The organism is Plasticicumulans lactativorans (assembly GCF_004341245.1).
Taxonomy (GTDB): domain Bacteria; phylum Pseudomonadota; class Gammaproteobacteria; order Competibacterales; family Competibacteraceae; genus Plasticicumulans_A; species Plasticicumulans_A lactativorans.
The window spans coordinates 166,418-207,559 of the sequence record NZ_SLWY01000008.1; the positions used below are offsets into that span (position 1 = coordinate 166,418).

The 41,142-nt window shown below is 71.4% G+C and carries 28 protein-coding genes, 1 pseudogene and 1 riboswitch (1 of these 30 running past the window's edge); of the genes and pseudogenes, 10 read left to right on the forward strand and 19 right to left on the reverse strand.

Annotated features, from left to right (window positions below; translation table 11 throughout):
* Nucleotides 1-850, reverse strand: partial view of an HTH-type transcriptional regulator GntR gene (gene gntR / locus EV699_RS08630; RefSeq protein ID WP_132541563.1) — the 5' portion only. The gene continues 167 nt to the left of window position 1, outside the view; only the first 850 of its 1,017 coding nucleotides appear in the window; it begins with the start codon at nt 848-850; its stop codon lies off the left edge, out of view.
* 253 nt (nt 851-1,103) lie between these two features.
* Between gntR and EV699_RS08635 the strand changes: the two genes are divergently transcribed.
* Together EV699_RS08635 and EV699_RS08640 are read left to right on the forward strand one after the other, a co-directional pair.
* Entirely contained in the window at nt 1,104-1,610 is a 507-nt protein-coding gene (locus EV699_RS08635) for a gluconokinase (RefSeq protein ID WP_132541566.1), read from the forward strand.
* Between the two features lie 108 nt (nt 1,611-1,718).
* The gene (locus EV699_RS08640) at nt 1,719-3,071 is read left to right on the forward strand and encodes a GntP family permease (RefSeq protein ID WP_132541569.1); all 1,353 of its coding nucleotides are present in this window, start codon (nt 1,719-1,721) and stop codon (nt 3,069-3,071) included.
* Between the two features lie 86 nt (nt 3,072-3,157).
* On the opposite strand, the pseudogene EV699_RS08645 reads toward EV699_RS08640, so the two are convergent.
* From EV699_RS08645 to metE, 5 genes and pseudogenes are all read right to left on the reverse strand, one after another.
* Nucleotides 3,158-3,748: pseudogene (locus tag EV699_RS08645) on the reverse strand (LysR substrate-binding domain-containing protein); the annotation flags it as partial.
* Nucleotides 3,749-3,978: 230 nt separating this feature from the next.
* Nucleotides 3,979-5,436 carry an ATP-binding protein gene (locus EV699_RS08650; RefSeq protein ID WP_132541575.1) on the reverse strand — a complete coding sequence of 486 codons (1,458 nt, stop codon included), beginning with the start codon at nt 5,434-5,436 and terminating at the stop codon, nt 3,979-3,981.
* Nucleotides 5,437-5,710: 274 nt separating this feature from the next.
* A complete protein-coding gene (locus EV699_RS08655; RefSeq protein WP_132541578.1) occupies nt 5,711-6,850 on the reverse strand; it encodes a ribonucleotide-diphosphate reductase subunit beta in 1,140 nt (379 codons plus the stop codon).
* Nucleotides 6,847-9,600 (reverse strand): ribonucleoside-diphosphate reductase subunit alpha, encoded by a 2,754-nt coding sequence (locus EV699_RS08660; RefSeq protein ID WP_132541581.1) that lies wholly within the window; start codon nt 9,598-9,600, stop codon nt 6,847-6,849. The genes EV699_RS08655 and EV699_RS08660 overlap by 4 nt, the downstream gene beginning before the upstream one ends.
* Before the next feature lie 127 nt (nt 9,601-9,727).
* Nucleotides 9,728-9,935: riboswitch (cobalamin riboswitch) on the reverse strand.
* A gap of 21 nt (nt 9,936-9,956) precedes the next feature.
* Nucleotides 9,957-12,284 carry a 5-methyltetrahydropteroyltriglutamate--homocysteine S-methyltransferase gene (gene metE, locus EV699_RS08665; protein ID WP_132541584.1) on the reverse strand — a complete coding sequence of 776 codons (2,328 nt, stop codon included), beginning with the start codon at nt 12,282-12,284 and terminating at the stop codon, nt 9,957-9,959.
* 99 nt (nt 12,285-12,383) lie between these two features.
* Between metE and EV699_RS08670 the strand changes: the two genes are divergently transcribed.
* Nucleotides 12,384-13,322, forward strand: coding sequence for a LysR family transcriptional regulator (locus EV699_RS08670; protein ID WP_132541587.1), 939 nt, complete (start codon nt 12,384-12,386; stop codon nt 13,320-13,322).
* A 70-nt stretch (nt 13,323-13,392) separates the two neighbouring features.
* Here EV699_RS08670 and EV699_RS08675 read toward each other — a convergent pair whose 3' ends face one another.
* The 9 genes from EV699_RS08675 to EV699_RS08715 form a co-directional block, all read right to left on the reverse strand.
* A complete protein-coding gene (locus EV699_RS08675) occupies nt 13,393-19,206 on the reverse strand; it encodes a beta strand repeat-containing protein (RefSeq protein WP_165904082.1) in 5,814 nt (1,937 codons plus the stop codon).
* Nucleotides 19,207-19,540: 334 nt separating this feature from the next.
* A complete protein-coding gene (locus EV699_RS08680; RefSeq protein ID WP_132541593.1) occupies nt 19,541-19,774 on the reverse strand; it encodes a thioredoxin family protein in 234 nt (77 codons plus the stop codon).
* Between the two features lie 17 nt (nt 19,775-19,791).
* Complete coding sequence (locus EV699_RS08685) at nt 19,792-21,222, reverse strand: permease (RefSeq protein ID WP_132541596.1); 1,431 nt, start codon at nt 21,220-21,222, stop codon at nt 19,792-19,794.
* A gap of 30 nt (nt 21,223-21,252) precedes the next feature.
* Nucleotides 21,253-22,317 carry an ACR3 family arsenite efflux transporter gene (gene arsB / locus EV699_RS08690; RefSeq protein ID WP_132541599.1) on the reverse strand — a complete coding sequence of 355 codons (1,065 nt, stop codon included), beginning with the start codon at nt 22,315-22,317 and terminating at the stop codon, nt 21,253-21,255.
* A gap of 15 nt (nt 22,318-22,332) precedes the next feature.
* Nucleotides 22,333-22,836: an arsenate reductase ArsC gene (locus EV699_RS08695; RefSeq protein WP_132541602.1), complete on the reverse strand. Its 504-nt coding sequence runs from the start codon at nt 22,834-22,836 to the stop codon at nt 22,333-22,335.
* 10 nt (nt 22,837-22,846) lie between these two features.
* Complete coding sequence (locus tag EV699_RS08700; protein ID WP_132541605.1) at nt 22,847-23,362, reverse strand: ArsI/CadI family heavy metal resistance metalloenzyme; 516 nt, start codon at nt 23,360-23,362, stop codon at nt 22,847-22,849.
* Between the two features lie 22 nt (nt 23,363-23,384).
* Nucleotides 23,385-23,708, reverse strand: a complete 324-nt coding sequence (locus EV699_RS08705) for an ArsR/SmtB family transcription factor (RefSeq protein WP_132541608.1) — start codon at nt 23,706-23,708, stop codon at nt 23,385-23,387.
* 136 nt (nt 23,709-23,844) lie between these two features.
* A complete protein-coding gene (locus tag EV699_RS08710; protein WP_132541611.1) occupies nt 23,845-24,654 on the reverse strand; it encodes a thymidylate synthase in 810 nt (269 codons plus the stop codon).
* A gap of 4 nt (nt 24,655-24,658) precedes the next feature.
* Nucleotides 24,659-25,867, reverse strand: a complete 1,209-nt coding sequence (locus EV699_RS08715) for a class I SAM-dependent rRNA methyltransferase (RefSeq protein ID WP_132541614.1) — start codon at nt 25,865-25,867, stop codon at nt 24,659-24,661.
* A 117-nt stretch (nt 25,868-25,984) separates the two neighbouring features.
* Here EV699_RS08715 and EV699_RS08720 point away from each other — a divergent pair, with 117 nt between their 5' ends.
* Nucleotides 25,985-26,554 carry an FHA domain-containing protein gene (locus EV699_RS08720; protein ID WP_165904083.1) on the forward strand — a complete coding sequence of 190 codons (570 nt, stop codon included), beginning with the start codon at nt 25,985-25,987 and terminating at the stop codon, nt 26,552-26,554.
* 86 nt (nt 26,555-26,640) lie between these two features.
* A complete protein-coding gene (locus EV699_RS08725) occupies nt 26,641-28,728 on the forward strand; it encodes a thioredoxin domain-containing protein (protein ID WP_132541620.1) in 2,088 nt (695 codons plus the stop codon).
* Nucleotides 28,729-28,738: 10 nt separating this feature from the next.
* On the opposite strand, the gene pgi is transcribed toward EV699_RS08725, so the two are convergent.
* The 4 genes from pgi to zwf are packed head-to-tail and all read right to left on the reverse strand — an operon-like array spanning nt 28,739 to nt 33,399.
* The gene (gene pgi, locus EV699_RS08730; protein WP_243662603.1) at nt 28,739-30,397 is read right to left on the reverse strand and encodes a glucose-6-phosphate isomerase; all 1,659 of its coding nucleotides are present in this window, start codon (nt 30,395-30,397) and stop codon (nt 28,739-28,741) included.
* Nucleotides 30,394-31,227 (reverse strand): transcriptional regulator HexR, encoded by an 834-nt coding sequence (gene hexR, locus EV699_RS08735; protein ID WP_132541623.1) that lies wholly within the window; start codon nt 31,225-31,227, stop codon nt 30,394-30,396. Before hexR ends, pgi begins: the two co-directional genes overlap by 4 nt.
* Before the next feature lie 26 nt (nt 31,228-31,253).
* Nucleotides 31,254-31,943 (reverse strand): 6-phosphogluconolactonase, encoded by a 690-nt coding sequence (pgl, locus tag EV699_RS08740; RefSeq protein ID WP_132541626.1) that lies wholly within the window; start codon nt 31,941-31,943, stop codon nt 31,254-31,256.
* 1 nt (nt 31,944) lies between these two features.
* Nucleotides 31,945-33,399: a glucose-6-phosphate dehydrogenase gene (gene zwf / locus EV699_RS08745; protein WP_132541629.1), complete on the reverse strand. Its 1,455-nt coding sequence runs from the start codon at nt 33,397-33,399 to the stop codon at nt 31,945-31,947.
* A gap of 228 nt (nt 33,400-33,627) precedes the next feature.
* On the opposite strand from zwf, the gene edd reads away from it, so the two are divergent.
* The 5 genes from edd (at nt 33,628) to gpmI (ending at nt 41,001) form a co-directional block, all read left to right on the forward strand.
* Nucleotides 33,628-35,454: a phosphogluconate dehydratase gene (gene edd, locus EV699_RS08750; protein ID WP_132541632.1), complete on the forward strand. Its 1,827-nt coding sequence runs from the start codon at nt 33,628-33,630 to the stop codon at nt 35,452-35,454.
* Nucleotides 35,455-35,543: 89 nt separating this feature from the next.
* The gene (locus tag EV699_RS08755) at nt 35,544-36,155 is read left to right on the forward strand and encodes a bifunctional 4-hydroxy-2-oxoglutarate aldolase/2-dehydro-3-deoxy-phosphogluconate aldolase (RefSeq protein WP_132541635.1); all 612 of its coding nucleotides are present in this window, start codon (nt 35,544-35,546) and stop codon (nt 36,153-36,155) included.
* A 39-nt stretch (nt 36,156-36,194) separates the two neighbouring features.
* Nucleotides 36,195-37,820, forward strand: a complete 1,626-nt coding sequence (locus tag EV699_RS08760; protein ID WP_132541638.1) for an NADP-dependent glyceraldehyde-3-phosphate dehydrogenase — start codon at nt 36,195-36,197, stop codon at nt 37,818-37,820.
* A 170-nt stretch (nt 37,821-37,990) separates the two neighbouring features.
* Complete coding sequence (pyk, locus tag EV699_RS08765; protein ID WP_132541641.1) at nt 37,991-39,418, forward strand: pyruvate kinase; 1,428 nt, start codon at nt 37,991-37,993, stop codon at nt 39,416-39,418.
* A 41-nt stretch (nt 39,419-39,459) separates the two neighbouring features.
* Nucleotides 39,460-41,001, forward strand: coding sequence for a 2,3-bisphosphoglycerate-independent phosphoglycerate mutase (gene gpmI, locus EV699_RS08770; protein ID WP_132541644.1), 1,542 nt, complete (start codon nt 39,460-39,462; stop codon nt 40,999-41,001).
* Nucleotides 41,002-41,142: the final 141 nt, after the last annotated feature.

Sequence of the window (41,142 nt, forward strand, 5' to 3'; positions counted from 1 at the left end):
GGTCGTTGAAGCCGGCGATCGCGAGCCGGCCGGGCACGTCGATGCCGCGGCGCTGGCATTCGAAGATCGCCCCCCAGGCGAGGTCGTCGTTGCAGCAGAACACGGCGTCGCAGTCGGGTGCCTGCTGCAGCAGCCGGCCGAGCAGCTCCCCGCCCAGGTGCACGCTCGACGGATCGGGCACTGCGACTTCGAGCCGTGGGTCGTCACCGCCCACCTCGCGCACGGCGCAGCGGTAGCCCTCGCCGCGCAGGCGCACGCGCTCGTCGAGCTGGGCGGCGACGTAGGCGATGCGCCGGTGGCCGCGCTCCAGCAGGTGGCGCGTCAGCGCGTAGCCGGCCTTGATCTGCGAGAAGCCGACGCAGAGGCCGTCGGCGGACAGGTCCATCATCCGCACCACCGGCACCCCCGCGTGCGCGAGCAGCGCCCGCGCGCCCTCGGTCTGCGCCTGGCCGGTCAGCAGCACGCCGTCGGGGCGGTGTTCGAGGTAGGCGCGCAGCCGCCGCTCCTCGACCTCCGCCGAGTAGCCGGTGTCGCCGATCAGCAACTGGTAGCCGAACGGGTCCAGGCGTTCGCTGATGCCGCGCAGGGTGTCGACGAACACCGCGTTCGACAGCGACGGCACCAGCACCGCCACCGTGAACGACTGCCGCGAGGCCAGCGCGCGCGCCGAGCGGTCGGGGACGTAGCCGAGTTCGCGCACGGCGATCTCGATGCGTTCGCGCAGTTCGCTGGACACCTTGTCGGGCGTGTTCAGCGCGCGCGACACGGTGATGGCACTGACCCGCGCGTGGCGCGCGACGTCGCTGAGCGTGGCGCGGCCCGAGGCGCGGGGGTGGCGGGGATCGGACATGGGACGTAGGGACGATCGCGGGGCCGGGAGCAGGCGACGGATTCTGGCACACATCGGACACCGCCGTGCCGACCCGGCCGACGCTGGAGTCACACTAAAAATTTCTCACACCCCCTTTCACTCCTGCTAATGGTTGCGCTAACATTTACCCATGGTTGCGCTAACATCGACGTTCCAGACGCACCGCAACCCGACATCGCCCGGTAATCGACCACCCGACCGGGCCTCACCAACACCAGAGCAGGAGATCACGATGGGCACCACCGGCATCTACGTCGTCATGGGCGTGAGCGGCTGCGGCAAGAGCACGGTCGGCGAAGCGCTCGCCGCGCACCTCGGCGTCGAGTTCATCGAGGGCGACCGCGTCCACCCGCCGGAGAACGTCGCGCGCATGGCCGCCGGCATCCCCCTCACCGATGCCGACCGCCAGGGCTGGCTCGAAGCGCTGGCCGGCCACATCGCCGACGCCCGCCGCGCGGAACGCGGCCTCGTGGTGTCGTGCTCGGCGCTCAAGCGCCGCTACCGCGACATCCTGCGCAGCGGTGCCAGCGACGTGCGCTTCGTGTTCCTGAAGGGTGAACGCGACCTGCTCGCCGCACGCATGACCGAGCGTCCCGGCCACTACATGCCGGTGAGCCTGCTCGACAGCCAGTTCGCCGCCCTCGAAGAGCCCGCGGCGGACGAAAACGCCTGGATCTTCGACGTCGCACAAGCCCCCGAGGCCATCGTCAGCGCGCTGATCGCGCGCATCGACGGCTGAGGGCCCGCTCCACCCCCACCCGACAAGCCCACCAGACGTGCGCGCAACGCACGCCCCGGGCGGTCACGGGCATACCGCTACCCCGCTGCAAACGCCGGAGGAGGCATCATGTTTGGCTTGAGTACCGAAACATTCCTGCTGCTGGACGCGCTGGTCTCGATCATCGGCCTGATCATCCTGATCACGCGCTTCAAGGTGCACCCGTTCATCGCGTTGACGATCGCCGCCGGCTTCCTCGGCCTGACCTCGGGCATGCCGGTCGCGCAGGTGATGAAGAGCTTCCAGGACGGCTTCGGCGGCGTGCTGGGCTTCGTCGGCATCGTCCTCGGCCTGGGCACCATGCTCGGCAAGATGATGGCCGAGTCCGGCGGCGCCGATCAGATCGCCCGCACCCTCGTCAACGCCTTCGGCAAGGAGCGCGTGCACTGGGCGATGATGTTCGCGGCCTTCCTGGTCGGCATCCCGCTGTTCTTCGAAATCGGCTTCGTGCTGCTGATCCCGCTCGTGTTCATCGTCGCCAAGCGCACCGGCGTGTCGCTGATCAAGATCGGCATCCCGCTGCTGGCCGGCCTGTCGGTGGTGCACGGCCTGGTGCCGCCGCACCCGGGCCCGCTGCTCGCGATCGGCATCTTCGGCGCCGACATCGGCAAGACCATCTTCTACGGCCTGATCGTCGGCCTGCCCACCGCCATCATCGCCGGCCCGATCTTCGGCATGCTGATCAGCAAGTACGTGCCCGGCACCCCGTCGCAGGAACTGATGGACCAGCTCGCCCACGATCCCGAGGCCCGCGAGCTCCCCGGCTTCGGCGTCACGCTGGTGACCGTGCTGCTGCCGGTGTTCCTGATGCTGCTGAAGACCTTCGCCGACGTCGCCCTGCCCGAGACCAGCGCCTTCCGCTCCTGGATGGACATGATCGGTCACCCGATCACCGCGCTGCTCGCCGCCCTGCTGCTCGCGCTGTACACCTTCGGCACCGCCCGCGGCTTCGGTACCAAGCAGATCCTGAAGTTCCTCGACGACAGCCTCGCGCCGACCGCGGCGATCATCCTGATCATCGGTGCCGGCGGCGGCTTCAAGCAGATGCTCGTCGCCAGCGGCGTCGGCAAGGCGATCGGTGAAATGGCCGTGCACGCCCAGCTCTCGCCGATCCTGCTCGCCTGGCTGGTCGCCGGCCTGATCCGCATCGCCACCGGCTCCGCCACCGTGGCCACGATCACCGGCGCCGGCATCGTCGCCCCGGTGGTCTCCATGGTCCCGGGCGTCAACCGCGAACTGCTGGTGCTCGCCACCGGTGCCGGCTCGCTGATCCTCTCCCACGTCAACGACGCCGGGTTCTGGCTGGTCAAGCAGTACTTCAACATGTCGGTCACGGAGACCTTCAAGACCTGGACGGTGATGGAAACGCTGATCTCGGTGGTCGGCATCGTCCTGATCATGCTGCTCTCCGCCTTCGTCTGACGCGCCCGGCGGCACCCGCCGCCGGCACCGCCCCGCCTCCCAGGCCCGCGCGAGCGGGCCTGTTCCTTTGTGCCCGCCGCGAAACGTCAGCGCGAATGACCGGTGAAGCGCTCGCGGCGGAAGTGCCCGCTGACGAAGTCGACGAAGGCACGGGGCTTGGCCGGCAGCAGCGTGCGGCTCGCGTAGTAGAGCGAGATCGCGCCAGCGTCGGCGTACCAGCCCGGCAGCCGCCGCACCAGTTCCCCGCGCTCCAGCCACGGCAGCACGTCCGCCACCGCGAGCAGCGCGACGCCGAGGCCGAGCAGCGCCGCCTCGCGCATCGCGGCGGGTTCGTCGAGCACGAGGATTTCGGCGAGGGTGGCCACGTGCTCGTGGCCCGCGGCGTCGCGCAGGGTCCAGGGGTGCACGCGGCCGCTGCCGCGCACGCGCATGACGATGCCGGCGAACGCGGCGAGGTCGGCGGGCCCGGCCGGCGGCGTGCGCCCGGCAAGCCACCGCGGGGCGGCGACGATGTGGGCGGGGGCGAGCGGGCGCGACACCACCCCCGGCGCCAGCGCGAAGCCGCCGCCGATGGCGGCGTCGTAGCCCTCGCCGATCAGGTCGACGCTGCGGTTCTCGAAGTGCCACTCCGGGCGGGTGCCCGGGTAGCGCGCGAGGAAGGCCGGCAACAGACGCAGTTCCCCGACGGCCCGCTGCCGGCGCTGAACCTCGTCAAGTTCGGCTGACGACGCACCGCCGCCTCCCCGCACTCACCCCCTCGCCCGCTGTTACTCCCCTCTCCCCCGGGGAGAGGGGCCGGGGGTGAGGGTTCTTTCCGCCCCTACCCCTACCCCTGCCGTTGGCCCGTGCCGCCCGGCCGTTCGACCACCACGACGTAGTCATCGACCCGCACGCTCAATGGCGGCGTTCATGCGTCCTCGGCGTCGGGCTGGCGCAGTTCCGACGCCCCCATCCAGTAGCACAGCAGCGGTGCGGGGATGCGCATGATTCGGGTCACCGCCGCGCTGGCCGGGGGCAGTTCCGTCATCGGTCCGAAGTCATCGAGTGATTTGGTGACGACGTAGCCACGGGCGATGTCCTTCTGCGCACATAGCTCGATCAGCCCTTTCAACTCGCGCGCACCGGTGTGCTGGGCACGGTACTTGACCTCGAAGGGGATCAGCTGCTGACCGATCTCGGCCACCAGATCGACTTCGTGGCCCCGTTTGCCGTGCCAGTAGGTGAAGCGCACGTTACGGGCGTAGTAGCGGGCGAACAGGTGCTTGAAGACGGCGGTTTCGGTGGCCACACCCAGCAGGGCCGGGTCGTCGATCACGCCCTTGCCCTTGAGCAGTACCGCTGGCGCGATGGCGGCGTCGGCCAGGTAGATCTTGAAACGGCCCTTCAGTACGTCCTTGCCATAGCCGAAGGGTGGCAGGCGGTAGATCAGATGGCAGGCCTCCAGCAACTCGATGAAGTGCTGGGCGGTGGGGCGTTTGACTTCGAGGTTGCCGGACAGGTCGCTGATGTTGAGCAACCCGCCGTCGTGCATGCACAGGTAGAGGAAGGTGTGCTCCAGGTCCAGCACGCGGCGCACGCCGAACAGCGCCGTCATGTCGCGCTTGAGCACCTTGTCGATGATGTCCTCGCGCAGCAGGCGCTGCGCCTGGGTGATGCTCTCGACCTGCGCAGTCTGCGGGAAGCCGCCCCGGATCAGATACTCGTGAAAATGCCCGACATAGGGGGCGGCCAGTTCCCGTGCCCGGTAGAACCGCGGCTGCGGCCACTCGAACAGCTCGACGAGGCTCGCGAGCGGCGGCAGAAGCGGCAGTTGCAGTTGCTTGATCTGCAGGTATTCGTAGAACGACAGCGTGGTCAGCCGGATGGTGTGCCAGCGCCCCACGCCCGATTCCGGCTCGGTCTGCACCAGCGGCATGGCCGAGCCGGTGAAGACGATGCGGCGCTGCTTGTTGAAGTCGATCTGGTGTTTGACCCAGGTGCCCCAGTCGCGGATGAACTGCGCTTCGTCGAGAAACAGGTATTCCGGACCGTCAGCACGCGGTTCGCGCTCGCGCCAGGCCTCCAGCACGGCCTCGATGCCGGCCAGCTTGAGCAACGGATGGTCGAAGGTGGCGTAGAGGATGTTGGCCGAGGGCACACCCTGTTTGAGCAGGGCGTCGACCTGCTGCAGCAGCAGGGTCGTCTTGCCCACCTGCCGTGCCCCTGACACCAGAATCGCCCGATGGACGGGCGGGCTTGCGACCCAGCGGTCGAGTTCGCTCCAGGCGGCGCGCTTCCACGCCGGCAGGTCGGCAATCGGCTCACCCCGCCACCATGGATTGAAGGGGGACAGGACGGCGACGAGTTCTTTCCTTGAAACTTGCATGCGGTCGCTCCGGCATTTTCATGACTTTATTGTCATGTACACATGACAATAATCCATTCCTTTTGCAGAAAAACTCCGCTAACGGTGCAAGGTGCGCCGCGCTTCCCGTCCGGCCGGCGCTGCGTGGGCAGGCGCGCCGTCGACGCTCCTGCCCGCTATGCCGCGTGCTCCGCACGGCCGGCATCCCGGCCGGCCCGTTCGCAGTCAGTACTGCGCCCCCGCGGGGCGCAGCCTGGTCTCGACCGGGCCATTCGCCGCACGGCGGCCCGCCGGCTCAATCCCAGGCCAGTGCGCCGCCGGTCTGGTACTCGGTGACGCGGGTTTCGAAGAAGTTCTTCTCCTTGCGCAGGTTCACCTGCTCGTCGAGCCAGGGCAGCACGTTGGCCGCGCCGGGGAAGGGTTCGGCGAGGCCGAGCTGGCGGGCGCGGCGGTTGGCGACGAAGCGGAACTGGCCGAGGTGCAGCTCGGCGCTGTAGCCGAGGATGGGCTCGCGCAGCAGGTGGCGGGCGTAGGCGGCTTCGGTGGCGTCGGCTTCCTGCCACATCGCGGTGAGCGCGGCGGGGTCGAGCGTCAGCTGCTCCTCGCGCAGCAGTTGCCTGACCACGCGGATGCCGAAGGCGCAGTGCATGACCTCGTCGCGCATGATGTATTGCAGCTGCTCGGCGGTGCCCTTCATCAGCCCGCGCCGCTGCAGCGCGAAGATCGGCGAGAAACCGTTGTAGAACCAGCAGCCCTCGAACACCGCGGCGAAGAACAGGTAGGACAGCGCGAAGTCGTGCAGGTGTTCGCGCTCGGCGAGGTCGAAGCCCGGGCGCAGCACGGCGTCGAGGCGCCGGCTGGCGAGGGCGATCTTGGCGTGCAGCTCGGGCACCACGCGGTAGCGGTTGTAGATCTCGGCCTGGTCGAGCCCGAGCGTCTCGATGCAGTGCTGGTAGGTCCAGGTGTGCAGCGCCTCCTCGTAGACCTGCCGGGCCTGGTAGAGCTGCAGCTCGGGGGCGCTCATCTTCTCCATCACCGCGAGGCCGATGTTGCGCATCGCCAGCACGTCGGAGGTGGTCAGGTAGGCGAGCACGGTCTCGAACACGTGGCGCTCGGCCGGCGTCAGCCGGTGGTGGTAGTCGGTGACGTCCTGCGCCATGCCGATCTCGAGCGGCGTCCAGTGGTTCCTGTTGGCATTGAGGAAGAACTGCCAGGCCCAGGGGTAGCGGAACGGGGCGAGCTGGTTGATGTCGGCGCGGCCGTTGACGACGCGCTTGTCGGCCGCGGCCACCGGTGCCAGCGTCGCCGGCGCGGGCGGCACGGCGACGGCGGGTACCACCTGCGCCGCCACCGCTGCGGGCGGCATCGCGGGCACCGCCGCCGTCGCGGGTGCGGGCCGCTCGTCCCAGTCGGCGAACAGCTCCACGGCGCTCATTGGCAGGCCTCGCAGTCGGCGCCGTCGAGGCCGCAGGCGCGCGGCGCGGCCTCGGTCTCGGCCTGAACCGGCCCGGTGCGGGTGGCGGCGAGGGTGCGCAGGTAGTAGGTGGTCTTGAGGCCGCGACGCCAGGCGAGGCGGTAGAGCGCGTCGAGCTGGCGGCCGGAGGTGCCGGCGACGTAGAGGTTCAGCGACTGCGCCTGGTCGATCCACTTCTGGCGCCGCGCCGCGGCCTCGATCAGCCAGCTCGGGTCGATCTCGAAGGCGGTGGCGTAGAGCGCCTTGAGCTCGGCCGGCACGCGGTCGATGCGCCCGAGCGCGCCGTCGAAGTACTTGAGGTCGGCGATCATCACCTCGTCCCACAGCCCGCGGCGCTGCAGCTCGCGCACCAGGTCGGCGTTGACCACGGTGAACTCGCCCGACAGGTTCGATTTGACGTAGAGGTTCTGGTAGTCGGGCTCGATCGAGGCGCTGACGCCGACGATGTTGGAGATGGTCGCGGTGGGCGCGATCGCCACGCAGTTGGAGTTGCGCATGCCGACGGCGCGGATGCGCGCGCGCAGCGCCTCCCAGTCGAGGCTGCTGCCGGTGTCGACCTCGAGCTCGCCGGGCTCGCGCGCCGCGGCGAGGCGGGCGAGGCTGTCGGGCGGCAGCACGCCCTGCTCCCACAGGCTGCCGGCGAAGCTCGAATAGCGCCCGCGCTCCGCGGCGAGCTCGGTCGAGGCGCGGTAGGCGTGGTAGCAGAGGAGCTCCATCGAGCGGTCGGCGAACGCCACCGCGGCCTCGCTCGCGTAGGGGATGCCGAGCGCGTGCAGGCAGTCGGCGAAGCCCATGAGGCCGAGCCCGACCGGGCGGTGCCGCAGGTTGGCGCGGCGCGCCTTGGGGGTGGCGTAGAGGTTGGCGTCGATGACGTTGTCGAGCATGCGCATCGCGGTGGTGACGGTGCGCGCGAGCTTGTCGGCGTCGAGCTCACCGTCGCGCAGGTGGGCGCGCAGGTTCACCGAGCCGAGGTTGCACACCGCGGTCTCGGTGTCGGAGGTGTTCAGCGTGATCTCGGTGCAGAGGTTGGAGCTGTGCACCACGCCGGCGTGCTGCTGCGGCGAGCGCAGGTTGCAGGCGTCCTTGAAGGTGATCCACGGATGCCCGGTCTCGAACAGCATGGTCAGCATCTTGCGCCACAGCTGCTGCGCCGGCAGGCGCCGGAACAGGCGGATCTCGCCGCGGTCGGCGGCGGCCTCGCAGGCGGTGTAGGCGGCCTCGAAGTCGCGGCCGTAGCGCTCGTGCAGGTCGGGCACGTCGAGCGGCGAGAACAGCGTCCACTCGGCGTTGGCGGCGACGCGGCGCATGAACAGGTCGGGCACCCAGTTGGCGGTGTTCATGTCGTGGGTGCGGCGGCGCTCGTCGCCGGTGTTCTTGCGCAGCTCCAGGAACTCCTCGATGTCGAGGTGCCAGGTCTCGAGGTAGGCGCACACCGCGCCCTTGCGTTTTCCACCCTGGTTCACCGCCACCGCGGTGTCGTTGACCACCTTGAGGAAGGGGATCACGCCCTGGCTGAGGCCGTTGGTGCCGCGGATGCGCGAGCCCAGCGCGCGCACCGGGGTCCAGTCGTTGCCGAGGCCGCCGGCGTACTTCTGCAGCAGCGCGTTCTCCTTCACCGCCTGGTAGATGCTGTCGAGGTCGTCGGCGACGGTGCTCAGGTAGCACGACGACAGCTGCGGGTGGCGGGTGCCTGCGTTGAACAGCGTCGGCGTCGAGCACATGAAGTCGAACGCCGACAGCAGTTCGTAGAACGCGATCGCGCGCGCCTCGCGGTCGATCTCGCCGAGCGCGAGCCCCATCGCCACGCGCATGAAGAACACCTGCGGCAGCTCGATGCGGCGCTCGTCGACGTGCAGGAAGTAGCGGTCGTAGAGCGTCTGCAGGCCGAGGTAGCCGAACTGCAGGTCGCGCCCGGGGCACAGCGCCGCGGCCAGGCGCTCGAGGTCGAACTCGGCCAGGCACGGGTCGAGCCGCCCGGCGTCGATGCCGAGCTTCACGTAGCGCGGGAAGTACGCCGGGTAGTGCTCGGCCATCGCCGCCTGCGCGACCTCCTCGCCGAGCACCTCGCGGCGGATCGCGTGCAGTTGCAGGCGCGCGGCGACGCCGTCGTAGGCCGGCTCGCGCTCGATCAGCGTGCGCGCGGCGAGCACCAGCGCCTCGTGCACCGCGGCGGCGGGCACGCCGTCGTAGAGGCTGCGCAGCGCCTGCTCGACCACCGCCGCCGGCGCCACGCCCTCGCCGAGCCCGTCACAGGCCGCCGCCACGTGCGCGTGCAGCGCGACGCGGTCGAGCGGGCGGCGCTCGCCGCCGTCGAGCACGTGCAGCGGCGGCTCGGCCGCCGCCTGCTCGCGCACGGCACGCTCGGCGGCGCGCTTGTCGCGGTAGAGCACGTAGGCGCGCGCCACGTCGTGCTCGCCGGCGCGCATCAGCGCGAGTTCCACCTGGTCCTGGATGTCTTCGAGGCGCACCGCGCCGCCCGCCGGCAGGCGCCGCGCGAGCGCCGCGACCACCGCCGCGGTGAGCCGGGTGACCACCTCGCGCACGCGCGCCGAGGTGGCGCTGGGGCCGCCTTCGACGGCGACGAAGGCCTTGCTGATCGCCAGCGCGATGCGCGCGGCGTCGAACGCGACCACGCTGCCGTTGCGGCGGATCACCTCGAGCGCGGGCGCGGCGGTGGGCGGGACGGAGGGGTTGAGCGGGGTCTGGATCATCGGGGCTCCCTGGCCGTGGCGGGGCGGGGAGCCGGCGGGAAGGCGGCGCACACGGACGGCAGCGGGGCGCGAGCCCCTGGCGGCGGCGGTGGCCACGTTCCTCCGTGGGGACACCCCGCCCCAAGGAACACGCAAACGCACGCCGGCAGGTCTCCTGGCTCGCGGGTCGTCGTCGTGCGCCGGCCTTCCCGGTTGCCCAGTGGCTCGCTGGGGCGCTCGACTCGCCGCTCACAGTTGCGGGGGCAGCTCCGGCTTCGTGGCCGCCGTGGTGGCGAGCCTCACCGGATTCCCTTTTCATCCTCGCGGGGCGAGGAACCGTCGTGGCCGCGGACTATAGGGGCGGTGCGCCGCGGGCGTCAAACCTCGATCACTACATTTTGTAGTCGGCTCGCGGCCTGACCACTACCACTGGTATCCGCTTCGGCGAGCGCCTGCCGCACCGCGCGCGCCGCCGCGACCAGGTTGGCGAGCGCGGCCTCGACCTCGGGCCAGCCGCGGGTCTTCAGGCCGCAGTCGGGGTTGACCCACAGGCGCTCGGGCGGGATCGCCGCCGCGGCGCGCTCCAGCAGGCGGCGCATCGCCGCCACCGTCGGCACGCGCGGCGAGTGGATGTCGTAGACGCCGGGGCCGATCCCGTTCGGGTAGTCGAAGGCGCGGAAGGCGTCGAGCAGCTCCATGTCGGAACGCGCGGTCTCGATGGTGATGACGTCGGCGTCGAGCGCGGCGATGGCCGGCAGAATGTCGCCGAACTCCGAGTAGCACATGTGGGTGTGGATCTGCGTCGTCGGCGCGGCCCCCGCGGCGGCGATGCGGAACGCCCGCACCGCGGCGTCGAGCCAGGCGGCGCGCGCGGCGGCGGCGAGCGGCAGCCCCTCGCGGAACGCCGGCTCATCGATCTGGACGATGCGGATGCCGGCGCGTTCGAGGTCGGCGACCTCGTCGCGCAGCGCCAGCGCGAGCTGCGCCATCACCGTGGCAGCGTCCAGGTCCTCGCGGCAGAACGACCATTTCCACAGCGTCACCGGCCCGGTCAGCATGCCCTTGACCGGGCGCGCGCTGAGCGACTGCGCGTAGGCGCTCCAGCCCACCGTGATCGGCTCCGGGCGCTGCACGTCGCCGTGGATCAGCGGCGGCTTGACGCAGCGCGAGCCGTAGCTCTGCACCCAGCCGGCCGCGGTGGTGGCGACGCCGCGCAACTGCTCGCCGAAGTACTCGACCATGTCGTTGCGCTCGGGCTCGCCGTGCACCAGCACGTCGAGGCCCAGCGCCTCCTGGCGGGCGATGACCTCGCGGATCTCCGCACGCATGCGTTCGAGGTAGTCGAGGTGGCCGAGCGCGTGGCGCTTGAACGCCGCACGCGCGGCGCGCAGCGCCCCGGTCTGCGGGAACGAGCCGATCGTCGTGGTCGGCAGCGGCGGCAGGCCGAGCGCGGCCTGCTGCAGCGCGCGGCGCTCGGCGTAGGGCGCGCGGCGCTCGGCCGCGGCGGCGTCGAGCGCGGCCACCCGCCGCGCCACCGCGGGGCTGCGCGCATCCGCCAGCGTGGCGAGGCCGGCGCGCCCGGCACGCGCCGCCGCGAGCTCCGCGGCGACCGCGCTGGCGCCCTCGTCCAGTCCGCGCGCCAGCGTGCGCAGCTCGCCGAGCTTCTGCACCGCGAAGGCGAGCCCATCGCGCAGCGCCGGTGCCAGGCGGGTCTCGGCGGCGAGGTCCACCGGCACGTGCAGCAGCGAGCACGAGGCCGACAGCCACAGCCGCTCGCCGAGGCGCGCGTGCAGCGGCGCGAGGCGCTCGAGCAGCGCGGCGAGGTCGGCGCGCCAGACGTTGCGCCCGTCGATCACCCCGGCCGACAGCACCCGCGACGCCGGCCAGTCGGCGACGAAGGCATCGAGCTGCGCCGGGTCGCGCACCAGGTCGAGGTGCAGGCCGTCGACCGGCAGCGCGGCGAGCAGTTCGCGCTGCGCCGCGACGCCGCCGAAGTAGGTCGCCAGCAGCCGCCGTGGGCCGACGCCGGCGAGCGCCGCATAGACGTCGCGGCAGGCGGCGTGCCACTCGGGATCGAGGTCGAGCACGAGCGCCGGCTCGTCGAGCTGCACCCAGTCGACGCCGGCGGCGGCGAGCGCGGCGAGGATGCGCCGGTAGGCCGGCAGCAGGCGCGGCAGCCAGTCGAGCGAGCGGCCCGCGCCGCGGCGCACCTTGGCCAGGTACAGCAGCGTGACCGGCCCGAGCAGCACCGGCTTGACCGCGTGGCCCAGCGCCTGCGCCTCGCCGACCCAGCCGAGCAGCTCCGCGGCGCTGCCGGGGAAGTCGAGCTCCGGCGTCAGCTCCGGGACCAGGTAGTGGTAGTTGGTGTCGAACCACTTGGTCAGCTCCATCGCCGGCTGCGCGGCGCTGCCGCGGGCGCAGGCGAACAGCCCGGCGAGCCCGGCATCGCGGTTCTCGAAGCGCGTCGGCAGCGCGCCGAGCCAGGCCAGCGTCTGCAGCACGTGGTCGTACCAGGCGAAGTCGCCGACCGTGACCCGGTCGAGCCCGGCGTCGCGCTGTGCCTGCCACTGCGCGCGGCGCAGGTCGCGGCCGACGGCGTGCAGGCCGGCGGCGTCGAGTTCGCCGCGCCAGTGCGCTTCGAGTGCGAACTTGAGCTCGCGGTGCGCACCGATGCGGGGGAATCCGGGGACGTGGGTGACGCTCATCGTGCAGGCCCTGCGGCGTGGGAATAGGGCTTGCGATGATTCGGCGGCGCTCAATATGATTCAAATGATGGATTTTTCTGAACAACATGAGGCACATTCATGGCTTTGTCGCCACTCGAACTCCGCCACCTGCGCATGCTCGCCGCCCTGCGCGAGACCGGCAGCGTCTCGCGCGCCGCGCAGATGCTGTGCCTGACGCAGTCGGCGGTGTCGCACCAGCTGCGCGCGCTCGAGGAGCACTACGGCGCGGCGCTGTTCGAACGCAAGTCCAGCCCGCCGAGCTTCACGCCGGTCGGCAAGCGCCTGCTGCGCCTCGCCGACACCGTCGCCGCCGAGCTGCGCGCCACCGAGGCCGAGATCCAGCAGCTGGTCGGCGCCGGCGCCGGGCAGTTGCGGGTGGCGGTGGAGTGCCACACCTGCTTCGACTGGCTGATGCCGGCGATGGACCGCCTGCGCGAGCACTGGCCCGAGGTCGAGCTCGACCTGGTGTCGGGCTTCCACACCGAGCCGCTGGGGCTGCTGCGCAGCGACCGCGCCGAGCTGGTGATCCTGCACGAGCGCCCGGCCGACACCGACGTGGCGCTGCACCCGCTGTTCCGCTTCGAGATCCGCGCGCTGCTCGCGCGCGGCCACGCGCTCGCCGCCAGGCCCTGGCTGGAGCCGGCCGACTTCGCCGCCGAGACGCTGATCACCTACCCGGCGCCGGATGACATGATCGACGTGATCCGCCGCGTGCTGCGCCCCGCCGGGGTGTTCCCGCGGCGGCGCGACAGCGAGCTGACCGTCGCCATCGTGCAGCTGGTCGCCAGCCGCCGCGGCATCGCCGCGCTGCCCGGCTGGGCGGTGGCGGGCTACGTCGAGCGCGGCTACGTGGTCGAGCGGCCGATCGGCCCCGAGGGGCTCTTCGGCGAGCTCTACGCCGCCACGCTGCCGGCGGCCGCCACGCTGCCCTACGTGCAGGACTTCATCACGGTGATCCGCGAGACCAGCTTCCTGACGCTGCCCGGCATCCACCTGCTCGGCGGTGCCGACGGCTGAGGCGGGCAAAAAGAACGGTGCGGGCGGAGACTTCCTGCCTTCCGCGCCGCACCGGTCGGGCTGCCAAAAACTAGAAGCGATAGCCGAAGTTCAGTTCGAAGCCGTTGTCGCCGTCGGCACGGGTGAAGGTGACCCCCATGCTGACGTTCTCGCCCACCGCCTTGCCGACGCCGACGCGCGTGGTGACGGCGAAGCCGAGCTTCTGGAAGTTGTCGACGGCGAGGTCCGAGCCGTAATAGCGGGTGTCGGCCACCCACGCCGACCAGCGCGCGCCGCCGCCGAGCGGCGTGCCTTCGAGCGGGCCGCCGACCCGCAGCGCATTGCGCAGCGCGGTCTCGTGCAGGTTGTAACGGGCGTCGAGGTCGACCACGTCGCCACCGACCGAAGTGTAGTAGCCGAGCTGGTTGTCCATGCCGAACTCGTAGCGCCCGCCCGCGCCGAACTTGGTGCGGTAGTGGCTGGTCAGCGAGGCCGAGGCGAGCGAGCCGATGTGGTTGTAGTCGTCGTCGACCACCGTGCCCCAGCGCACGATCGGCTTGAGCTGCCAGTCCTCGTTCATCGGGATGCGCACGCCGCCGCCCACCGAGACGCTGTAGTCGCGCCGGTCGACGCCGTGGCCCTCGGTGGAGATGGTGGTGATCGGCATGTCGAGCAGCGCGGTCCAGCCGTTCGAAAGCTTCCAGCTGTACTGCAGCGGGAACTGCTCGTAGTGCTGGTTGAAGCCGTTCGACGAGAACTGGCCGTGGATGTAGTCGATGCCGGCGACACCCTGGGCGAAGCCGATCTCGGTGGGGTCGAGCAGGAAGCCCGCCGCCTCGTCCGACGAGACCATGCGCGCGATCAGGCTGGTCGGGTTGCCGCCGATCAGGTCGACCGGTGACAGTTCGGCGTTCTGGTTCGGCGTCGGGATGCCGAGCTGCACCGCGTTGGCGCTGTAGCTCGCGCTCGCGGCGAACAGCGGCAGCGACGAGACGACGTTGCTGAACTCCCCGGTGATGCCCTGGTCGGCGGTCAGCACGGTGTAGCTGGTGCCGGCCTTGAAGCCGCCGTCGACCGAACTGATCTGCACCGTGCCGCCGTTGATCTGCACCGTGCCGGTGGCGTGCACGAGGTCGGCGTTGCCGGCGCTGTCGACCTCGACGTGGAACACCGAACCCGACGCGAAGCTCACCGAGCCCACCGTCAGCGTGCCGATCGAGTTGCCGGGGTCGAGCATGCCGGCGACCGCGATCGCGCCGGGGACGGTGCCGACGCCGCCGAACACGCCGCCGCTGCCGACGCTCACCTGGCCGCCGAGCGTGCCGTTGACCGCCAGGCGGCCGGCGGTGACCTCGGTGAGCCCGGTGAACGCGCCGCTGTCGCCGCTCAGGCTGAAGGCGCCGTTGCCGCGCTTCTCGAACACGCCGCCGCCGGCGAGCGTGCCGGCGAAGCTGCCACCGCCGGCCACGTCGAGGACGAACCGCGATTCGCCGCCGATGAGGACGCCGCCGGCGCCGGCGAGCCCGCGCAGCGTCTGCTGGTTACCGCCGATCTCGACCCCGGCGCCGCTCGCCACGGTGACGCCGGCGCTGTTGGCGAGCACGTCATCACCGGTGAGTACCAGCGTGCCGGCATCGACGGCCACCGCGCCGCTGTAGCCGCTGCCGTTGCCGCTCAGCGCGAGGATGCCGCCGGCCACCGTCAGCGGCCCGCTGCCGCTGAAGCTGCCGGCGAGCGTCAGCGCACCGCTGCCGGCCTTGGTCAGCGGCGCACCGTCGAGGCCGTTGAGCGCACCGGAGAACACCGCCGACTCGCCCGGGTCGAGCGTCAGCGCCGCGCTGTAGTCGAGGCTGCCGGCACCGATGAGATCGTGCAGCGTCTGCCGGGTGCCGCCGGCGAGGACGCTGGCGCCGCTGGCGATGGCGAGCGTGCCGCTGCTGGCGAGCACGTCGTCGGCGGCGAGCACCAGGCTGCCGGCACTGACGACCACCGTGCCGGTGTAGCCGCTGCCACTGCCAGCCAGCGTCAGCGTGCCACCGGCCACCGTCAGCGGCCCGCTGCCGCTGAAGCTGCCGGCGAGCGTCAGCGCACCGGCGCCGGTCTTGGTCAGCGCCGCGCCACCGAGGCCGGTCAGCGCCCCGGAGAAGGTCGTCGTGCCGGCCTGGCCGAGCGTCAGCGCCGCGCTGTAATCGAGGCTGCCGGCACCGCTCAAGTCGTGCAGCGTCTGCCGGGTACCGCCGGCGAGGACGCTGGCGCCGCTGGCGATGGCGAGCGCGCTGCTGTTGGCGAGCACGTCGTTGCCGGTGAGCACCAGGCTGCCGCTGCTGACGCCGACCGCGCCGGTATAGCCGCTGCCACTGCCAGCCAGCGTCAGCGTGCCACCGGCCACCGTCAGCGGCCCGCTGCCGCTGAGGCTGCCGGCGAGCGTGAGCGCACCGGCGCCGGTCTTGGTCAGCGCCGCGCCACCGAGGCCGGTCAGCGCCCCGGAGAAGGTCGTCGTGCCGGCCTGGTCGAGCGTCAGCGCCGCGCTGTAGTCGAGGCTGCCGGCACCGCTCAGCTCGTGCAGCGTCTGCTGGGTACCGCCGGCGACGATCAGCGCGTCGGCGGCGATCGTCACCGAGGCGAGCGTCGCCAGCGCATCGTCCGCGCCCAGCGTCAGCTGCCCGCTCGCGACCTGCAGCGGACCGGTGAGCGTGAGCGGGCTGTCGAGGCGCAGCGCACCGATCTCCGTGACCAGGCTGCCGCTGCCGTTGATCGTGAGGCCGAACGTGCGCTCGCCTTCGGTCTGGCCCTGCAGGATCAGCACGCCGTCGGTGTGCACCGTGCCGGTACCCGAGACGTCGGCGAGCGTCTGCGTGGTGGTGGTGAGGTCGAGCAGCGCACCGGCGGCGACGCTGACGGCCTGGTTGCCGTCGAGCACGCCGTTCGCCGACGCCGTCAGTTGCAGCGTGCCGGCTTCGACCGCCAGGGTGTTGAAGCCGGGCAGGCTGCCGGCGAGCGTGAGCTGCGCCGGACCGAGCTTGCCGAGGGTTCCGGCACCGCCGCTGATGGCACCGGCGAACACCGTGTCGACGGTGTTCTCGAAGTAGAGATTGGCGCCGTCGACGGTGATGGTGCCGCTGCCGGTGACGTTGGGCAGCGTCTGCACCGTGCCGTCGGCGGCCAGCGTGGCGCCGCTGGCGATGTCGAGCCCGCCGGCGCTGGCGAGCGCATTGTCGGCGACGAGCGTCAAGGTGCCGCTCGCCACCGCCACGCTGCCGCTCAGCGTCGCCGGCGTCAGCAGGCTGGCATTCGGCGCCGCGAACACGAACTGCCCCGGGCCGGCCAGCTCGACCGCGAGCGCGGCGTTGCCGTTGCCGTCGCCGACGAAGGTCAGCTGCCCCGCGCTGCTGACACGCCCGCTGCCGGCGACGCTGCCGAGGGTCTGCGTGGAGGCGGCGAAGTCGAGCGTCGCGCCGGCGTCGACCTGCGGCGTGAAGCCACTCCCGAGCGACGCGAACACCTCGTCATGCGTCAGTTGCAGCGTGCCGGCGGCAACGCTGAGGCTGCCGAGCGACAGCGGCAGCGTGCCGCTCAGCGTCAGCATCGCCGCGCCGGTCTTGGTGATCGACAGCGCGGTGTCGTTCAGGTCGCCGCTGAACACGGTGTCGACGCTGTTGTCGAGCGTCAGCGCGGCGTTGAACAGGTCGATCGCGCCGCTGCCGCTCAGGTTGTGCAGCGTCTGCGCGATCGACGGCAGCGAGCCGGAGTGGATCTCGAGCACCGAGGCGGCGTCGAGCGTGACCGAACCGGCACTGGCGATGGCGTCGGTCGGGTTCAGCGACACGGTGGCGTTGACCAGCTGCACCGCACCCGTAAAGGTCGCAACGGTGTTGAGGTCGTAGAAGGCATTGCTGAACACCAGCGTGCCGCTGCCGCCGATCACCGGGTCGATCCCGGCGCCCGACGGCGAGGCGTCCAGCGTCAGCGTGCCGTTGACCAGCACGCTGCCGCCGCCCTGCAGGCCGGCGAGCGTCTGCTGCGCACCGGCGAGGTCGAGCGTGGCGCCGACCTCGACGAAGGGGGCGAGGTGGGCGGCGAGCACGTCGCTGCCGCTCAGGCGCAGCGTGCCCTGGTCGACTGTGAGCGTGGCCAGCACCGGCAGCGGCGCGGTCTGGTTCAGCGTCAGGGCGCCGGTGCCGGTCTTGGTCAGGTTGTCGATGCTGCCGCTCAGCGTGCCGTCGAACACCGTGTCGGTGGTGTTGGCGAGGGTCACGTCGATGACGTCGAAGCTCGCGCTGCCGCCGCCGCTCAGGTTGTTCAGCGTCGCCGTGTCGCCGGAGCTCGCGAGTTCGGCGCCGACGTCGATGGTGATGCTCGCGGCCGTGTCGAGCTGGTTGCCGCCCTGCGTGAGCGTGCCGCTCTCGACGGTGACCGGGCCGCTCAGGCCGTAGCTCGCCGCGGTGAGGTCGACGTCGCCGTTGCGCGTGAGCATCCCGCCGCCGCCGCTCAGCGCGGTGCCGACCGCGATCGGGCCGGCGTTGGCGTCGAACACGATCAGGCCGCCGGCACCGACGTTGACGCTGCCGCTGCCGGAGAGGCTGCCGAAGGTCTGCTGGGTGGCGCCGAGGTCGAGCGTGGCGCCCGAGGCGACCGTCACCACCACGTCGAACTCGGGCGCCTGGAAGCTCGCCGCGCCGGGCAGCGCGTCGTTGCTGCCGAGCACGAGGGTGCCGGCGTTCACCGCGAGGCTGCCGGCGCTGTAGAGGATGCCGTTCAGCGTCAGGCTGCCGCTGCCCTCCTTCACCAGCGCCGCCTCGCCCGAGCCGAAGTGGTCGCCGCTGAAGCTGGTGTCGGTGTCGTTGACGAAGGTGAGCGTGGGCGTGCCGAAGGCGAAGACGACGCCGCTGCCGCCGAAGTTGTGGAAGGTCTGGTCGCCGCCGGCGACGTCCAGCGCGCCGCCGTCGAGGGTCACGCGGCTCGCCGCGGCGATGGCGTCGGCGACGGTGAGCGTCAGCGTGCTGGACTGCACCAGGAGGCCGCCGGTGATCGCGAGCGGCGTGCCGAGGCTGAGGTCGCGCTGCACCGTGAAGTCGCCGCTGCCGGTCATCGTCGCGGCGAACGCCGGCAACGCCGCGGCGTCGGCGGTGAGCGTCAGCGTGCCGTCGACGTTCACGGTGCCGGTGCCGAGGATGCCGGCGAGGGTGTGGTTGCCGCTGCCGAGGTCGAGCGTGGCGCCGCTCGCCACCAGCGGGGCGGCGAAGCTCGGCAGGCTCGCGCCGGCGCCGAGCACCACGCTGCCGAGCGTGACGTTGAGCAGGCCGGTGGCGATGGCGGGGGGCGTGGCACCGCTGCCGCTGAGGCTGCCGTTCAGGGTCAGCGTGCCGCTGCCGATCTTGGTCAGCACCGCGTCGGGAGCGATGACGATGTTGCCGTCGAAGGTGCTGCCGCTGAGGTTGTCGAGCACCAGGCCGTTGCCGGTCTCGATCGTGAAGGCGCCGCTGAGCTCGTGCATCGTCACCACGGGGGCGACGTCGGGCACCTCCGGCACCAGGTCGAGGGTGCCGGCGAACGCCGCCATCGCGCCGGCGCTGATGTCGAACACGCCCGGCCCGGCGAGGGTCAGCGTGCCGGCGCCGCCGACCGGCCCCGAGAACGCGACGCTGTGGCCGGCATCGGGTACCGCGAAGGTGCCGCCGGCCGGATTGACGATGGTGATGCGCGAGTAGGTGGTGAAGCCTGGGCTCAGCGCGTTGATCCGCCCACCCTCGAAGAACACGATGTCGGTGGGTTCGGCGGCGACGTCGGTCTGGTCCGCGGCATCGATCGTCGAGTTGACGATGACGTTGGCGGCAAGCGCCGGCGCCGCCGCGAACACGCCGAGCAGGCCGAGGCCGCGGCCCGGCGCTACGAGGAAATCGGCCATCTCGACCCTGCGCATCAAGTCCGCCCCCCGAGGTCACGAAAAACTGTGACGAACTGTATCAGCGGATTCGCGGCTTGCACGTGAATTGCGCGTGTCCGCAGCCGCCCCGGACCGCAGCCGGCGCCCGGATCACCGGGCGATGGCGGTAGTCGGGCAGCCCGATGGGCGCGCGGCGGGAGGCGAAGACGTCGTCGAACGTCGGGTCGAGGTGCATCTGCGGCAGCGGCCGGTCGACCTGCTGCCGGTGGTCCAGGCAGGGGGCGGTCGGTCCGCATCAGCACCCCCGGCGCGAACGCGCAGGCCTGCACGCGCAGGTTGCGTGGGCAGCGCGTGGTCAAGTGCCCAGCCAGGCCAACAGTTCGTCCTTGCTCGGCATCCGCCCGGACACCTTGACCTCCTCATCCACGACCAGGGCCGGTGTCGCCATGATGGGGTAGGCCATGATTTCGTCCATGTCCTTCACGTGCTCGAAGGTGGCGTCGATGCCGAGTTCGGCCACGGCCTCGCGGGTCAGTTGCTCCAGGCGATTGCACTTCGCGCAGCCACTTCCCAGGATCTTGATCAGCATGAAGATGTTCTCCCGGTTCACGCCTTGCGGCGGGTTTCAATCACGTGCAGCGTGCCGACGATGAGGGCGACAAAGCCCGCCACCGCGGCTGCCAGCACTCCGAGCGGCATCCCGTTTATCCAGGCACCGTAGGTCAGGCCGGAAACGGTCGAGAACAGTGCCACCAGCCCCACGTAGCTCCAGGCCCGCAGCTTGCCGATGATGGCGGCGGTGATCAGGATGCTTTGCAGCGACAGTTCGGGGTCCGCCATCAGATAGGCGATCAGCGGCCCCGGGTGCATGCCCAGCGACAGGAACATCTTGGCGATGGGCACTTCGACCAGGGTCGGGAAGTACATGAAGACACCGAACACCACGCCGGCCAGATTGGCCAGGAGGGTGTTCTCGCCGGCCACCGTGCGAATCCACTCGGGCCGGATGAAGACGCGAATGACCCCGACCAGGAAGACGCCGAGCACCAGCAGCGGGAAGATCTGCTTCACGAACCGCCAGGTTTCCCAAAGCCACTGCCGGACATCCCAGGCATCGAAACGCCGCGCCAGCGGAACGAGGGCGAGGCAGAACGAGGCGACCGCCAGGGTCCTGCCCGTAATGGTCACTGCCAGGCCGGTAGCAACAACCCGAATTCCAAGAGCCGCGAAAACCAGCGTCAGGGCCGTCAGCCCCAGCGCTATCGGCGTAAAGCGGTTGAAACCCTCATCGGCCCTGCCCAGGCCCTTCCAGGCGAACGCGCCAATGCCGGCCAGCAGGCCGATCAGGATGGCGCCCTGCAGGCTGAGGCCTTCGGCGCCGACGGCTTCGTTGACCGGCACCCAGCGGTCGAGGGTTTGCTGGGCTGCCGCTGCGCCGCTCCAGTCGAGATCGATACCGAACAGGACGGCCGTGAGGAAATCGAGCTTCAAGGTCCCTGAAACCAGCAGTGCGACCAGCGCGCCGATGAACCCCAGGGTCTTGCCGGGGATTCCGTCGCCCCCGGCAAAGATCCGGGCGTCAGCGACACGGGCGACATCGGTCTCGCGGAAGACGATGGCCATGATCATGCCGATGCCGATGCCGAAGGAGAGCGCCAGCAGGATGCGGGCGATGGCGAACTCGGCGCCCAGGGCGACTCCGGTATAGGCCAGGGCCAGAATATTGGCGGCAGGGGCGAAGAACAGAAAGGTAACCGCCGGGCCGAGACCGGCCCCCTTTCTGTAGATGCCCGCGAACAGCGGCTGGATGGTGCAGGAGCAGACCGCCAGCAGGCTGCCGGCGCCTGCGGCTGCCGAGTAGGACTTCCACTTGGGCGCATCCGGCCCCAGGAAGCGGATGATGGACGGCTGCGGCACCAGGGCGGAGAGCGCGCCGGCAATGAAGAACGCCGGCACCAGGCAGAGCAGCACGTGGGCTGCCAGGTAGGAGGCCAGGCTGTCCAGGCCGCCCTGAAACGCGGTCATCACCCCGTCCATGTTCGACTCCCCACCGCTGCGGTGTCGCCGCTAGGTTGCTTCGTACCACGCCTTCGAGGCCTTCACGGCCCTAATCACCAGCAACATCGCCGGCACCTCGATGAGCACGCCCACCACCGTGGCCAGGGCCGCACCCGACTCGAAGCCGAAGAGGCTGATGGCGGCCGCCACCGCCAGCTCGAAGAAGTTGCTGGCGCCGATCAGCGCCGATGGGCACGCCACGTCGTGCGACTCGCCCAGGTGCCGGTTGAGCCCGTAGGCGAGCGCCGCATTGAAGAACACCTGGATCAGGATCGGCACGGCCAGCATCGCGATCACCAGCGGCTGCCCGAGCACCGCCTCGCCCTGGAAGGCGAAGAGCAGCACGAGGGTCGCCAGCAGCGCGGCGATGGACCACGGGCCGATCCTGGCGAGCAGCGCATCGAAGGCGGCCGTGCCCTGCCGCAGCAGGGCACGGCGCCAGCGCTGGGCCACGATGACCGGGATCACGATGTAGAGCACCACCGACGTGACCAGCGTGTCCCACGGCACGCTGATGGAGGACAGGCCCAGCAGCAGCGCGACGATGGGGGCGAAGGCGAACACCATGATGATGTCGTTGAGGGCAACCTGGGACAGCGTGAAGAGCGGGTGGCCGTTGGTCAGCCGGCTCCAGACGAACACCATGGCGGTGCAGGGGGCGGCGGCGAGCAGGATCAGGCCCGCGACGTAGCTGTCGAGCTGCCCGGCGGGCAGCCACGGGGCGAACACGTGGCGCACGAAGAGCCAGCCGAGCAGCGCCATCGAGAAGGGCTTCACGGCCCAGTTCACGAACAGGGTGACGCCGATGCCCTTCCAGTGGCGGCGCACCTGGTGCAGCGCGCCGAAGTCCACCTTCAGCAGCATCGGGATGATCATGACCCAGATCAGCAGCCCCACGGGCAGGTTCACCCGGGCCACCTCCAGGCGCCCGACGGCCTGGAACGGGCCGGGCAGCCATTGCCCCAGCACGACGCCGGTGACGATGCAGAGGCACACCCAGAGCGTGAGCCAGCGCTCGAAGGCGCTCAGCGGGGCCGCTTCGACGGCCGCTGCGGCGAGGGTCGACGTGTTCATGCGCGTGCCCCCGCGTCAGTTGCGGCCGATCGCGACGAGCGCCGCGTGCAGCGCCTCGCGGCCCATGCTCTCCAGCGGCAGGGCCAGCAGCTGCAGCATGCGGTAGCCGATGGCCTGGCGGGTCAGCTCGAAGGCGCGGCGCTTTCCCGCGTCCCCGCCCTCGACGCTGGACGGGTCGGGGTAGCCCCAGTGCACCTTGACCGGCTGGCCGCTGCCGCCGAAGAAGGCCGGGCAGGCTTCCGCCGCGGCGCTGTCGCACACGGTGATGACGATGCCCAGCGGCGGCGCGCCCGCGGTGGCGAACTCATCCCAGCTCTTGCTGCGCAGCGCCGCCGTGTCGATGCCGGCGTTCTGCAAGGCCTCGATCGCGAACGGATGGGTGCGCCCGCTGGGTGCGCTGCCGGCGCTGTGGGCGCGCACGTCGCGGCCGAGCCTGGCGGCCCAGTGGTTGAGCATGCCTTCCGCGAGCGCGCTGCGCGCGGAGTTGTGGGTACACAGGATCAGGACGTGGACGGTCACGGCGGGGCCTTCAGCAGCACGACGACGAGGGCTTCACCGGGATGGCCAGCGGCTTGCCGCGCGGCGCGCAGCAGGCGGCCTGCGCGGGCCCGGTGGCGGGGGTCGGGGGCGGTGCCGGCGTACCGCAGGTCGCGGTGGTCGCCTGCTCGCCTTCGCGGAACACCGGGATGTTCTCCAGCGTGTGGAAGTGCTCCCAGGCGATGCCCTGCGGGTCGGTGATCCAGTGCTTCTCGCTGCGGGCGTAGCAGCAGGTGGTTTCACCGTCGTCGAGCAGCGCCATGCCGGCGGCCTCGGCGCGGGCCTTCATCGCGGCCAGCTCCGCTGGGTCGTCGGTCTGGATGCCCAGGTGGTCGATGCCGGGCTGCGCGCCGCGCGTGGAGATGGCGAAGTTCACCGCCGGATCGTCGAGCATCCACTTCGCATAGTCGCGCGCCACCCGCGTCGGCTCGGCGGCGAAGAGCCGGGAGTAGAAGGCGATGCTCGTAGCCAGGTCATCGACGTGCAGGTGGACGTGGAAGCGTTTCATCGCGGGTTTCCTCCGGGATGCATCAGCAGTTGGGACAGTTCCTGGCCGCGGGCAGGCAGGCCTGGCCCTGGCAGCAGTTCTCGGTGAGGTAGGCCAGCAGCGCATTCATGCGCTCGAACGCGGCGCGGTAGATCAGGTAGCGCCCCTCGCGTTCCTGCGTCACGAGGCCGGCGTTGGCCAGCTCCTTGAGGTGGAACGACAGCGTCGAGGCCGGCACCTCCAGCGCCTCGGCGATGGCGCCGGGCGTCAGCCCCTCGGGGCCGGCCACCACCAGGGTGCGGAACACCTGCAGCCGGGCAGCTTGGGCCAGCGCGGCAAGGGCGCGAACGACATCTTTCTCTTCCATATTTCGACTATATTAGAAATATAATTGAAAGCAAGCGGCTGGATGCCAGCGCCGGCGTGTCAGCGATGCGCCGACGCCGGCATCCAGTGCTCCCGAGGGCAGCGTGAGGAAACGGCCCGCCGTCGTACGGCAGGCTTCAGACCGCGACCGGTGCGCGGATCGCCGGATGGTGGCAGTAGTCGAGCAGCTCGATGTGCTCGTAGCGGAAGGCGAAGAGGTCGTCGACCGTCGGGTCGAGGCGCAGCTGCGGCAGCGGCAGCGGCTCGCGCGTGAGCTGCAGGTCGACCTGCTGCAGGTGGTTCAGGTAGATGTGGCAGTCGCCACCGGTCCAGATGAACTCCCCTGGCGCGAAGCCGCAGACCTGCGCGAGCAACTGCGTGAGCAGCGCGTAGCTCGCGATGTTGAACGGCACGCCGAGGAACAGGTCGGCGCTGCGCTGGTAGAGCTGGCACGACAGCCGTGCCGGCCCGGCCGCCGCCGGCGCCACGTAGAACTGGAACAGCGCATGGCACGGCGGCAGCGCCATGTGCTCGATCTCGCCGACGTTCCAGGCGCTGACCAGCAGGCGCCGCGAATCGGGGTTGCGCCGCAGCTGCCCGATGAGCTGCGCGATCTGGTCGACGTGGCGGCCGTCCGCGGTCGGCCACGAGCGCCACTGGTGGCCGTAGACCGGCCCCAGCTCGCCGCTGGCGTCGGCCCACTCGTCCCAGATCGTCACTCCGTGCTCGCGCAGGTAGGCGACGTTGGTGTCGCCGCGCAGGAACCACAAGAGTTCGTGGGCGATGGACTTCCAGTGCACCTTCTTGGTGGTCACCAGCGGGAAGCCGGCGGCGAGGTCGAAGCGCATCTGGTGGCCGAACACGCTGAGCGTGCCGGTACCGGTGCGGTCGCGCTTCTCGGTGCCGTGTTCGCGCACGTGGCGCAGCAGGTCGAGGTAGGCGCGCATGGCGTCAGGCCGGCAGCACGCGGGCGTAGAACGCCTTGAGGTACTCGGTTTCCGGGATCGCCGGGTGCACCGGGTGGTCGGGCGCCTGCTGGCCGCGCTCCAGGAACTGCAGGCCGCGGTCGAGGTGGCGGCTGCCGGCGAGCAGCTCGCCGCCGAGCGCCTCGCGCGTCAGGTGGTGCGAGCACGAGCACGCCACCAGCAGGCCGTCGCGTTCGAGCAGCTGCATCGCCGCCTCGTTGATGCGCCGGTAGGCCAGCGTGCCTTCGGCGAGGTCCTTCTTGCGCTTGATGAAGGCCGGCGGGTCGACGACCACCACGTCGAAGCGCTGCCGCTCCTCGCGCAGCCCCTTGAGCACCTCGAAGGCGTCGCCGCGCAGCGCGCTCACCCGCCCGGCGACGCCGTTCAGCGCGGCGCTCGCGCCGACGTGTTCGAGCGCCGCGGCCGAGGCGTCGACGCAGATCACCTCGCGCGCGCCGCAGGTGGCGGCGTACACGCCCCAGGCGCCGACGTAGCTGAACACGTCGAGCACCCGCGCGCCGCCGCGCACGTACTTGGCGAGCCGCGCGCGGTTGTCCTGCTGGTCGTAGAACCAGCCGGTCTTCTGCCCGGCGGCGAGCGGCGCGACGAAGCGCACGCCGTTCTCCTCCAGCGTGACGGTGTCGGGCACCTGGCCCACCGCCTCGACGTAGGCCGGCAGCCCCTCCAGCTCGCGCACCGGGCTGTCGTTGCGCCACAGCACCGCGGCGGGCTTCAGCACCTTGTCGAGCGCCGCGAGCACCTCGGCCTTCATCACCTCCATGCCGGCGGTGGTGAGCTGCACCACGCAGACCTCGCCGAAGCGGTCGACGACGAGCCCCGGCAGGCCGTCGCCCTCGCCGTGCACCAGCCGGTAGTAGGGCGCCGGGTACAGGCGCTCGCGCAGGCCCAGCGCCACCTTGAGCCGGTGCACCAGCAGCGAGGCGTCGAACGGGTGCGCGGCGTCGCGGCTCACCAGCCGCGCGCAGATCAGCGAGTGCGGGTTGACGTAGCCGGTGCCGACCGGCTTGCCGCTGGAGGTCTGGATCTCGACCGGCGCGCCGGGCGCGAACGCGCCGAGCGGGGTCGCGGCGGTGTCGACCTCGTTGCTGTAGACCCACAGGTGGCCGGCGCGCAGGCGCCGCTCCTCCTGCTTCTTCAGGCGCAGCGGGGCGAAGGAGGAATCGGTGGGGGGCATGACGGCGCTCCGCAAAAAAGGCGTGGACTCTACCACCGGTGGCGTCCGGGGCAATCAATTCGCCGCGGCCGCATTATGCTTGAGGCGCCCGTCATCGCGTCCAGGAGGAAGTGCTCGATGCCCCCGAACAACCCGCCGCCGCCGCCGGGCGGCGATGCCACCGTGGTCCTGCGCCGCGCCACGCCGCCGATCGAACTGCCGCCCGCCGGCATCCTGCGCGGCGTCAGCGGCGACCTGTTCGGCAAGCAGTTCCCGATCCGCGAGCGGCTGCTGATCGGCCGCGACGAACGCTGCGACGTGGTCGTGCCCTACCCCGAGGTGTCGCGCCAGCACGTGCGCCTCGAAGTCCAGGGCGGCAAGGTGATTCTGCACGACCTCGGCTCGGCCAACGGCACGCTGGTCAACGGCACCCGCGTCAGCGTGACCGAACTCGTCAACGGCGACGACATCTCCTTTCACACCGTGCGCTTCCGCTTCGAGGTGCCCGGCGCGGCGGCGGCGCGCAGCCGCACCGAACCGCCGTCGTCGCTGCCGCCGGCCCCGCCGCGCACGCCGCCCGCCCCGGCAGCAGCCGCGCCCGCGGCGGCAGCGGCGGCGGGCAGCGCCCGCGGCACCCCGCCGCTGACCTGGCTGATCCTCGCCGTGGTGCTCGGCGTGCTGCTCGGCGTCGGGCTGCTGTTCATCTGACGCGCGGCGGCGCCGGGGTCCCCGGGTGCCGGGCGCCGGCCGGTGCCGGCGCCACACTCGCAACCTCCCCGCCGAGGGCCGCCGCCATGCCCAACCGCCTCGCCGCCGAAACCAGCCCCTACCTGCTGCAGCACGCGCACAACCCGGTCGACTGGTACCCGTGGGGCGCCGAGGCGCTCGCGCGGGCGGCGGCGGAGGATCGGCCGATCCTGCTGTCGATCGGCTACTCGGCCTGCCACTGGTGCCACGTGATGGCGCACGAGAGCTTCGCGGACGACGCGGTCGCCGCGGTGATGAACCGGCTCTTCGTGTGCATCAAGGTCGACCGCGAGGAGCGCCCCGACCTCGACCGCGTCTACCAGCAGGCGCACCTGCTGCTGAACGGCCGCGGCGGCGGCTGGCCGCTGACGGCGGTCCTCACCCCCGCCGACCGCATGCCCTACTTCAGCGGCACCTACTTCCCGAAGGCGCCGCGCCACGGCCTGCCCGGCTTCGCCGAGCTGCTCGAACGCCTGGCGCGGGTGTACCGCGAGCGCGGCGAGGACGTGCGCGCGCAGAACGAACAGCTGGCGATCGCGCTCGCCGCCGGCGCCCAGGGGCCGCGCCAGGGGGTCAGCGGCTACGGGCCGGGGCCGCGCCCGCTCGCCGAGGTGTGCGAGGCCCTGCTCGGCGCCTTCGACGCCGAACACGGCGGCTTCGGTGGCGCGCCCAAGTTCCCGCAGCCCGGCTGCCTCGACCGCCTGCTGCGCCACGCCGCGGCGGCGCGCCTGCAGGGCGGCGTCGACACCGGCGCCGAGCACGCGCTGCGCCTGACGCTGACGCGGATGTGCGAGGGCGGGCTGTTCGACCAGCTCGGCGGCGGCTTCTTCCGCTACTCGGTCGATGCGCGCTGGGACATCCCGCACTTCGAGAAGATGCTCTACGACCAGGGGCCGCTGCTCGCGCTGCTCGCCGAAGCCGTTGCCAGCGGGCTCGCGCCGGCGCTGCGCGGCTACGCCGAGGCCACCGGCGCGTGGCTGCTGCGCGAGATGCGCCTGCCCGGCGGTGGCTTCGCCGCCGCGCTCGACGCCGACAGCGAAGGCGAGGAAGGGCGCTACTACGTGTGGACGCCGGCGGCGGCGCGCGCGGTGCTGGACGCCGACGAATACGCGTTCGCCGCGGCGGTGTTCGGGCTCGACGCGGCGGCGAACTTCGAGGGCCGCTGGCACCTGGGGGTGCGCCGCGCGACGGCCGAAGTCGCCGCGGCGCTCGGCCTCGACCCCGCCGGCGCCGATGCGCGGCTCACGGCGGCACGCGCGAAGCTGCTCGCCGCGCGCGCCACGCGGGTGCCGCCGCAGCGCGACGACAAGCTGCTCGCGGCGTGGAACGGGCTCGCGATCCGCGGGCTCGCGGTGGCCGGTCGGCTGCTCGGACGCGCCGACTTCACCGCCGCGGCGCAGGCGGCGTTCGCCTGCGTGCGTCGCGAGCTGTGGCGCGACGGCCGCCTGCTCGCCGGCAGCGCGCAGGGGGTGGCGAAGGGGGTGGCCTGTCTCGACGACTACGCCTGCGTGCTCGACGCCGCGCTCGAACTGCTGCAGGCGCGCTGGGACGCCGACACCTTCAACTTTGCCCGCGCGCTCGCCGCCGCCGCGCTCGCGCACTTCGAGGACGCGCGCCGCGGCGGCTGCTTCTTCACCGCCGCCGACCACGAGCCGCTGATCCAGCGGCCCAAGCCGCTCTACGACGAGACCCTGCCGGGCGGCAACGGTCTGCTGGCGCAGTCGCTGCTGCGCCTCGGCCACCTGCTCGGCGACCTGTCGTGGCTGGTCGCCGCCGAGCGCACGCTGAAATGGGCCTGGCCCGGCATCGAGCGCCACCCGCTCGGCGCCTGCGCGCTGCTGCGCGCGCTCGAAGGCTACCTGGAACCCGACACCACGGTGCTGCTGCGCGGCGACGGCGCCGCGCTCGACGCCTGGCACGCGCGCGCGCTGCAGGCCTACGCGCCGCGCCGCTGGACGCTGGCGATCCCCGCCAGCGCCGGCGCGCTGCCCGAGGCGCTGGCGGCGCGCACGCCGCCGGCGCACGGGGTGCGCGCCTACCTGTGCAGCGGCACGCAGTGCGCGGCGCCGCTCGACGACGCCGCGGCCTTCGGCGCGGCGCTCGCCGCCGCCGAGCCGCGCTTCGCGCCGGCCTGAGGCGCGCCGCTCAGGCGCTGCGGCGCGTGCGCACGCGCTCGATCAGCGCGGCGGTGGAGCTGTCGTGGCTGCCGCCGGCGCGACCTTCCAGCTCCGGCTCGATCGCCTTGGCGAGCTGCTTGCCGAGCTCCACGCCCCACTGGTCGAAGGAGTTGATGTTCCAGATCGCGCCCTGCACGAACACCTTGTGCTCGTAGAGCGCGATCAGCGCGCCGAGCACCGCCGGCGTCAGCTTCTGCACCAGCACGGTGTTGCTCGGGCGGTTGCCGGGGAACACCTTGTGCGGCACCAGCGCCTCCAGCGCCGCGCCGCTCATGCCGCCGGCGGCGAGCTCGGCGCGCGCCTCGTCGGCGGTCTTGCCGCGCATCAGCGCCTCGGTCTGCGCCAGGCAGTTGGCGAGCAGCAGCGTGTGGTGGCGGCCGATCGGGTGGTGGCTGTCGAGCGGCACGATGAAGTCGCCCGGCACCAGGCGCGTGCCCTGGTGGATCAGCTGGTAGAAGGCGTGCTGGCCGTTGGTGCCGGGCTCGCCCCACAGCACCGGGCCGGTGGCGTAGTCGACCGCCGCGCCCTCGCGCGTCACGCGCTTGCCGTTGCTCTCCATGTCGAGCTGCTGCAGGTAGGCCGGGAAGCGGTGCAGCGACTGGTCGTAGGGCAGCACCGCGTGGGTCGCGGCGCCGAAGAAGTTCGAGTACCACACGCCGAGCAGCGCGAGGATCACCGGCAGGTTGGCTTCGAGCGGCGCGCTCTCGAAATGGCGGTCGAGGGTGTTGGCGCCGGCGAGCAGCTCGCGGAAGTTCGCCATGCCCACGTACAGCGCGATCGGCAGGCCGATCGCCGACCACAACGAATAGCGCCCGCCGACCCAGTCCCAGAAGCCGAACATGTTCGCGGTGTCGATGCCGAAGGCGCCGACCTCCCTGGCGTTGGTCGACACCGCGACGAAGTGCTTGGCCACCGCGGCGTCGCTGCCGAGCTGCTCGACCAGCCAGGCGCGCGCGGTGTGGGCGTTGGTCAGCGTTTCCTGGGTGGTGAAGGTCTTCGAGGCGACGATGAACAGCGTGCTGGCGGCGTCGACGCGCTTCAGCGTCTCGGCCATGTGCGTGCCGTCGACGTTGGAGACGAAGTGCATCGTCAGCCCCGGGTGGCCGTAGGGGCGCAGCGCCTCGCAGGCCATCAGCGGGCCGAGGTCGGAGCCGCCGATGCCGATGTTGACGACGTGGCGGATGCTCTCGCCGGTGTGGCCGCGCCAGGCGCCGCTGCGCACCGACTCGGTGAAGGTCTCGATGCGCTCGAGCACCGCGTGCACCGCCTCGACCACGTTCTCGCCGTCGACGACGACGACGTCGCCGCGCGGGCGGCGCAGCGCCGTGTGCAGCACCGCGCGGCCCTCGGTGGCGTTGATCGCCTCGCCGCGGAACATGCGCGCGCGCAGATCCTCGACGCCGGCCTCGCGCGCGAGCTGCGCCAGCAGGCGCAGGGTGTCGTCGGTGATACGGTTCTTCGAGTAGTCGAGGAACAGCCCCGCGGCCTCGAGCGCATAGCGCCCGGCGCGGCCCGGATCGGTGGCGAAGAGCTCCCGCATGTGCACCTCGGCGATCGCCGCGTGGTGCTCGGTGAGCGCCCGCCAGGCGGGCAGGGAGGTCAGGTCGGGACGGGCAGGGGCGTTCACGACAGGTGCTTCTCCATCAAGGTGGTTTTGGTTTTTTCCAGCCGCCGCACCAGGTCGGGACCCCGGCGCAGGGCGACGCCGATGGCGAGCACGTCGACGATCACCAGATCGACGATGCGCGAGCTCATCGGGATGTAGGTGCTGGTGTCCTCGTCGACCGCCGGCGAGATCGTCGCGTGGGCGAGCTCGGCGAGCGGCGAGCCGGCCGCGGCGATCGCCACCACGGCCGCGCCGGCGGCGCGCGCGACCTGGACGCTGGCGATCAGGTCCTTGCTGCGCCCCGAATGCGAGATCGCGACGACGACGTCGCCGGGTTCGAGGATCGCGGCCGACATGCTGTGCACGTGCGCGTCGATGTAGGCGACCGTCGGCACGGCGAGGCGGAAGAACTTGTGCTGCGCGTCGAGCGCGACGATGCCCGAGGCGCCGTGGCCGTAGAACTCGATCTTGCGCGCACTGGCGAGCAGGTCGATGGCGCGCTCGATGGCCGCGGTGTCGAGCTGCGCGCGGGTGCGCAGCAGCGACGCCACGGCGCTGTCGAACACCTTGGCGACGACCTGGCGCGGCGCGTCGTCGGGCGCCACCACGCTGTGCACGAAGCGCACGCCGCTCGCCAGGCTCTGCGCGAGGCGCAGCTTGAAGTCCTGGTAGCCGTCGCAGCCGAGCGCGCGGCAGAAGCGGATCACGGTCGGCTCGCTGACCTGGGCGCGCGCGGCGAGCGCGGCGATCGAGTCGCTGATCACGGTATCGGGCTGGGCCAGCACGCAGTCCGCGACCTTGCGCTCGGACTTGCGCATGCGGGGTTTCAGCGTCTCGATCTGGTTCAACATGCCGGCCCGCTCCTCCTCGTCGCCCGCTACGGGGCCCACTGGATCGAGCAGGGTACGCGCGTTTGGCGCAAAGCGAAGCGGATCGGCAGTTCCTCGACCGGGCCGTCGGCCAGCGCGCGCTCGAGCACGGCCTGCTTGTCGGCGCCGACGATGTGCAGGTACAGCGCACCGGTGTCGAGCAGCGCCGCGGGCGTCAGCGAGATGCGCGCGTGAGGCGCGGCGCCGGGCGTCAGCGCGGCGACCGCCGCGGTGCTGGCGAGCGCCGCGGCGAGTTCGGGCGCATCCGGGAACAGCGAGGCGGTGTGGCCGTCGTCACCCATGCCGAGCACCACGACGTCGAACGGCCGCGGCAGCGCCGCCAGGCGCTCGGCGACCTCGGCGAGCCCTGCCTGCGGGCTCGCCGCCGCGGTCTTCAGGCCGACCACGTGGGCGGCCGCCGCCGGCCCCTGCTGCAGGCTGGCGCGCAGCAGGCGCTCGTTGCTCGCGTCGTGGTCGGCGTCGACCCAGCGCTCGTCGGCGAGCGTCACCCACACCCGCGACCAGTCGAGCGGGTGCGTGGCGAGCGCCTGCAGGAAGCCCGCCGGCGTGCGTCCGCCCGACACCACCAGGCTCGCCGCGCCGCGCGCGGCGATGCCGGCGGCGAGGTGGCCGGCGACCTCGGCGGCAAACCCCGCGTCGAGCGCGGCACGGTCGGCCCAGCTGCGCAGCGCCGCCACCTCAGTAGTCCTCGTGCCAGGCGAAGCCGTCGCGGCTGATCAGCGCGGTGGCGGCGGCCGGGCCCCAGGTGCCGGCGGTGTACGACTTCGGCGAATCGCTGGAGGCTTCCCAGGCGTGCAGGATCGGCTCGACCCAGGTCCAGGCGGCTTCGAGTTCGTCGCGGCGCATGAACAGGGCCAGGCGACCGCGGATCACGTCGGTCAGCAGGCGCTCGTAGGCCTGCATCGGGCGCTGCCGGAAGGTCTCGGCGAAGTTCAGGTTCAGCCCCACCGGACGCAGCAGCATGTCGTCGCCCGGCTGCTTGGCCATCAGGTCGAGGCGCAGGCCCTCATCGGGCTGCAGGCGGATCACCAGCCGGTTGGGCACGCCGCCGACGGTCGGGAACAGCGTCATCGGCATGTCGCGGAAGTACAGGACGATCTCGGCCACGCCCTCCTGCATGCGCTTGCCGGTGCGCAGGTAGAACGGGGTGCCGGCCCAGCGCCAGTTGGTGATCTCGGCCTTGAGCGCGACGAAGGTCTCGGTGCGGCTGCCCGAGGGGATGCCCGGCTCGTCGAGGTAGCCCGGCACCGGCTTGCCGGCGGAGACGCCGGCGCGGTACTGGCCGCGCACGGTGCGGGCGCCGACCTCGGCGCCGCTCATCGGGCGCAGCGAGCGCAGGATCTTGAGCTTCTCGTCGCGGACGGCGTCCTGGTCCATGCGCGCCGGGGGCTCCATCGCCACGATGCAGAGGAGCTGCAGCAGGTGGTTCTGGATCATGTCGCGCATCGCGCCGGCGCGGTTGTAGAACTCGCCGCGGCCCTCGACGCCGAGCTGCTCGGCGACGGTGATCTGCACGTGGCTGACCCAGGTGCGGCGCCACAGCGGCTCGAACACCGAGTTGCCGAAGCGCAGCGCCATCATGTTCTGCACGGTTTCCTTACCGAGGTAGTGGTCGATACGGTAGATCTGGTGTTCCTGGAACACCGCACCGACGTCCTCGTTGATGCGTTGCGCCGAGGCGAGGTCGCGGCCCAGCGGCTTTTCGAGCACCACGCGCGTGGCCGGCGTCACCATGCCCTTGGCGGCGAGGTTGCGGCAGATCGCGCTGAACAGGTCCGGCGACGTGGAGAGATAGAACACGCGCACGCGCGCGGGATCATCACCGAGCGCGTCGGCGAGCGCGGCATAGTCCTCGGCGGTGTTGGCGTCGACGCGCAGGTAGTCGAGGCGCTCGGCGAAGGTCGCCCACAGCCCGGCGTCGAAGTGCTCCGCGACGTAATCGGCGAGCGCATCGTGTACCTGAGCGACGAAGGTTTCGCGCGTCAGCTCGGTGCGCGAAACGGCGAGGATGCGCCCGTCGACGGGCAGGTCGCCATCGCGATGGCGGTGGAACAACGCAGGCAGGAGCTTGCGCATCGCCAAGTCGCCGTTGCCGCCAAAAATGACCAGATCGAAGTTGGGGATCGCCTGCACGTTTGCGTTCTCAGGGTTGGGCCGTGGGTGCGCGAACTGTAGTCAAGCTACAGGCAATTGTGAAGCCCCCGGCACAGATTATTTTCAGTAATGCCATGAAATTGATCTGAAATAATCCATTAACAGCGGCATGCTCTAAAGTGCGGCGTCGCGGGGACCGCTACAGCCGCTTGACTTTTTTTGTAGTTGTACTACATTTCTGCCCACCCGCCAAATGGAGAGATCGCCATGCCCCTCGATCCGCGCGTCCGTGCCGTCACCGAGCGCATCCGCACCCGCAGCGCGGCGACGCGCAGCGACTATCTCGCCGCCTGTGACGCCGCCGCCGGCAAGGGGCCCCAGCGCGGTCAGCGCCTGTCGTGTACCAACCTCGCGCACGGCTTCGCCGCCTGCCCCAGCGGCGACAAGCAGGCGCTGCGCTCCGGCCCGCAGGCCAACATCGGCATCGTCTCGGCCTACAACGACATGCTCTCGGCGCACCAGCCGCTCGAAACCTACCCCGCGCTGATCAAGGCCGCGGCGCGCGAGGTCGGCGCGGTGGCGCAGTTCGCCGGCGGCGTGCCGGCGATGTGCGACGGCGTCACGCAGGGCCAGCCGGGCATGGAGCTGTCGCTGTTCTCGCGCGACGTGATCGCGCTGTCGACGGCGATCGCGCTGTCGCACGACATGTTCGACGCCGCGCTGTGCCTCGGCGTGTGCGACAAGATCGTCCCCGGCCTCCTGATCGGCGCGCTGCGCTTCGGCCACCTGCCGGTGATCTTCGTGCCCGCCGGGCCGATGGTGTCGGGCATGTCCAACGACGCCAAGACCGAGGTGCGCAAGCGCTTCGCGCAAGGCCTGGTGTCGCGCGACGAACTGCTCGAGGCCGAGGCCAAGTCCTACCACAGCCCCGGCACCTGCACCTTCTACGGCACCGCCAACAGCAACCAGATGCTGATGGAGCTGATGGGCCTGCACCTGCCGGGCAGCGCCTTCGTCAACCCGGGCACGCCGCTGCGCGAGGCGCTGACGCAGCAGGCCGCGCGGCGCGTGGCGCAGATCACCGCGCTCGGCGACGAGTACACGCCGATCGGCCGCGTGGTCGACGAGCGCACGATCATCAACGGCCTGGTCGGCCTGCTCGCCACCGGCGGCTCCACCAACCACGCGATGCACCTGGTCGCGATCGCCCGCGCCGCCGGCGTGCTGATCGACTGGACCGACTTCAGCGAGCTGTCGGATGTGATCCCGCTGCTGACGCGCATCTACCCCAACGGCAAGGCCGACGTGAACCACTTCCACGCCGCCGGCGGCTTCGGCTTCCTGGTGCGCGAGCTGATCTCCGCGGGCCTGGTGCACGACGACGTGCTCACCGTCGCCGGCCAGGGCCTCGCCCACTACGCCGAGGAACCCTGGCTCGGCGACGAACGCCTGGGCTGGCGCCCGGCGCCGGCGACGAGCGGCGACACCTCGGTGCTGCGCGGCGTGGCCGAGCCCTTCGCCGCCGACGGCGGCCTCAAGCTGCTCGCCGGCAACCTCGGCCGCGCGGTGATCAAGACCTCGGCGGTGGCCGACGCGCACCGCGTGGTCGAAGCACCGGCGCGCGTGTTCGCGAGCCAGGAAGCGGTGATCGACGCCTTCAAGGCCGGCGAACTCAACCGCGACGTGATCGTGGTGGTGCGCTTCCAGGGACCGCGCGCCAACGGCATGCCGGAGCTGCACCACCTGACGCCGTCGCTGACGGTGCTGCAGGACAAGGGTTTCAAGGTCGCGCTGGTGACCGACGGGCGCATGTCCGGCGCCTCGGGCAAGGTGCCGGCGGCGATCCACGTCTCGCCCGAGGCGGTCGCCGGCGGGGCGCTGGCGCGGCTGCGCGACGGCGACGTGGTGCGCCTCGACAGCAACACCGGCACGCTCGCAGCCCTGGTCGACGCCGCCGAGTGGGCAGCGCGCGAACCCGTCCGCTTCGACTCCACCGAGGGCGAGCACGGCATGGGCCGCGAACTCTTCGCCGGCTTCCGCCAGCTCGCGGCTCCGGCCGAATCCGGCGGCGGCATCTTCTTCGGCGGCCAATGAGCTTTCCGACGCGGGCGCCTGGCGCCCGCATCTCACTGTAACGACCCACACGACACGCGCGTCCCGGACGGGGGCGCCAGGAGCCCACCATGGATATTCGCAGCATCATGCGCAGTGCGCCGGTGATCCCGGTGATCGTCGTCGAAGAGCTCGCCCACGCCGTCCCGCTCGCCCGCGCGCTGGTCGCCGGCGGCCTGCCGGTCCTCGAAATCACCCTGCGCACCCCGGTCGCGATCGAGGCGATCCGCGCGATGTCCGAGGTGCCCGGTGCCATCGTCGGCGTCGGCACCGTGACCACGCCGGAGCAGCTGCGCGAGGCCGAGGACGCCGGCGCGCGCTTCGCGGTCAGCCCGGGCCTGACCTCGTCGCTCGCCGCCGCGGCCCGCGCCAGCCGCATCCCGCTGCTGCCGGGCGTGGCCACCGCGAGCGAGGCGATGATCGCGATGGAGTACGGCTTCACCGCGCTGAAGCTGTTCCCGGCGCAGCAGGCGGGCGGCATCGGCATGCTCAAGGCACTCGCCGGCCCGCTGCCGCAGCTCGTGTTCTGCCCGACCGGCGGCCTGACCCCGGAGAATTTCCGCGATTTCCTCGCGCTGCCGAACGTGCTCTGCGTGGGCGGCTCGTGGGTGGCACCGAAGCAGCTCGTGGAGGCCGGCGACTGGGACGGCATCACCCAGCTCGCCCGCGCCGCTACCGTCTGACCCGCCGTACCCCCGACAAGACTGCCACTGGAGACCCCGATGACCGACGCCGCAGAACTGGCGCAGCGTTTCCCGCTCGCCGACCAGATCCCCGACGAGTACCGCCCGCTCGCCCCCATCCACCAGCGCACCTACCTCGTCGACGGCGAGCTGCGCACCTGGGCCGGTGCGGTGCAGACCGTGCGCTCGCCGGTGTGCGTGCGCAACGCCGACGGTGAGCTGGAACCGGTCGTGCTCGGCAGCTACCCCGAGAGCTCCGAGGCCGAGGCCGATGCCGCGCTCGCCGCGGCGGTGGCCGCCTACGACCAGGGCCGCGGCGAGTGGCCGACGATGTCGGTGGCCGAGCGCATCGCCTGCGTCGAGGAGTTCACGCGGCAGATGCTGGCGCAGAAGCGCCAGATCGTGCAGTTGATCATGTGGGAGATCGGCAAGAGCTTCGCCGATTCCGAGAAGGAGTTCGACCGCACCGTCGAGTACATCCGCGCGACGATCGCCGAGCTCAAGCAGCTCGACAACAACTGCTCGCGCTTCACCGTGGTCGAGGGCACGATCGGACAGATCCGCCGCGCGCCGCTCGGCGTCGTGCTGTGCATGGGGCCGTACAACTACCCGCTGAACGAGACCTTCGCGACCCTGATCCCGGCGCTGATCATGGGCAACACGCTGCTGTTCAAGCCGCCGCGCTTCGGCACGCTGCTGTTCTACCCGCTGCTCGAGGCCTTCCGCAGCGCCTTCCCGCGCGGCGTGATCAACACCGTCTACGGGCGCGGCTCGGTGGTGGTGCCGCGGGTGATGGCGACCGGCAAGATCAACGTGCTGACGCTGATCGGGTCGAGCAAGATCGCCGACCAGATGAAGAAGATGCACCCGAAGAGCAACCGCCTGCGCGCGGTGCTCGGGCTCGACGCCAAGAACGCGGCGATCGTGCTGCCCGACGCCGACATCGAGCTGGCGGTCAAGGAATGCCTGCTCGGCACGCTGTCGTTCAACGGCCAGCGCTGCACCGCGCTGAAGATGCTGCTGGTGCACCAGTCGATCGTCGACCCCTTCCTGCGCCGCTTCGGCGAGGAGCTGGCGAAGATCAAGATCGGCATGCCGTGGGAGCCGGGCGTGATGGTCACGCCGCTGCCCGAGGGCAAGGCCGACTTCATGGCCTCGCTGGTCGCCGACGCCGTCGCCAAGGGCGCACGAGTGCTGAACAAGGGCGGCGGCGAGCGCGCCGGCTCGCTGTTCCGCCCGGCGCTGGTGTTCCCGGTCAAGGAAGGCATGAAGCTCTACCGCGAGGAGCAGTTCGGGCCGGTGATCCCGGTGGTGGCCTTCGAGGACGTCGAGGAGGCGCTGGAGTACGTGATCACCTCCGATCACGGCCAGCAGGTCAGCCTGTTCAGCTCCAGCCCCGACCAGATCGGCCACCTCGTCGACCCGCTGGTCAACCAGGTCTGCCGCGTCAACATCAACTGCCAGTGCCAGCGCGGCCCCGACGTGTTCCCGTTCACCGGGCGCAAGGACTCGGCCGAGGGCACGCTGTCGGTGCACGACGCGCTGCGTTCGTTCTCGATCCGCTCGATGGTCGCCACCAAGCAGACGCCGGCGAACACCAAGCTGCTGGACGCGATCGTCACCGATCACAAGTCCAAGTTCGTGAACACGCGCTTCGTGTTCTGATGCCGTGCCGCCGCCGCCCGCGACCGGCTGCGGCGCGGGGGGTGGCGGGGTGAGCCGAGAGCTTGTGTCCCCGCCCGCGCGGGCGGGGAGTCGGGGTGGACCGCGCCGCGCGGTCCGCCCTCCCGAGATGCCAGACCCCGCCGCGGCGGGGGCAAAGACCAGAGACCGCCATGCGCAGAGACCGTAACGCCAAGATCGTCGCCACGCTCGGCCCCGCGAGCAACGACCACGCCACCATCCGCGCGCTGGTCGAGGCCGGCGCCGACGTGTTCCGCCTCAACTTCAGCCACGGCGACCACGCCGACCACAAGGCGCGGCTCGACACCATCCGCGCGGTGGAAGCCGAGGTCGGCCGGCCGGTCGCCACGCTCGCCGACCTGCAGGGCCCGAAGCTGCGCCTCGGCGTGTTCGCCGAAGGCAAGGTCGTGCTCGAAGCCGGCCAGAGCTTCCGCCTCGACCTCGACACCAGCACCCCCGGCGACGCGGTGCGCGCGCCGATGCCGCACCCGGAGATCTTCGCCGCGCTCAAGCCGGGCGCGCAGCTGCTGATCGACGACGGCCGCGTCTGGCTCGAAGTGCAGAGCTGCGGCCCCGACTTCGCCGAGACGCGGGTGACGGTGGGCGGCCCGGTGTCCAACCGCAAGGGCGTCAACGTGCCCTCGGTGGTGCTGCCGATCTCGCCGCTGACCGAGAAGGACCGCCGCGACCTCGCCTACGCGCTGGAGATCGGCGTCGACTGGGTGGCGCTGTCGTTCGTGCAGCGCCCCGAGGACATCGACGAACTGCGCGAGCTGATCGGCGCGCGGCCGCAGAAGATCATCGCCAAGCTGGAGAAGCCGGCGGCGATCGACGCCCTCGAGGCGATCGTCGAGCGCACCGACGCGGTGATGGTGGCGCGCGGCGACCTCGGCGTGGAGATGCCCGCCGAACAGGTGCCGGCGATCCAGAAGCGCATCGTGCGGGCCTGCCGGCGCACCGGCAAGCCGGTGATCGTCGCCACGCAGATGCTCGAATCGATGGTGGCCGCGCCGGTGCCGACCCGCGCCGAAGCCTCCGACGTCGCCACCGCGGTCTACGACGGCGCCGACGCGGTGATGCTGTCGGCCGAATCGGCCTCGGGCCAGTACCCGGTGCAGGCGGTGGCGATGATGAACAACATCATCCGCGAGGTCGAAAGCGACGCCTACTACCGCACCGTGATCGACGCCAACCGTCCGGCGCCGGAACCGGCGGTGGCCGACGCCATCTGCGGGGCGATGCGCCAGGCCGGCGACCTGCTGGGCGCGGCGGCGACCGTGACCTTCACCACCTCGGGCAGCACCGCGCTGCGCGCGGCGCGCGAGCGCCCGGCGACGCCGATCCTGAGCCTGACGCCCGACGCCAACGTCGCCCGGCGCCTGGCGCTGGTGTGGGGCAACCACCCGGTGCACCTCGGCAACGACGGCGCCTTCACCGACATCGAGCGGGTGGTGGCCGAGGCCGGCGCGGTGGCGCTGCGCGAAGGCTTCGCCCAGGCCGGTGACTACCTGGTCGTCACCGCCGGCATGCCCTTCGGCAACTCCGGCACCACCAACCTGCTGCGCATCGTGCGCGTTTGAGTCGGGAACCCCAGCGACGCCCCCAGGAGAGCACGCCCATCATGTCCACCGCCTCGCCCCCCCTGGTCCTGGCCATTCTCGATGGCTGGGGCTACAGCGAAGACCCCGCGAACAATGCCATCCTCGGGGCCGACACCCCGAACTGGGACCGCCTGTGGTCGAGCTGCCCGCGCACGCTGATCCACACCTCCGGGCTGCACGTCGGCCTGCCCGGTGACCAGATGGGCAATTCCGAGGTTGGCCACACCAACATCGGTGCCGGGCGCGTGGTCTACCAGGAGCTCACGCGCATCTCGCTGGCCATCGAGCACGGTGATTTCTTCAGCAACCCGGTGCTGTGCGATGCGGTCGACGCCGCCATCAACACCGACGGTGCGGTGCACGTGATGGGGCTGCTGTCGCCGGGCGGGGTGCATGCCCACGAGGAGCACCTGCAGGCGATGGTGAAGCTCGCCGCCCAGCGCGGCGCACGGCGGGTGTACGTGCACGCCTTCCTCGACGGGCGTGACACCCCGCCGAAGAGCGCGGCGGCGTCGCTGCAGGCGATGGAGGCGGTGTGCGCCGCCACCGGTGTGGCGCGCATCGCCTCGCTGGTGGGGCGCTACTACGCGCTGGACCGCGACAACCGCTGGGAGCGCGTGCAGGTCGCCTACGACCTGATCACCGGCGCGGCGGCCGAATTCGACGCGCCGAGCGCGCAGGCCGGCCTCGACGCCGCCTACGCGCGCGGCGAGACCGACGAGTTCGTCAAGGCGACGGTGATCGGCGCAGCGGCGCCGGTGGCCGACGGCGACGCGCTGATCTTCATGAACTACCGCGCCGACCGTGCCCGCGAGATCACCCGCGCCTTCGTCGAGCCCGGCTTCAGCGGCTTCGCGCGCGCACGCACGCCGCACCTCGCCGCCTACGTGTGCCTGACGCAGTACCAGAAGGGCATCCCGGCGCCGGTGGCCTACTCCCCCGAGGACCTCACCAACGTGCTCGGCGAGGTGCTCGCCGGACACGGCAAGCGCCAGCTGCGCATCGCCGAGACCGAGAAGTACGCGCACGTGACCTTCTTCTTCAACGGCGGGCGCGAGCAGCCCTTCGACGGCGAGGACCGCATCCTGGTGCCGTCGCCGAAGGTCGCCACCTACGACCTGCAGCCCGAGATGAGCGCCGCGGAGGTCACCGACAAGCTGGTCGCGGCGATCGAGGGCCGGCGCTACGACCTCATCGTCGTCAACTACGCCAACCCCGACATGGTCGGCCACACCGGCCTCTACGATGCCGCGGTGAAGGCGGTCGAGACCATCGATACCTGCCTCGGCCGGCTCGACGCGGCGCTGGCCAAGGTCGGCGGCGAGATGCTGATCACCGCCGACCACGGCAACATCGAGAGCCTGTGGGACGCCAGCAGCGGCCAGCCCAACACCGCCCACACCAACAATGTCGTGCCCTTCGTGTACCTCTCGCACGCCGGGCGCAGCGCGGTGCCGGCGCCGTCGGGCTCGCTGTGCGACGTCGCGCCGACCCTGCTGTACCTGATGGGCCTGCCACAGCCCGACGAGATGAACGGCTTGACCCTGCTGAGCCTGAACTGACGCGCGTCCCGGCAGACGCGCAACCAAAACCACTTAAAGGAGTTCATCGCATGTCCGCCATCAAGACGATTCATGGTCGCGAGATACTGGATTCGCGCGGCAACCCCACCGTGCAGGTGGAGATCGAGCTGGCCTCGGGGG

What these genes read in the sequence shown, in the direction of transcription:
- EV699_RS08670 (WP_132541587.1), top strand. Translation starts at nt 12,384, where the DNA reads ATGGCTTTGTCGCCACTCGAACTCCGCCACCTGCGCATGCTCGCCGCC.
- EV699_RS08720 (WP_165904083.1), top strand. Translation starts at nt 25,985, where the DNA reads ATGCCCCCGAACAACCCGCCGCCGCCGCCGGGCGGCGATGCCACCGTG.
- hexR (WP_132541623.1), bottom strand. Translation starts at nt 31,227, where the DNA reads ATGTTGAACCAGATCGAGACGCTGAAACCCCGCATGCGCAAGTCCGAG.
- edd (WP_132541632.1), top strand. Translation starts at nt 33,628, where the DNA reads ATGCCCCTCGATCCGCGCGTCCGTGCCGTCACCGAGCGCATCCGCACC.
- EV699_RS08725 (WP_132541620.1), top strand. Translation starts at nt 26,641, where the DNA reads ATGCCCAACCGCCTCGCCGCCGAAACCAGCCCCTACCTGCTGCAGCAC.
- EV699_RS08760 (WP_132541638.1), top strand. Translation starts at nt 36,195, where the DNA reads ATGACCGACGCCGCAGAACTGGCGCAGCGTTTCCCGCTCGCCGACCAG.
- EV699_RS08680 (WP_132541593.1), bottom strand. Translation starts at nt 19,774, where the DNA reads ATGCTGATCAAGATCCTGGGAAGTGGCTGCGCGAAGTGCAATCGCCTG.
- EV699_RS08650 (WP_132541575.1), bottom strand. Translation starts at nt 5,436, where the DNA reads ATGCAAGTTTCAAGGAAAGAACTCGTCGCCGTCCTGTCCCCCTTCAAT.
- arsB (WP_132541599.1), bottom strand. Translation starts at nt 22,317, where the DNA reads ATGAACACGTCGACCCTCGCCGCAGCGGCCGTCGAAGCGGCCCCGCTG.
- gpmI (WP_132541644.1), top strand. Translation starts at nt 39,460, where the DNA reads ATGTCCACCGCCTCGCCCCCCCTGGTCCTGGCCATTCTCGATGGCTGG.
- EV699_RS08635 (WP_132541566.1), top strand. Translation starts at nt 1,104, where the DNA reads ATGGGCACCACCGGCATCTACGTCGTCATGGGCGTGAGCGGCTGCGGC.
- EV699_RS08660 (WP_132541581.1), bottom strand. Translation starts at nt 9,600, where the DNA reads ATGATCCAGACCCCGCTCAACCCCTCCGTCCCGCCCACCGCCGCGCCC.
- EV699_RS08700 (WP_132541605.1), bottom strand. Translation starts at nt 23,362, where the DNA reads ATGAAACGCTTCCACGTCCACCTGCACGTCGATGACCTGGCTACGAGC.
- EV699_RS08675 (WP_165904082.1), bottom strand. Translation starts at nt 19,206, where the DNA reads ATGGCCGATTTCCTCGTAGCGCCGGGCCGCGGCCTCGGCCTGCTCGGC.
- metE (WP_132541584.1), bottom strand. Translation starts at nt 12,284, where the DNA reads ATGAGCGTCACCCACGTCCCCGGATTCCCCCGCATCGGTGCGCACCGC.
- EV699_RS08705 (WP_132541608.1), bottom strand. Translation starts at nt 23,708, where the DNA reads ATGGAAGAGAAAGATGTCGTTCGCGCCCTTGCCGCGCTGGCCCAAGCT.
- EV699_RS08655 (WP_132541578.1), bottom strand. Translation starts at nt 6,850, where the DNA reads ATGAGCGCCGTGGAGCTGTTCGCCGACTGGGACGAGCGGCCCGCACCC.
- EV699_RS08685 (WP_132541596.1), bottom strand. Translation starts at nt 21,222, where the DNA reads ATGGACGGGGTGATGACCGCGTTTCAGGGCGGCCTGGACAGCCTGGCC.
- pyk (WP_132541641.1), top strand. Translation starts at nt 37,991, where the DNA reads ATGCGCAGAGACCGTAACGCCAAGATCGTCGCCACGCTCGGCCCCGCG.
- EV699_RS08640 (WP_132541569.1), top strand. Translation starts at nt 1,719, where the DNA reads ATGTTTGGCTTGAGTACCGAAACATTCCTGCTGCTGGACGCGCTGGTC.
- EV699_RS08710 (WP_132541611.1), bottom strand. Translation starts at nt 24,654, where the DNA reads ATGCGCGCCTACCTCGACCTGCTGCGCCACGTGCGCGAACACGGCACC.
- EV699_RS08755 (WP_132541635.1), top strand. Translation starts at nt 35,544, where the DNA reads ATGGATATTCGCAGCATCATGCGCAGTGCGCCGGTGATCCCGGTGATC.
- EV699_RS08715 (WP_132541614.1), bottom strand. Translation starts at nt 25,867, where the DNA reads ATGCCCCCCACCGATTCCTCCTTCGCCCCGCTGCGCCTGAAGAAGCAG.